This is a genomic window from Brevundimonas sp. T2-11, from assembly GCF_055397675.1.
In genome coordinates, this window is sequence record NZ_AP027920.1 from 2,437,983 (window position 1) to 2,493,389 (window position 55,407).

Consider the following 55,407-nt stretch of genomic DNA (forward strand, 5'->3'; position numbering starts at 1 on the left):
CACGGATCAGGCCCGCACGCGGGCGACCGAGGCGGCAGGCAAGGTGCGGGTGGTCGCTCCGTAATCCTTCTCCCTCTCCCGATGGGAGAGGGCTTGAGCCCCCAAGAGCGCAGCGATTGGTTGGGCGAAAGGGTGAGGGTTCGCGGGTGAAGTCGGCCGAAGGCCGTGGCTGATCGTCAACGCGACGGCTTACGCCGACGGGCAAGACAAGCCCCTCACCCTTTCGCTTGGCGGATCGCCTTCGGCTCTCCGAAGCTCAAGCCCTCTCCCGCCGGGAGAGGGTTGAGACCCCAGCCATGCTCGCGGCTACGCTTCTTCGACTTTTGTCGATTGGCGCCAAGCCCATAAAGGGTTCAGAAATGCCGAAAGGTCGCACCTAGTCGGCCCGGAGGACCGTTTCGCCATGGGCAAGCTCAAGACCGCGCTAATTTTTGGCGCCATCGCCATACTGGGGGCCATAGCCCTCGCCGTCATCGCCCTGCATCAGGGCGAGAGCATCAGCGCCGTATGGATCGTGGTGGCGGCGCTCTGCGTCTACGCCATCGCCTATCGTTTCTACGCCCGCTACCTGGCCGGAAAGGTCATGGGGCTGAACGCGCGCAGGCCGACGCCTGCCGTGCGGCACAACGACGGGCTGGACTATGTGCCCACGCCCCGCAACGTCCTGTTCGGCCACCATTTCGCGGCCATCGCAGGCGCGGGACCGCTGGTCGGGCCGGTGCTGGCGGCGCAGATGGGCTATCTGCCCGGCGTCTTGTGGATTCTCGTCGGCGCCGTTCTGGCGGGCGCGGTGCAGGACATGATGGTCCTGTTCATGTCCACCCGCCGCGACGGTCGCTCGCTGGGCGACATGGTCCGCACCGAGATGGGCCCCATCCCCGGCATCATCGCCCAGGTCGGCGTGCTGATGATCATGGTCATCATTCTGGCGGTTCTGGCCCTGGTCGTGGTCAAGGCCCTGGCTGAAAGCCCGTGGGGCACCTTCACGGTCGCCGCCACCATCCCCATCGCCATCTTCATGGGCCTCTATACCCGCTATCTGCGGCCCGGCCGCGTGGGCGAGGTCTCGGTCATCGGCGTGGTCCTGCTGATCCTGGCCATCATCGGCGGCGGTCACATCGCGGCCGATCCTTTCTGGGGCCCGGCCTTCACCCTGTCGGGCACGACCCTGGCCCTGGCCATGATGGCCTATGGCTTCATCGCCTCGGTCATTCCCGTCTGGCTGCTGCTGGCCCCGCGCGACTACCTGTCCACCTTCCTGAAGATCGGCGCCATCGTCGCCCTGGCCGTCGGCATCCTGATCGTGCGCCCGCACGTCCAGATGCCCGCCATCACCCCCTTCATCGACGGCACCGGCCCGGTCTTCTCCGGCGCCCTCTTCCCCTTCCTGTTCATCACCATTGCTTGTGGCGCAGTCTCGGGCTTCCACGCCCTGATCTCGTCCGGCACCACGCCCAAGCTGCTAGAGAACGAGAACCAGATCCCGCTGATCGGCTATGGCGCCATGCTGTGCGAAAGCTTCGTGGCGATCATGGCCCTGATCGCCGCCACCGTGCTGGATCCGGCCGTCTATTTCGCCATGAACAGCCCGGTCGCGGTGATCGGCGACAACGCCGCCTCGGCCGCCGCCGCCGTGGCCCAGTGGGGCTTCCACATCACGCCCGCTGAACTGGAGCAACTGGCCCGCGACGTGGGCGAACACTCCATCCTGTCGCGCGCGGGCGGCGCCCCGACCCTGGCGGTCGGCATGGCGCATATCCTGTCGGGCGTCATCGGCGGCAAGGCCATGATGGCCTTCTGGTACCACTTCGCCATCCTGTTCGAGGCCCTGTTCATCCTGACCACGGTCGACGCCGGCACCCGCGTCTGCCGCTTCATGATCCAGGACCTGCTGGGCGTGGCCGTGCCCAAGATGCGCGAGACCAAGTCCTGGACCGCCAACGTCGTGGCCACGGCTCTGACGGTCAGCCTGTGGGGCTACTTCCTCTACACCGGCGTGGTCGATCCGCTCGGAGGCATCAACAGCCTGTGGCCGCTGTTCGGCATCGCCAACCAGATGCTGGCCGCCGTCGCTCTGATTCTGGGCACCGTGGTTCTGTTCAAGATGAAGCGCGAGCGCTTCGCCTGGGCCACGGCGGTTCCCGCGGTCTGGCTGCTGATCTGCACCCTGACGGCGGGCTTCCAGAAGTTGCTGCACCCCGACGTCAAGATCGGCTTCCTGGCCCACGCCCGGAAGTATCAGGACGCCCTGACCGCCGGCGACATCCTGGCCCCGGCCAAGACGGCGGGCGACATGCACCGGATCATCATCAACGACTACGTCAACTCGGCCCTGACCGCGGGCTTCCTGTTCGTGGTCCTGACCATGGTGGTCTACGGCGTGCGCGCCTGCCTCAAGGCCCGGAAGATCAACCACCCGACCGTGGTCGAGCAACCCGCCGCCCACGAGCTGACGCTGGAGGACGAAGCCATGGACACGGCCCGTGCCTAGGCCCGCGCCCGCATCACCGGAGCCGGCTGGCGGCGCAGACCTGCTCTGCGTCTGTCGCGACACCCTGGTGCGGTGGGGCAAGGACGCCCGCCGCACCGCCAGCCTCATGGTCGGCCAGCCCGACTATGAGGTCTATGTCGCCCATGCCGAGGCGACCCACCCCGAGCAGCCGCCGCTGGACCGCACCGCCTTCTTCCGCCTGCACGAGGCGCGACGCTTCGGGGCCGGCGGCGCCTTCCGCTGCTGCTGAGACCCTGCGCCCGTCCCCGAGGCTGGCGGATTCGGGGAACCGTCCGACCTGAATCGGCTCTCGCCGCGCCCGGACGGTTACAGGCGATCACACCTTGTTACGGCGACGGGGTTGCAACCGCGCGCGCTCCGTCCCACTAAGGCCGCCGAACATCATCCGCCCTGCTCAGGAGACCTCCCCATGACCGTTCGCGTCGCCATCAACGGCTTCGGCCGCATCGGCCGCCTCGTGCTTCGCTCGATCGTCGAGCATGGCCGCAAGGACATCGAGGTCGTGGCGATCAACGACCTGGGTCCGGTCGAGACCAACGCCCACCTGCTGCGTTATGACTCGGTGCACGGCCGCTTCCCCGGCACCGTGACGAGCGGCGAAGACTGGATCGACGTCGGCACCGGCAAGATCAAGGTCACCGCCGAGCGCGACCCGGCCAACCTGCCGCACGCCGAACTGAAGGTGGACATCGCCTTCGAATGCACCGGCATCTTCACCTCCAAGGACAAGGCCTCGGCCCACCTGAAGGCCGGCGCCAAGCGCGTCCTGGTCTCGGCCCCCGCCGACAACGCCGACAAGACCATCGTCTTCAAGGTCAACCATGAGACCCTGACGGCCGACGACATCGTCGTGTCGAACGGCTCGTGCACCACCAACGCCCTGGCCCCGGTGGCCAAGGTGCTGAACGACCTGTTCGGCATCGAGCGCGGCTACATGACCACCATCCACGCCTACACAGGCGACCAGCCGACGCTGGATACGATGCACAAGGACCTGTACCGCGGCCGCGCCGCCGCCCTGTCCATGATCCCGACCTCGACCGGCGCCGCCAAGGCCCTGGGCCTGGTCCTGCCGGAACTGAAGGGCAAGCTGGACGGCTCGTCGATCCGCGTCCCGACCCCGAACGTCTCGGTCGTGGACCTGAAGGTCGTCGCCGCCCGCGACGTGACCGTCGAGGAAATCAACGCGGCCCTGCAAGCCGCCGCCGACGGCCCGATGAACGGCGTCCTGTTCACCACGACCGACCCGCTGGTCTCGTCGGACCTGAACCACATCGCCGCCTCGTCGACCGCCGCCCTGCCGCAGACCCAGGTCATCGACGGCAAGCTGGCCCGCGTCCTCAGCTGGTACGACAACGAGTGGGGCTTCGCGACCCGCATGGCCGACACCGCCCTGGTGATGGCCAAGTTCCTGTAAGACGAAACGCTGAGCCCTCTCCCGATGGGAGAGGGCTTGAGCGCCCAAGAGCCAAAGGCGATTGGCAGCGCGAAAGGGTGAGGGTCGGCGGCCATGACTGTGGAACGCACCGCCTTCGCCCGCACGCTTCGACAAGACGCCGGACTGGCCGAACAGCGCGTCTGGGCTTGCTGCGAGGTGGCCGGATCGACGGCCACAAGTTCCGCCGCCAGCATCCGATCAGCCGATATGTCGCGGATTTCGCCTGCGATCGTCTGAAACTGGTGATCGAGATCGACGGCGGCGTCCATGATCGGGACGAGGTCGTGACCAGCGATCACCTGAGGCAGACCGAGCTTGAAGCCCTAGGATGGACCATCTTCCGCTTCACCAACACTCAGGCGTTGAGCCAACCAGAACTCATCGCCGCCGCCATTCGCGCGCACGCAGCTTGATCACACCCTGACCACGGCTTACGCCGACTGATACGTTCGACCCTCATCCGGCCCTGCGGGCCACCTTCTCCCACAGGGAGAAGGAAGACCTGGAAATGCCACCATGACCTTCCGCACCCTCGACGACGCCGCTGACCTGTCCGGCCGGACCGCTCTGGTCCGCGTGGACTTCAACGTGCCGATGGAGGACGGCAAGGTCAGCGACGACACCCGCCTCAAGGCCGCCCTGCCGACCATCCACCGCCTGCGCGAAGCCGGCGCCAAGGTCGTCCTGCTGGCCCACTTCGACCGCCCCAAGGGCGAGCGCGTCGCCTCGATGAGCCTGCGTCCCGTGGTCGAGCCGCTGGAGCTGCTGCTGCACGGCCCCGTCCGCTTCGCCGACGACTGCGTGGGCGATGACGCCAAGGCCGCCGTGGCCGATCTGGACGCCGGCGGCGTGCTGCTGCTGGAGAACGTCCGCTTCCACAAGGGCGAGGAAAAGAACGACCCGGCCTTCGCCGCCCAGCTGGCGGAACTGGGCGACCTCTACGTCAACGACGCCTTCTCGGCCGCCCACCGCGCCCACGCCTCGACCGAGGGGCTGGCCCGCCTACTGCCCGCCTACGCTGGCGAGGCCATGAAGCGCGAGCTTCAGGCGCTGGACGCCGCCCTCGGCGCCCCGCAAAAACCCGTCATCGGCATCGTCGGCGGGGCCAAGGTTTCGACCAAGCTGGACCTGCTGAAGAACCTGGTCGCCAAGCTGGACTACCTGGCCATCGGCGGCGGCATGGCCAACACCTTCCTGTTCGCCCAGGGCGTCGATGTCGGCGGTTCGCTGTGCGAGAAGGACCTGGCCGACACCGCCCGCGAGATCATCGAGGAAGCCCGCCGTCAGGGCTGCGAGCTGCTGCTCCCGGTCGACGTCGTGGTGGCCAAGGGCGTCAAGCCGGGCATCGAGTCGGGCGTCCGCGCCCTGGACCGCATCGCCGCCGACGATCTGATCCTGGACGCCGGTCCTGAAACCGTCGCCCGCCTGACCCGCGCCATGGACCTGTCGAAGACCCTGATCTGGAACGGCCCGCTGGGCGTGTTCGAGGTCCCGCCCTTCGACAAGGCCACCGTGGCCGCCGCCAAGCACGCCGCCGAACTGGCCCACGCCGGCAAGCTGATCGCCGTGGCCGGCGGCGGCGACACGGTCGCGGCCCTGAACCACGCGGGCACGGCCGACGACATGACCTTCGTCTCCACCGCCGGCGGCGCCTTCCTGGAATGGATGGAGGGCAAGGTCCTGCCGGGGGTCGAGGCCCTGCGCGCCTGACCTGACCTTTTTCCGTATCTTTCAGCCCCGTCTCCTTGCAGAGACGGGGTTTTCTTTGCCACAGGCTTTACAGAACACCGGATTGGTCCTGTTACACGGCGTGACTTCCATCCGCCTCCGGGCTAAAGCCTCCGCAAAACAATATCGGCTCAGGAGACTACCCATGGCGCGCATCACGCTGCGACAGTTGCTCGATCACGCGGCGGAAAACGACTACGGCCTGCCCGCCTACAACATCAACAACATGGAGCAGGGTCTGGCGATCATGGAGGCGGCCCACGAGGTCAACGCCCCGGTCATCATCCAAGCCTCGCGCGGCGCCCGTAACTACGCCAACGACATCATCCTGGCCAAGCTGATCGACGGCCTGGCCGAGCTCTATCCGCACATCCCGGTCTGCATGCACCAGGACCACGGCAACGGCCCGGCGACCTGCGCCACCGCCATCCAGTACGGCTTCACCTCGGTGATGATGGACGGCTCGCTGGAAGAAGACGCCAAGACCCCCGCCTCCTACGAATACAATGTCGACGTCACCCGCCGCGTCACCGAGATGGCCCACAGCTGCGGCGTCTCGGTCGAGGGTGAACTGGGCGTGCTCGGCTCGCTGGAGACCGGCATGGGCGAGGCCGAAGACGGCCACGGCTTCGAAGGCAAGCTGGACCACTCTCAACTGCTGACCGACCCGGATCAGGCCGTCGACTTCGTCAAGGCCACCAAGGTCGACGCCCTCGCCATCGCCATGGGCACCTCGCACGGCGCCTACAAGTTCACGCGTCAGCCCGACGGCGACGTCCTGGCCATGAACGTGATCGAGGAAATCCACCGCCGCCTGCCCAACACCCACCTGGTGATGCACGGCTCGTCCTCGGTGCCGCAGGACCTGCAGGACATCATCAACGCCTACGGCGGCGAAATGCCCCAGACCTGGGGCGTGCCGGTCGAGGAAATCCAGCGCGGCATCAAGCACGGCGTGCGCAAGATCAACATCGACACCGACAACCGCATGGCCATCACCGGCGCCATCCGCAAGGTTCTGGCCGAGAAGCCCAGCGAGTTCGACCCGCGCGCCTATCTGAAGCCCGCCAAGGAAGCCATGAAGAAGCTGTGCATCGAGCGCTACCAGCAGTTCGGCTGCGAAGGCCAGGCGTCCAAGATCAAGCCCCTGTCCACCGCCCAGATGGCCAAGCTCTACGCCGCCGGCGACCTGGACCCGCGCATCGGCTGATCACCCTCACAGGTCCCTTCTCCCAATGGGAGAAGGTGGCCCGAAGGGCCGGATGAGGGTTCTCGCTCTCAGTCGGCGTAGGCCGCAGCACTGCCGCTTACGCCGACTGAAGCCTTAGCCCCTCACCCTTTCGCCTTGCGGATCGCCCTTGGCTCTCCGAGGCTCAAGCCCTCTCCCGCCGGGAGAGGGCGACGTATCTCACCACACCCCGTACCGACCGCCGATGGCGCCGACCACGGCCCGCGCCTCGATCTCGGCGTAGCGCAACTCCTCCTCGGCCCGACGCGCGTCGCGGCGCGCGTCCTGAAGCTCGCCCCGCACCTCACGGATACGCTCGCGAATGCGTTGGCGCTGCTCGTCGGTCAACCCGTCCTGCCGCAACTCGCGCTGCTTGGCCTCCAGCTTGTCTTCGCGGTCATTGATACGGCTGATGGCCGAGTTCAGCGCGCTTTCCGCCGAGGACACCGCCTGTTCGACAACGTAGATTTGTCGCCCGTCCTGATAGGCTGGCAGGAAGTCGCGCTCCTCGGCCGGGGCGCACACCCCGCCGTAGCTGTTTCCCTGCCGCCCCTGCCGGAAGCCGTTCTCCCAGGTGCAATAGGTCCTCAGTCCATCCTCGCGCGACGCCAGATAGGCGCTCATGTTGGGCGCCACGCCATACTTGGCGCAGGCCTTGGCGTGGTCGTCCAGACGGCTGGTCTGACGTCCGGCGGCCCCGTCGCGCCAGCCCTGCCCGCCCCAGTCGCCGACCAGGCACTGGTCCTCGCTCATGGTGGCGCAACCGGACAGCAGGACCACGCCCGTTGCGGCGATGGCGGCGGCGATCAGAAGCTTCATTTTCGTCCTCTCCGGGGCGTTTCAAGCTGCGGCCAAGGACAGATGAGGCCTCGTCCCGCAAGCCATGCTATTTCGCCCTATGGCCGATGAACCTTTGCTGACGGAAGACGACGATGCGGAAATGCTCGAGGCGCGGATCGACGCGCCCGGCGTCCGTCTGGACAAGGCCCTCGCCGCCGCCTTCCCGTCCCTGTCGCGCGCCCGGCTGCAGGCCCTGCTGGCCGAGGGCGCCGTCACCCGCGACGGCCAGCCGATCAGCAGCGGCTCGGCCAAGGCCCAGGCCGGCCTCTACGCCGTCGTCCTGCCGCCCGTCGCCCCGGCCACGCCCCTGCCCGAGGCTATCCCCCTGACCGTCCTGTTCGAGGACGCCGACCTGATCGTCATCGACAAGGCGCCCGGCATGGCCGCCCACCCGGCGCCGGGTTGCGAGACCGGCACCCTGGTCAACGCCCTTCTGGCCCACTGCGGCGACAGCCTGTCGGGCATCGGCGGCGTGGCCCGCCCCGGCATCGTCCACCGCCTGGACAAGGACACCTCGGGCGTCATGGTCGCCGCCAAGACCGACCGCGCCCACCAGGGCCTGTCCGCCCTGTTCGCGACCCACGACATCGAGCGCACCTACATCGCCCTGACGCGCGGCGCCCCCACGCCGGAAAAGGGCCGCATCCAGACCCTGATCGGCCGCTCGCCGCACGACCGCAAGAAGATGGCCGTGCTCAAGGGCGGCGGGCGCGAGGCCGTCACCGACTATGTGGTCCAGCGCACCTTCGGCCAGCCCGCCAAGGCCTCCGGCGCCCCCATGGCCGCCCGCGTCGCCTGCACCCTGCACACCGGCCGCACCCACCAGATCCGTGTCCACATGGCCTCGAAAGGCTCGCCCCTGCTCGGCGACCCCGTCTATGGCTCTGGCAGCCCCGCCACGCCGGTCCGCACCGCTATCGCCGAGGCCGGTCTGACCCGCCAGGCCCTGCACGCCGCCGTCCTCGGCTTCGTCCACCCAGTGACGGGAGAAGCCCTGCGTTTCGAGACCCCCCCGCCCGAGGACATGCGGCGGCTGGAGGCCCTGCTGACCGAACTCTGACGCGTCGCCGCGCAGAATTTGATCCGCAACACACACTGTGCTAATAAGCCTTCACCCGAAACGGGTGGCTTGGGAGCCACAGTCACGTCTTCGTGTGACGATCCGCCCCTACACAAGGCGGCAACCCATACCCATCTGGATCGGTTGAGGGGTGAGGCGATGGCGCACGCATGTGGTCATGGCCGCGGCGCCTGCTCTTTGCTTTCGGTCGGAGGGACCACGTCTCATGGCTAACTCGACACTCGCGGTGATGTCGCCTGAACAGGGACTGTCGCGCTATCTCACGGAAATCCGCAAGTTTCCGATGCTCACCAAGGACGAGGAGTTCATGCTCGCCAAGCGCTGGAGCGAGCATCAGGACCCCGAAGCGGCCCACCGCCTCGTCACCTCTCACCTTCGTCTCGTGGCCAAGATCGCCATGGGGTATCGCGGCTACGGCCTGCCGATCGGCGAAGTGATCTCAGAGGGCAACGTCGGCCTGATGCAGGCCGTGAAGAAATTCGATCCCGACAAGGGCTTCCGCCTGGCCACCTACGCCATGTGGTGGATTCGCGCGTCCATTCAGGAATACATCCTGCGTTCCTGGTCGCTCGTGAAGATGGGCACCACCGCCGCGCAGAAGAAGCTCTTCTTCAACCTGCGCAAGGCCAAGAGCCAGATCTCGGCCTTCGAGGAAGGCGACCTGCATCCGGAACACCTGTCGGCCATCGCCACCAAGCTGGGCGTCACCGAACAGGACGTGACCGACATGAACCGCCGTCTCGGCGGGGACGCCTCGCTGAACGCGCCCCTGCGCGCCGACGGCGAAAGCGAGTGGCAGGACTGGCTGGCCGACGACAATGCGGTGTCACAGGAGACGGCCCTGGCCGACTCCGAGGAAAAATCCATCCGCATGAGCCTGCTTGAAGAAGCCATGCAGGAGCTGACGGACCGCGAGAAGCACATCCTCACGGAGCGCCGCCTCAAGGACGATCCGGTCACCCTGGAAGAACTCGCCGGCCAGTATGGCGTGTCGCGCGAGCGCGTGCGTCAGATCGAGGTCCGCGCCTTCGAGAAGCTGCAAAAGGCCATGCGCGCCGCCGCTGAAGAGCGGAACCTGGTCGACGCCTGAAACCCCTTCTCCCCTTGAGGGAGAAGGAAGTCCTAGCCCGCCCGAGACAGGCTCTCGGGCGAGGCCAGCGCCAGCACGGCCCCCACCGGCCCGGCCAGGGTCGCCTTGGTCGGCACGCCAGCCGCCAGGTTCGTCTCCAGTCCCGCGGCCGCAATGGCCAGCGAGGCGTCGCCCGTCTTGATCGCCAGGGCCTTCAAGGTCTCGGCCTGCTGCTTGATGGCGCGCACCGCCTGCATGGGATCGCTGTCGAACTGCGCCATGGCCGAAGCCAGGATCCGCATGGCCTGGTCCTTGACCGCCACCACGGCCTCCGCCGCCGACGCCGGCTTGTCCGCCTTGCGCTTGCCCGGCCCGGCGTAATCATCGGAGTTGAAGCGGCGGCGATCCGGCCCGATATAGCCCACCGCCTCGACCCAGTCGCGCGGCTTGGTGGCCAGGTTCTCGACCCGGCGGAACAGGTCGCCGCTCGTGAACGGCTTCCTCAGAAACTCGTGCACGCCGGAATCCCGCGCGCCCTTGATGCTGCTGGCGGTGGCCTCGGCGGTGACCATGATGATCGGCACGCGGCGGCAAGACAGGCTGGACCGGCGGATACGCCGCACCAGGGCCTCGCCGTCCAGCTTCGGCCCGGTCCGCTCGGTCAGGATCAGACCCGGCTCCATCTCGCGCGCCAGATCGATCACACGCGCCTCGTCGCCCTCGACCGCGACATCGCGCGATCCGAAACCCTTGAGCAGGTCCGACAACAGGCGCGCGGCGGCGGGATTGGGATCGACGATCAGCACCCGGCGCACGACCGGGGCGATCCTCTGCATCGTCTTGGCGTCTAAAGCGAACACGGCTCGGCTCCATACTGGAACCGGAAACGTAAACTCAGGGAGTTAAGGGGCCGTTTCCCTTTTCGGGACGCAGCCCCTCGACCCGGATCTTAACCCTGGAACGGGTCGCGCATCAAAATGGTGTCGTCCCGCTCGGGGCTGGTCGACAGCAGGGCCACCGGCGCGCCGATCAGCTCCTCGATCCGGCGCACGTACTTCAGGGCATGGGCGTTCAGGTCCTTGAAGGTCCGCACGCCGCCCGTGCTCTCGGTCCAGCCTTCCAGCTCCTCGAACACCGGCTCGGCCGAGGCCTGGTCCTTCAGGCTCGACGGCAGGTAATCCAGCACCTCGCCGTTGATGCGATAGCCGACGCAGATCTTCAGCGTCTTCAGCCCGTCCAGCACGTCCAGCTTGGTCAGGGCGATGCCGTCGATGCCGTTGATCGCCACCGACTGACGCACCAGAACCGCGTCGAACCAGCCGCAGCGACGCGCCCGGCCCGTATTCACCCCGACCTCGCGGCCGACCGTGGCCAGATGCTCGCCGACCTCGTCATTCAGTTCGCAGGCGAACGGGCCTTCGCCGACGCGGGTCGTATAGGCCTTCACAATGCCCAGCACATAGCCGACGCCGCGCGGCCCGATGCCCGAACCCGCCGCAGCCTGACCGGCCACGGTGTTGGACGACGTCACATAGGGATAGGTGCCGTGATCCACGTCCAGGAAGGCGCCCTGCGCCCCCTCGAACAGCACCCGCTTGCCCTCTTTCTGGGCTTGGTCCAGCACGCGCCAGGCCGGCTTCACATAGGGCAGGATCTTCGGCGCGATCTCCAGCAGTTGCGCCAGCAGGGCCGCCGGATCGATCGGCTCCAGCCCCAGACCCGCGCGCAGCGGATCGTGGTGCGAGCGCAGACGGTCGATCTTGATCTTCAGGTCGTCTTCATTGGCCAGATCGCAGACCCGGATGGCGCGACGGCCCACCTTGTCCTCATAGGCCGGCCCGATGCCGCGACCGGTCGTGCCGATCTTGGCGCCCGGCGCGCTGGCGGCGGCCTCGCGCGCCACGTCCAGGGCCGGATGGATCGGCAGGATCAGGCAGGCGTTGTCGGCGATGGTCAGGATGTCGGGGGTGATGGCCACGCCCTGGGCCTGGATCTTCTCGATCTCGCCTACCAGGTGCCAGGGGTCCACCACCACGCCGTTGCCGATGATCGAGGGCTTGCCCTGCACCACGCCCGACGGCAGCAGCGCCAGCTTGTAGACCTTGCCGTCGACGACCAGGGTATGGCCCGCGTTGTGGCCGCCCTGGAAGCGCACCACCATGTCGGCGCGATTGGACAGCCAGTCCACAATCTTGCCCTTGCCCTCGTCGCCCCATTGGGCGCCGACCACTGCGACGTTAGCCAAGACCATTTCTCCGCAATCCAGAATGCGGTGGGAGCCTATAACCCCTGAATCGTCCGGAGTCGCCCCGACGGAGAAGAATTATCCGGCCAGTTCGCCTACCGCCGTCTGGAACGCCCATTCCAGCCACGGCGTCGCGGCCACAACATCCGCCGTCTCGACGGTGCAGCCGCACCACAGGCGCAGGCCCGGCGGCGCATAGCGGTGCGGCTCCATGTCGAACACCGCCCCTTCGTCTTCCAGCAGGGCCTTGAACCGCTTCACAAAGGCCTTCTGGCCCGCCTCGTCCATCGCCGCGATGCGCGGATCGACGAACTTCAGGCAGACCGAGGTGGTCGAGCGGATTTCGGGCCGATCGGGCAGGAAGGCGATCCAGTCCGTCCGCTCCACCCATTCCGCCAGCGCCGCGTAATTCCGCTCCGTGCGCCGGACCAGCTCAGGCAAGCCGCCCGCGCCCTTCGCCCACTCCAGAGCGTCGATCCAGTCCTCGATGGTCAGGATCGAATAGGTGTTGATGACCACCCCGTCCGCCAGCGTCCGGTCAAAGCCCTTCTTGTCCGTCAGGCGCAGCACCTTGGGGATCGACCGCACGGGCCGATAGGCGTCCAGCCGCGCCACGGCGCGCGGCGACAGCACCATGACCCCGATGCCCGCCTCGCCGCCCAGCGCCTTCTGGAAGCTGAAGGTGGTCACATCCAGCTTGTCCCACGGCAGGTCCATGGCGAACGCCGCCGAGGTCGCGTCGCAGATGGTCAGCCCCTCGCGGTCGTCGGAAATCCAGTCAACGTTATCCACCCGCACGCCCGAAGTCGTGCCGTTCCAGGGGAAGACCACGTCCTTCTTCGGATCGACCTGCGTCATGTCCGGCAGTTCGCCCCAGGGCGCCGTCAGCACCTCCGGCTCCAGCTTCAGGTGGTCGCGCACGTCGGTCGCCCAGACCTGACCGAAGTTCTCATAGGCCACGACCTGCACCGGCCGCTCGCCCAGCATCCCCCACAGCGCCGCCTCGACCGCGCCCGTGTCCGACCCCGGCGTATAGAGCAGCACATAGTCCTCAGGCGGGCTCAGCACCTCGCGCGTCAGTTGCAGCCCATAGGCGAACCGCTCCACCACCTCCGGCGCGCGGATGCCGCGTCCCAGCAGATTGGTCGGCAACCCCGCCAGCGACCACCCCGGACGCTTGGCCGTCGGACCGGCGGAGAACCACGGGCGAGCAGGCTTGGCGTCAGGCTTGGCGATCATGGCGTCGTCGTTCCTTGGGGAGGAGAAACAGAAAAGTCGGAAATCAGCGTCCGGGCTTGTAGGGGCGCTTGTCGCGCCATTCGGTCGCGAAGCGGATCAGTTCGTCGTCCGGGGTTTCCGGCAGGGTCACCGCCAGCTTCGCCAGCAGATCGCCGCGCTTGCCGCCGGCATAGGCGCCGCGCCCTTTCAGCCGCAGCACCTTGCCGCTGTTCGAGCCCTTGGGGATGGTCATCATCACCGCGCCCTCGGGCGTCGGCACCTGGATCTTGCCGCCCAGCACCGCATCGGGAACCGACACCGGCAGATCCATCGTCAAATCCGCCCCGTCGCGCTTGAACACCGGGTGCGGCGCGATCTTCAGCTCGATCAGGGCGTCGCCCGCCTGACCGCCGCGTCCCGGCGCGCCCTGGCCCTTCAGGCGGATCACCTGGCCGTCGGACGCCCCCTTGGGAATGGCCACGTCCAGCATGCGTCCGTCCGAGAACTGGATGCGGCGCGTCGTCCCGGCGATGGCGTCCTCCAGGCTGACGTCCAGCGTGGCGCGCACGTCCTGGCCCTTGCCGCCGAACCCGCCGCCAAAGCCGCTCTTGGCGCGCCCGCCGCCGCCGAAGGCGCCGAACAGCTCCTCCAGGTCGATGTCCTCGAACCCGCCGCGTCCGCCCGAACCGCCGAAGCCGCCAAAACCGCCCTGGCGTCCGCCGCCGCCCGGATGACCGCCGCCGAAGCCGCGAAACTGCTCGCGTCCGTCCGAGTCGATCTCGCCCCGGTCGTACTTGCCCCGCTTCTCGGCGTCGCCCAGCAGATCGAAGGCGGCGGTGATGCGCTTGAATCGCTCCTCGGCGGCCTTGTCGCCCGGGTTCTTGTCCGGGTGCAGCTCCTTGGCCAGCTTGCGGAACGCCTTCTTGATCTCGTCCGCGCTCGCGCCCTTGGAAACGCCCAGTTCCTTGTAGGGATCGCCAGCCACGTCGAGTTTGCTCCGAGATCAGAAAAGACAGAGCGTCAGTTAAGCCATGCGCCCCCCCGCTGGAAGGGGCAGACGTGGTTTAGAGCAAAGGCGCGACCGCCTCGTCCCCCCAGCCATACCCCTCGCCCCATTGCGCGACCGCGACCCGCGCGTCGCCGCTGACCCCGCCCGGCCAGTCCGTCGCCAGATCCCCTGCCGCATAGACCGCCTCTACGCCCTCGACCTCCCGGACCCGCTTCTCGACCGCGCCGTCCAGCACCCGCACCCGGAACCGGCGCGGATCGACCTCGACCGGTTGCCCCTCCCAGCCCTCGCCGTTCACCCGCACGCGCGGCGTCCACGACAACCGACGCCCTCCGCCCTCGACCACGACACGCAGATGCGCCGGTCGCCAGGGTCGCCCCGCGCGCCCGTTCCATACGAAATCGAGCTGCGAAAACCCGTTTCCGCCCGGCGGCGCGCCGACCGGTCCGGCCCGCCAGACGCGCGGCAGCCCCCGCTCTCCCGCCGCGACCTCCGCCCTCGTCATGTCGCGTTCCAGAAACACCACGACCGCCCCGACCACGGCCCCCGCCGCCGTCGCCGCCTCGCTGCCCTGCTGCCCGCGCAACAGACCGCTCAGCCGCCAGACCTCGCCGCCGACCAGGTCCGCCCGCCGATACTGCACCACCTCCCAGCCCGCGGCCGTCTCGACCGCCAGCGCATTGCCGCCGTCCAGCACCGCCCCCGCCGTCAGGCTCTGCGGCGCCCGTCCCTCGACGCGCACCATCAACACGTTCGCCTCGTCCCAGCGCCCGACCACCCCGCGCCCGACCGCCTCGGTCAGCACCCCGATCGTCGTCGGTCGCTCCACCGTCGCGCGCGGCGTCAGGACGTCGGTGCACGCGCCCCCATGCACCGCCATCGGCGTCCATGGATCGGCCGCGACCGCCACGACGGGCCGCCCGTCGCCCTCAGCCCCCGGCAAGGGCGGCAGGTCCAGCAACCGCAGGAAGGGCGCCCCGACCACCGTCGGACCATCTCCCGGCCGCCAGTCCGTCGGCGCCTCGTCCGCCCGCACAATCACCACCGGCGCCAGAACCGCCGACGGCTGCTCGTCCACGTCCAGCCGCGTCACGCGCCAGTCGCCCGCACGCCCCTCGACCTGAACCACCTCGCCCGGCTCCAGCCGCAAGGCCTCCAGCGGCCCCAGCCTCACCGTCAGCCGATCCGCCTCGCCCCCGGTCGCCGCCAGGGTCCGTCGCGCCAGCGCCCCGGCCACGCCCGCGCCGCACACCGCCGGCAGCTCCAGATCGACGCCCCCGCCGTCGCCCGCGCCGCGCACCACCACCGATCCGGTCTGATAGTCCGCCGCCTCGTCGATGAAGCGCACCCGCGCCGCGCCCGGCCTCGGCTCCAGCGAGCGATCCGCCGTGACGCTCGCCCCCTCGTCGGGCAAGGCCATCGCCTCCGCCGTCAGCGTCATCCCCGTCGCGGCCTCGCCCAGCACCCCGATACGCCCGCCGCGCTCGGCCGCCGTCGCGCCCAGCCCCGCCAGCAGCGGCTCCAGCGCGTCGCGCGTCCGCATCGGCCGGTCGATCACATAGCCGGCGATCTCGCCGTCCAGCGCCCCGACCTCGAACGCTTCGTCTTCCAGCCCCCCGCGTTTCAGGACCGCCGCGACAAGATCCGCCGCCTCGCCGCCCATCCGCCCGTTCAGCCAGTGCCCGGCCCGCCACGCCCCGGCGTCGGCCCAGACCTCGCCCCGCGCCGGAAAGGCCGGAAACGGCCGCGCATCCCAGCACCAGGCGTCCGCCCCCTCGACCATCCGCTCGCCATAGACGCTCGACACCGGATTGTTCTGCCCATCCTCAAAATGCGTCAGCACCGCCTCCAGCGCCCGCCGCTGCATCCGGTCGTCGCGCGCTCCCGTCGAAAACGGCGGCAGGGCGTTTTCCGAACTCTTGGGGTCCTGGAACAGGTTGGGCGCATTGCCGCCCCGGTCCACCGCCGCACAGCCGAACTCGGTCAACCGGATCGGCTTCATCATGGGGACCCAGGCCGTCGGCGTCGCCGACCGCACGCCCGCGGCCCGCTCATGGTGAGCGTTCGACCACCAGCCCTTCAGGTCCTTGGCCCGATACAGCCAGTCCTCCCCGTGCGCCCCGTCCACGATCAGCGTGCGCACCTGCGCCGCCCGATCCTCGGCGCTCGCATAATACCAGTCATAGTTCTCGCCGCCCGCGACCTGCATCGCCAGATAGGCCGGGTCCGCCGCCCCTTCATAAGCCGCCGCATCCAGCCCGCCGTCCCCGGCGCGCCAGTCGCCCAGCGGCGGATACCAGTCGATGCCGACGTAATCCACGTTCGGATCAGCCCACAGAGGGTCCAGATGGAACCGGACCTCGCCGTCCTTGTGGAGCCCGAAATACTCGGACCAGTCAGCGGCGTAGCTCAGCTTCACCCCCGCCCCGACAATGGCCCGACATTCCGCCGCCAGCGCCCGGAACTGCGCCACGGCCGGAAAGCCCCCGCCCGCATCGCGCGTCCCCGTCAGCCCCCGCATCTCCGACCCGATCAGCAGGCCATCCGCCCCCTCCTCCGCCGCCATCCGCGCATAGTGCAGCGCCAGCCGCCTCAGCCCCCAGCCGCTCGCCGTCCCGAACAGGGCGGCCACCTCGCCCGCCGCCCCCGCGCCGTCCGTTCCCGCCACGCGCCCGCGCCACGGATAGCCCGCGCAGTCCATGAAGACGAAGGGATACAGGGTCACCTCCAGCCCGCGCGCCTTCAGACTGCGTATGGCCTGACGCACGCTCTCGTCGGACGGAGTCCCGCCATAGGCCGGTCCGCCATCGACCTGCGACACCAGGTGCGCCTCATCCCGCTCCAGCCCCGCGACGCTCCAGCGCATCGGCGCCGTCACCTTGTCGCGGCGATCCACCCCCGGCCGAATGCGGCAATGCCCCGCCCTCAGATCGTCGCCGAACCAGCCGATGATCAGGCTGACCCGCTTCAGGTTCGGCGCCTGGGCCGTCAGCTGATCCAGCGACACCTCGATGTCCGCCCGCCCCTCGGCGTTGTTGACGTTCTCGGGCGTGCTCTTGGTCAGCCCTTCGCGGCGCATCACCGCCTCAGTCGCCAGACAGAACTCCCCCGCCCCGGGGATCAGACAGACCCCCTCCAGCCGATCCTCCAGCCGTCGCTCCACGCCCTTCGGCCGACGAAACACCTCGAACGCCAGCTGCGGCGGCCGATTGCCGAACGGCCCCAACGGCAGGTCTTCGAACACCACATAGGCCGTGCCCCGAAAGGCCGACGCCGCCCCCTCCACCGCCTCGATCAGCGGGTCCGGCGTCTGATCCGCCGTCCCCCGATGCACCCGCATCGTCACCCCGGTCAGGTCCAGCGGCTGGCCGTCGGCCCAGACCCGTCCCACCCCGTCGATGACGTCTTCGCCCAAGGCCACGGCGAAGCTCAGCGAATAGTCGTACTCGACCGTCTTCTGCCCGCCCTTGCCGCCTGACCGCTTGTGCTTCGTCTCCAGAAACCGCGCGGCCCAGATCACCTGACCCGTCACGCGCGCCCGACCGAACACACAGGCCATCGGCGCTCCGTCCGCCGACGACTGCAGGTTCAGCGCCTCAAGCCTCGGCCCCCTCTGCCGCGCCGGCGACAGGCTGGCGATCACGCGACTGTCGATGGCCCGCCCGATGGTCGCCCCGATAAAGGCGCCGACCGGCCCGCCGATGGACCCGCCGACCGCCGTCAGAACCACCTGCGCCATTCAGTTCTCCTTCATCGCCGGCCAGCGGAAGGCCGCGACCAGTCTTCGCCGCCACCACGGCCCCATCCAGCTCTCGACCACCGACCGTCCCCAATAGGCGTGGATCATCCTCCACTCCGGCCCGTCATCCGCGCTCAGGATGGCGCAGTGTTTGACCGGACACCCCGCGCTCATGCGGAACAGCAGCACGTCGCCCGCCCGCGCCATCGTCGGCGGAACCTCGACCAGCAGCCGCCTCGCCGCCTTCAGCAACGCCTCCTCGCCCCCGACCTCGGCCCAGTCTGCGCGATAGGCGGGCGGCGCCTCCGGCTCCTCGCCCACCACCTCGCGCCACACCCCGCGCACCAGGCCCAGACAGTCCGTCCCCTCGCCCCTCACGCTCGCCTGATGCCGATAGGGCGTCCCCAGCCAGCCGCGCGCGGCGGCCAGGACCGCGTCACTCAATCCTCCCCCGCCCTGCGGGGGAGGGGGACCGCGAAGCGGTGGAGGGGGCGGACACATCCGCTTCATCTCCAAACCGCCCTGCCCGACCTCGCCCCCTCCACCATGCTGCGCATGGTCCCCCTCCCCCGTCGCCTCGCGACAGGGGAGGATGGCTTCAAAGCCCCTCATCGCCGGCTCCCGCCGTCATTGCGTCCGCCCCCCGCCGGTCGCGCCGTCAGGAAGTCGTCGCCCGGAATGTCGGGAAAGCCCTGGAAGTTGACGCCGTTGCCGAACACGCCCGCACAGGTCGCCCACCGCTTGTCGCAGCGCCGCCCCGCGATCTCCGCCGCGCCCAGACCACAGCGCCCGTCGCCGAAAACCGCATCACAGGTTCGGCCATAGGTCCGCCCCACCACCCGCTCCAACGCCGCCATCGGCCCATCCAGATCGGCGATGAAGGCTCCATTCTCGCGCCGGATCCGCGCCAGCGCCCCGGCCCACAGCCGCACCGCCAGGTCCGGCCGCGCCCAGTCCACGCGCCACAGCTCCACCCGCGCCCCGTCGTAGAGGCCTGCCGCCACATCCCCCTCGGTGATCGCCTCGTCGTCCAGCCCGCCGGACGCCGACAACCCGCCCGCCGCCAGCCCCGCCTCGCCCTCGCCCGCCCCCGCCGTCCATCCGCTGCCGGCGCGGCAAACCACGCCCTCGATCGTCAGGTCCCGATCATGATCGGTGAAGCCCATCGCCGCCCCGTCCGTCCGCCTCAGCACCCAGGCATGGCACAGCGTCGCCGCCCCGCTCTCGATGCGGGCGACCAGTTCCTCCGGTATGTCGCGCATGCCTAGACCCGCACCTCGATCAGCGGCATGGCGACCATCCTTCCGGCGCCGAAACTCTCCAGCGTCACCTCGATCCGGTCGGCGTCGAACCGCACCGGCGTGTCGAACATAAAGCCCGCCGTCACCGCCGCGCCCGAGGCCGGCGCCGTCGCCAGCGTCACCTCGCCCGTCGCGTGATCGACCTCAAACCCCGTCGTCTCCACGCCCCCGACCGCGACCCGCACCGAGCCTTCAACCGGCTTCCTGATTCGTCGCTCGTGGTCGCCATAGGTCTTGCTCAGGCCAAAACCGCGTCGCGCCCCGTCGCCCGTCCCGATCCCCTGGTCCGTCGCGGCGACCGCCGCGCCCGGAGCGCAGCTCTTGAAGTCGGCGAAGTCGCGGAACCGGAAGCCGTACAGCCGCCCGCGCCGCGCCTCGAAAAAGGCCGTCAGCGCCGCCATGTCGTCCAGCGACCTCAGCCCCGCCCCGATCAGATACCGCCTTCGCCCCTCGGCCCAGGGCGTCGAGCGCCGCTCGAACCCGGACCCCAGGGTCATGATCTCTGTCCGCCGTTCGACCCCGCCGGTCGAACCGAACGCCAGCCGCGCCGGCAGCCGCACCTCGTGAAAGGCCATCAAAGACTCCCGTTCTCTTGCTTTTCCGCGACGCCCTGTCCAAGGACCGGAAGCGGTCCCTCCGACCGCGGGTCGGGGGCCATGCATGCGCGGTGAAATTCTCAGCTACGACGCCGTCAGCGGCGAGGGGCTCATCAGCGGCGACGACCTGATGCGCTATCGTTTTTCACGCGGCGACATGGGCGGATCCCAGCAGCCGGTCCCCGGCCTGCGCGTCGACTTCATGCCGCTTGACGACCGCGCCGCCCAGATCATTCCCCTGCTTATTCAGACGCGCGGACTGACGCCCGACAGCTTCCCGCCCGGCGAGCCGCCCCTGGGCATGTGGGCCTATTTCGTCCGCTGCATCCGCCAGAAATACGTAGACGGCGAGGGCCGCGCCCGCCGTCTGGAATACTGGTCCTTCGTCCTGTTCGCCTGGCTGAGCATGACGGGCTTCATGTTCGCCGTCTTCATGCTCACGGCGCTTTTCGGGGGCCTCGATCAGGACAGCCCGCCCGCCGGAACCATGTTGGCCATGATCCTCATCCTCGGCTGGATGCTGTTGCTGGCCCCCGCCGGAATCAGCGTGGCGGTGCGGCGGCTGCACGACGTCGGCCTGTCGGGCTGGCTCTACCTCATCAGCTTCGTCCCCTATGTCGGCGGAATCTTCCTGCTGGTCGTCGCCTGCATCCCGTCCCAGCCCCACCCGAACGCCTACGGTCCCGCACCGCGGCGTTTCTGACCCAATTTGAGATTCGTTCTTAAAATCTGCACCTAAGGTCACGCTTCGGGTTGTCTGGAAACCGACGCTCGGTCATGTTCGCCTCAAGGCGGCAGGGGCCGTTCAAATCAGGAGACTTCCGAGTGCGCGGTGAAATTCTCAGCTATGACGACGTGTCGGGCACCGGCCTGATCAGCGGCGACGACAGCATCCGTTACGGCTTCGCCCGTTCGGCCATCCAGGCCGGCGGCGTCGTCCGCACCGGCGCGCGCGTCGACTTCGTGCCGGAAGGCCTCGAGGCGACCCAGATCATGGTGCTCGCCGGCGACCCCGCCGCCGCCTTCGGCCAGGCCGCCAGCTCGGCCTATGTCGCCCGCGACACCGGCGGCGGCTACGACTTCGCCAGCGCCATGTTCTCGTTCAACGGCCGCCTGCGCCGCCAGCACTTCTGGATCAGCTGGCTGATCCTGTTCGGCGCCGGCCTGGTCCTCGGCTGGATCCCGATCATCGGCGCCCTGATCTCGATCGTGATGATCTGGCCCAATATCGCCATCACGGTGAAACGTCTGCACGACATGGGCAAGACCGGCTGGTTCGCGGTCATCCCCTATGTCGCCATGGTCATCGGCTTCATCATGATCATCGGCGCTGCGGGCACCGCCATCTTCACCAACCCCCAGGCCTTCGAAAGCGAAGATCCCACGGTGGCCCTGTCGATGCTCGGCTCCATGATGGGCGGCTTCGCCGTCATGGGCCTGGTCGGACTGGGCTTCCTGCTCTGGATCGGCATCACCGACAGCCAGCGCGGCGACAACAAGTTCGGCCCCAATCCCAAGGGCGAGTAAGTTCAAGGGGCGCTCTCCGGAGCGCCCTTTTTTCTTTAGAGGCTAACGCGACCCGCGCGGCGGCTCGCTGCTTGAGCCTCGCTTTTCTTGGGCTACCGCAAAGTGCACGGCGCTTCGCTGCTTGATCCCGCCACGCTACATCCTTCGCGCGCCCAGGGCCGTCGCCCGCGCCAGCATCCGCGCGATCTGCGCCTCGGACCGCAACAGGCCCTGCGCCCCGCCGTCCACGCTGACATTGACCGTCACGCCCCCCATTCCAGAGTGACCGCCGCCCATCGGCTCTATGCTGCCCGCGCCTCCGGTCGAAACACCTCCGGCCCGCGCTCGCCGACCAGATAGGCGCCGCCGCCCAGCACCGGCCCGCCCTCGGCCCGCGTCCCGCCAAACCCGCTCATCACCGCCGCGATCGCGTCCGACAGACCGCCGCCTCGGCCCGAGCCCGCCGCCGCATTGACGGCGTTCAGCACCGCCCGCGCCAGTTCGGCCAGGGTCACCTCGCCGTCCGCCGCCGCCCGCGTCAGCGACCGCGTCAGACTCTCCCCCGCCCGCCCGAACGCCTCCTCGATCGAGGCCGCCGCCCGCTCCGCCGGCTCCCGCAGCGCCTCCAGCGCCGCCGCCGCCTCCGCCGCCTTGACCGGGACGGCGTCGATCCCGTCCGGCCTGAAACTGTCGGTCATCTTCTTCTCCTCCCCATTTCATGGGGAGGGGGACCACGAAGTGGTGGAGGGGGCGTCGCCGCCCTCTCCCGACGTCCCGCCGCCCCCCCCCTCCCTCACGGACGCTGCGCGCCCGCGCCACCTCCCCATGAAATGGGGAGGAAATCCGCATCAATCCGGCCACATCTCCTGCATCCGCTCCAGCTCGCTCCGCCCCAGCGGCGCCGCCTGAACCGGCCCCGCCGTCAGCATCCGCCATTCCTTCAGCGACAGCCGCCAGAACCCCTCCGGCCCCACGCCCATCCGCGCCGCCGCCTGCATCATCTCGCTCCATTGCCGGTCTTGGGGCGTCATCAGGCAGCCGCCGCAAACGCCTTCGCTACCGCCTCCGCCGCCTCGCGCGGATCGACCGCAGCCCCCGCCAGCCCGTCCGCCAACGCCCCCTCGCCACCGCCGCGCAGCAGGGCCGCCAGCACCACCATCAGATCCCGCGCCGACAGCGCCTTCATCCGCTCGGCCAGCGCCGCCATCCCGGCCACGCCCAGCCCCGTCTCGATCTCGGCCAGGGCCCCCAGCGTCAGACACAAACGCCTCTCCACCCCCGCCAGCACCGCCGCCGCCTCGCCCCGCACGCCGTTCGCTGAAACCATTGCGCTTCCCACCCCACGCGATAGCCTCGCGCCATGTTGAAACTTCAGACTGACTTCAATGCCCTGTCGGTCACCGATCAGGCTTGGCTCCTCTGGCTGGATGGCCAAGCCTTCGAACACATCGCTGATTCAGTCGGTGCGAGTGTCGGGGGTCGCGTCACCATTCTCGAACCTGACGACTTCGAGGTTGAAGGCTACCTGGCCTTCGGTCTCGTCAGCGTGCCCGCCCCGAACGACCGCGAAATGTGGTTCGTCAAAATCGACTGGACCACGCTCCGCCGCCTCTAAACCACAGAGAACCCGATCTCGCCCGCGCTCGCCAGGCTCAGCGCAAAGCTCGCCTCCCCCTCATGTTCGCCGGCGTACTCCAGCGCCGCCACGATGAACGCCCCCTCCAGCACGCCGAAGTCCGGCACGATCAGCCGCCACGTCTTCGCCGCCTGTTCAAAGAAGGCCTCGCGGATCAGGGCGTCGGACGCCGCGTCGCGGAAGATCCCCTGCCCCGACACCGCCGCTGACTTCACGCCCGCGCCCGCCAACAGCTCGCGCCAGCGCCCGGCGCTGTCGCCGTCCGTCGCGTCCACCGTCCTGGCGTTCAGCGAGATCGTCCGCGCCCTCAGCCCCGCCACCGTCGTGAAGACGCCAGCGGCGCCCTCGATCTTCAGCAAGATGTCCTTGCCCCGTTGCGTCGTCATGTTTCCCTCACTTCATTTGCCGTTCCCTTCTCCCGGTGGGAGAAGGTGGCCCGAAGGGCCGGATGAGGGTCGCCCCTAACCGTCGGCGCAAGCCGTCGCGTTACGGCGACCGCCGACTGGGCCCGTCGCCCCTCACCCTTTCGCGCCAGAACGATCGCTTCGCTCTCGTGCGCTCAAGCCCTCTCCCGCCGGGAGAGGATTCAGGTTTCTTCCGTCACCGCCCGCAGCCGCATCACCGCCCAGGCCCGTTTCAAATCCGCGCTGCGAAACACGTCGGTGAAGGTCACGCCCAGGCTGACCGCCCTCACCCCGTCGGCCTCGACCGGCGCATCCGCCACCCGCGCCCTTGCCGCCGCCGCCACGGCCCGCGCCTCTTCCATGCCGGCGAAGCGGCTGGCGCAGGTCAGCATCAGCCGATGCTCTACCCCGCCCCCGTCGGCGTTCAGCCCCCGGCTCTCGCCCTTGCCGATCAGCAGATGCGGAAACGCCGCCCCCTCCGGCGGCTGGTCCCAGACCCTCACCGGATCGCCCAGCAGCGCCTGCAAGGCCCCGTCGCCGCGCAGATGTTCGATCAAGGCCTTCACCAACGCCCCTTCGTGATCCTTCATCGCGCCCGCTCCAGATTCAGCCGCACCCTGCCCGCCGCCTTCGGATCGGCCTCGACCCCGACGACGCCCCAGTCCGCCCCGCCGAAGCGCACGATCAGTCCCTCGGCCAGTCGCGGGTCGACCCGCACAGTCGCGCCCAGCGTCTCCACGCTCCGCGTCACGCCGCCCTCCGTGCGCTCGCGCCTTCGCCGTGCGCCAAGGCTCAGCCACAGCGACCCGACCGGCTCATAGCTGACGACCCGCCCGCCATAGGGCGTCTCCGCCTCCACCGGCCGCACCAGGCTCGCGACGACCTTCACAGCCGCACCACGCGATAGGGCGCGATCCACCCCTCGACCGGCGCCGCCGACATCTCGCTCTCGCCCCGCTCATAGGCCCGCAGCACCAGCATCATCACCGCCAGCCGCAGCGGCGCCGGCGAGGTCGAGGTCAGGCTCAACCCCACCTCCCCCTCCACCCGCGCCCTCGCCGCGTCGATCAGGGTCTGGATCAGCCCGTCCTCCGCTTCATGCTCGACGCGCAGGAACAGCTTCGCCTCCGTGAGGCTCACGGGTGCGGTCATGCCTAAATCTCCAATGTTTTCTGCAGCCCTTCTGCCGATGGGAGAAGGTGGCCCGAAGGGCCGGATGAGGGTTCCCGGCCTCCGTCGGCGTAAGCCGCCGCGCAGCGGCTCACGCCGACTGATTCACCAGCCCCTCACCCTTTCGCCTTGCCAATCGCTTCGCTCTTGGAGGCTCAAGCCCTCTCCCGCCGGGAGAGGGCTCAGCTTCAGCCCATTAGCTCGCCGCGAACTTCATCAGCTTGATCGCGTCGAAGTTCTGCACCCCGCCGCCCACGCGCTTGGTCGTGTAGAACAGCACATAGGGCTTGGCCGAATAGGGATCGCGCAGCACCCGCACCCCCGCGCGATCCACGATCAGATAGCCGCGCGAGAAGTCCCCGAACGCAATCGACAGACTGTTGGCCGCCACGTCGGGCATGGTCTCGATCTCGGTCACCGGATAGCCCAGCAGGCTCGCCGTCTCGCCCGGCCGTGTCGCCGGCGACCAGATGTAGTTGCCATCCGCATCCTTGAACTTGCGCACCGCCGAGACCGTGCGCCGGTTCATCACGAAACGCCCGTTCGGACGATACTGGGCCTTGGGCGCATAGATCAGGTCGATCAGCCTGTCCGCCGGGCTGGTCGAGGCGAAGGCGCCGGCCGCGCCCGAGGCCACCGTGCCGATCTGGCCCCAGGTCTGGCTGCCTTCCGTCGCCGTCGCATAGGCCAGGAAGCCCTTCGGCTTGTTGACCCCGTCGCCGCTGACGAAGGCCGCCGTCTCCTGCGCCGCAAAGGCGTCCTCGACCTCGGCCGCCAGCCATTCGTCCAGGTCGATCAGGGCGTCGTCCAGCAGGCTCTGCGTCGCCGCCGGGCAGGCGTAGAGATCGGCCGACGAGAACTCCAGCAGGGCCAGGGTCGCCGGGTCCGTCTCGGGCCTGGCCGCCGTCTCGGCCACCCAGCCCGCCGTCACGCCCGCCGTCGACACCGGCTTCCTGAACACGCCCGAACCCACCGTGCGCACCGTGGCGATTTCGCGCATCGGCGAGCCCGCCATCAGACGTCGCTCGATGGCCCGCTCCGTCTCCGGCGGCACCACATAGCCCGCCGAGTTCGACGCCGACGACAGCCCCGCCTTCAGCTCCAGACCATGCGAAGCGCCCGACTTCATATAGCCGTCCCACGCCGCCTTGGCCTCCGGCGCCGCCGCCACGACAGCGGGCTCGGCGCCCAACATCGGACGACGCCCCTCGCTCAGCGCGCGATCCAGCCGCGCCTGCGCCCCCGCCACCGCCTGATCGATGCGCGCCACCTTCTCCTCCAGCAGCGCATCGGCCGACGCCTTCTTCTCGATCTCGTCCAGCCGGGCGTCATTGGCCCCTTTGAACGCCTCGAACGCCGCCATCATCTCATGCATGGCGGCGCGCGCCTCGGGCGATGCCGAGGCGGTCTTGGTCTCTTTCATGCTCTCTCCGGTGTTTGCGCCCGTCCTCCGGTGCGCCGTCATCCGAGCCTGACAGCCCGAAACCTCACTGCAAGGCGGTTGCCTCATCGCCGAACCGTGCTACCGATCCGCGAAATCTCTGGGGACCACAGGCCAATGCTCAGTCTCTCAATCGCGCTGTCGGGCGCGCTTCTCGTGCAGTCGGCCTCGCCCGCGCCGACCGGCGACCTCACCCCTGCCCAGGTTGAGCAGGTCGTGCCCCTGCTGATGCAGACGTTCGAAACCTTCGGGTCATGCGAACACTTCTTTCCGCCCGAAGTCGTTCAACAATTCCGCAGCCAGTTCGCCGCCCCGGAAGACGCCGACTTCGCCACGCTGATGGTCCAAGGCCTGCTCGAAGAGGCCTATGAAAGTGGCCAGCAATCTCCGGAAGCGAAGACCATAACCAGAGAAGAATGCTCCACAGCCCTCAGAGAACTGCAGGCGACCGCCGACGATATCCAGAGCCAGGCCGACTGAACCTGCCGTGCGGTCCGCCCTCACCCCGCTCGAACGCGCCGTCCTCGACGCCCTGGCCTGGGAGTTGCGCGACGCCGCACCTGACCTCGCCGGTCAGGTCGAGGACAGCCTCCCGGGCCTGCGCCGCAACACCAGCGCCGGTCTGCTGACTGAACTGATCGTGGACCGCCGTCGGCCCGCGTCCGACGCCGAGGCGACCGGCCTGTTCGGCACGACCCACGCCGTGATCGACGGCCTGTCCGATCCCGTCGCCTTCCAGGTCGAGCTTCGTCAGGGCCGTCTCATCGCCCTGCACGGCTTCAGCTATGATCAGGACACCCGCGCCGTCGACTTCGCGACCGTCCCATTCGAGGACGTCTTCCTGATCGACGAAGCGGGAGAATCCGTTCTGTTCGATCCGGCTAGAACCCTGCCCGACAGCCCCCTGCTTGACCTGCAAACGCCGCCGCCCGACGGCTTCGGTTTCGGTCCCAACGGCGCCCTCCTCGGCCCCGGCCGCCCGCCCGCCGACACCTCGCCGGGCTCGGACATCATCGCTGCCCTGAATCTGCCGCCGCGCATCAAGCTGGCGGCTGGCGTCGGCTACGGGATCTTCGGCCTGGTCGTCATCCTGTCGGTGCTCACTCCCGTCCTTCGTGACCATTTCGGCCTCGACTGGCTGCACCTGCCCTTCGGCTTCATCTTCATCGCCCTGGTCATCAGCGGCGTCCTGACCCGACTGCCGAAAGCGCCCCGGGCATGACGCCGGATTCTTCAGACCAGCTCGAGATTCGGTCTACGCTTCAACGCGCCACGGACGGCCGCCTAAAGGCGCCCCTTCGCGTCATGCCGATGGAACAACCGGGACTTGTTCTCGGCGGCGTTCTCGTCATCGCCTTCGTCGTCCAACTGGCGTCGGGCGATCCCCTGCACGGAGCAGTCTCCGCTCAAGCCCTTTCTCAGGGCCGTTTCGAAACGCTTCTGACCCACATGTTCGCGCATGGCGGCGTCAGTCACCTTTTGATGAACGTTTCCGCCCTGTTCGCCCTTAGCCCGCTTCTCATCTCTCGCCTTGGCCTGTCCCTTCAAGGATGGCTGCTCTACCTTGTTTTTTTCCTCGCCAGCGGTCTGGTTGGGGGCCTGTTCTACCTGGCGATCCACCCTACCGGCGTCGTTCCTATGCTCGGAGCTTCCGGCGCTGTATCCGGACTGTGGGGCGCCGCGGCCCGGATCGGTTCTGAGGCTGAGCTTCGTCCTCTCCGATCTCGCCATGTGCTGCGCGTCGTGCGTAGTTTCGCCATCACTAACGCGGTTCTTTTTGCGCTCGTCTTCCTCCTGGTTTTTCTCGCCAGAGGTCAAGGCGGCCTCGCATGGGAAGCCCACCTCGGCGGTTTCCTGTTCGGCCTTTTGTCCATTCCCTTCTTCAAGTCAGGCCAGACGCCTCCATCCTGAACCGCGCCCCCGGCAGCATGGGAAAGGTCACCAGCGACACCTCCCACAACTCCACCGCGCTCAGCACCCGCAACCGCCCCTCGCGCCGCGCCTTCGCCGCGCGAAACCCGATCGACAACCCGTCCAGCGCCCCCGCCCGCGTCAGGGCGGCGGCATAGCGCGCCTCGCCCGACCAGTCGTGGATGCGTCCGCGCACCCTTAAGCCCCGCTCGTCCTCGACCACCTCGTCCCAGACGCCGACCACGGCGCGGCTCTCGTGCTGATGCAGCATCCGCACCCCGCCCGCGCCCGTCTTCGCCAGACTGTCGGCGAACGCCCCCCGGGCCACGACATCCCCGTTCAGGTCGGCAGCGCCCCACAGCGAGGCGTAGCCTTGGATCGAGAGCGATCCTCCCCCGCTTGCGGGGGAGGGGGACCGCGCAGCGGTGGAGGGGGCGGCTCCCAAGCGCGACTTCAACATCAGGCCCCGACCGTCTTCGCGGTAAACCTGCTGGACGGGTCCGCCCCCTCCACCAGCCTGCGGATGGTCCCCCTCCCCCGCTCCGCAGGGGAGGATCGGATAATCTCGCATCACTTCTCCTCCAGCCGCCGCTCGATCCGGTCCACCGTCGCGCGCACCGCCTCGCCCTGGGCCTCCACCCGCGCCAGCCGCTCGGCCACCAGCCTCTGCTCGCCGACCCTCTGCTCCAGGGTCGCGATCCGCGCCGCCGCGCCCCCGGCCCAGACCAGCCCGCCGATGGTCTGCACCAGCAAGGCCGCGATCAGGGCGACGGGGATCTTCTTCACCTGGTCCATCACACGCCCACCCCCGCCATCCGACGCCGCTCCTCATCCGTCAGGAAGCTCGCCGCATTCAGCCGCGCCCACAGCGCATCCCGCTCGACCTGCAGCGCCGGGACCGCATCCAGGTCCGGCTCGATGCGGCAGTCGCTGAACCGCCCGCCCAGCCACCCCGTCATCGCCCCGGCCGCCTTCCTCACCAGCGGGATCACCGTCGCTCGCCAGAAGGCGGCGTTGGCCTCGCGATAGTTGGCGTAGGTCGCATCGCCCGGAATCCCCAGCAGCTGCGGCGGCACCCCGAACGCCAGGGCGATCTCCCGCGCCGCCGCGTGCTTGCCGGCGATGAAGTCCATGTCGTGCGGCGTCAGGCTCATCGGCTTCCAGTCCAGTCCGCCTTCCAGAAGCAGCGGCCGTCCGGCGTTTCGCGCCCCCGCATGGGCCTCGCCCAGCTCCGCCTTCAGCGCCTCGAACTGCTCGCCCGTCAGTCGCTCGCCGTCCTTCGCCCCATAGACCAGAGCGCCCGAAGGTCGCGCGGCGTTGTCCAGCAGCGCCTTGTTCCAGGCCCCCGAGGCGTTGTGCACGTCGATGGCGAAGGCCGCCGCCTCCAGCGGCGAAAACCCGTAGTGATCGTCGGTCGGGTGAAACAGCTTAAGGTGCATGACCGGCGACCAGCCGTCGCCATGCCGCGCGATCCGCACCGCCTGCCCGCCGACCGCATACTCATAAGCCTCGGGCCAGCCCGCCCGCCCCGGAACCACCTTCACCCGGTCGGGCCGCAAGGCCCACAGCTCATCCGGCGCGCCGTCCCCGTCCGCGTCCCCCGACGCCTCGACATAGGCGTTCCCCGCCGTCTGCAGCGCGCCGTACAGCGCCTCCATCAACTCCCCGCCCGACTGCTCAGGATTGGGCTTGGCCAGCAGCCGCGCTAGCGGATGCTCCGCCGTTCGCACGCCCCCAACCATGACCACCAGCGGGGTCGAGGCCGCCGCCTCCGCGATCATCCGCACGCAGCGATAGGCCACGGCGTTCTTCGCGAACCCCTCCTCCGCCAGATGCGCATAGTCCCGCGGCGTCCACCGCGCCCGGCCCGCCCCCGTCAGGGCGATCAGGGGCCCCGCCCGGCTGTCCTTGACCTCAGGCGCAGCTACGCGCCGCCGACCGAACGGTCGTCGCCAATCCATGTGGTTCTCCATTATCTTTTTCCTCCCCACAGCGTGGGGAGGGGGACCGCGTAGCGGTGGAGGGGCTCGGTCGAGCCAGGCGTCTGCCCGCCCCTCCGTCTCGTCGGCTGCGCCGCCGATCCACCTCCCCATTGCATGGGGAGGAAAGGCTAGAGCGCCCGCAGCCTCGGCTGCGTCTTCCCGGCCAGCAGCAGGTGGGTCAGCGCCCACACCAGAGCGTCCGCGCGGTCGGGGCTTTTCGCCCCCGCCGCCTCGCTCCCCAGCGCCATCATCTCTTCCTCCAGCGCCGGAAAGGCCCCGCAGTGGACCACCCGCCCCTGCTCATAGAGGGCCGCCACCGGCTCGGCCCGCGCCTTCTTGGACCGGCTGGCGTGGACCAGCTTCACCTGCGCCGGACAGTCCGCCTGCCCCAGCAGGGTCCGCACCATCTCCCCGCCCTGATTGGCCTCGGCCAGCACCAGGTCGGCCTCAAATTCTCTCGCCGTCTCCGCGACCCGCTTCGCCCATCCGGCGGGCGACAGGCCCCGCGCCGAACGGTCCGCCAGCACATAACCGGTCTTGTCCTTCCTTCCCGCCACCACGATGCCGCAGGCGTCGCCGTGGGCGCTGGCCGGCGGGTCCACCGCCACCACCACCCGCTCGAACCGCGCCGGTCGATGCCCGCGCGCCCGCGCCAGATCCTCGGCCCGGAACAGGGCGCCGTCGGCCTCGACGATCAGCCCCTCCATCTCCTGCGCCTCCAGCCGCGTCCCGGCGTAGAGGGCCTTCAGATGCGACAGGAACCCCGGCGCCAGATTGTCGGCATTGGCCGCCGTCGCCAGCCGCGCCTTCACCACCCCCGGCTCGGCCAGTAACCGCCGCAGCGCCGCGATCGGCCTCGGCGTCGTGGTGATCGCCAGTTTCGGGTCCGCCCCCAGCCGCAGGCCGAACCTCAGGTTCGACAGCGTCGCCTCCACGTGCCGCCAGGCGCAGAACTCATCCGCCCAGGCGGCATGAAACTGCGGCCCTCGCAAACTGTCCGGGTCCTCCGCCGAAAAGGCGTAGGCCGCCGAACCGCTCGGCCAGATCAACCGCCGCCTTCCCGCCTCCCAGCGCGGCCGGTTGTCCCGCGCCGCCTGGGCCTTCAGCCCCGACGGCCCTTCGACCATGACTTCGCGCACGTCGTGCAGCGCCGGCCCGACCAGAGCAAAGGTCCAGTCCTTCTCCCGCGCCAGTTCGTTCAGCCAGAAGCCCCCGGCGAAGGTCTTGCCCGACCCCCGCCCGCCCAGCAGCACCCAGGTGCGCCAGTCCGCCTCACGCGGCCATATCTGTTCGTCGTTCAGCCTCGGCGTCGCCTTCATCGCCGCCCTCAGCGCCGCCGCCTGCTGTTCGCGCGGCAGGCTCTCGACCCAGTCCCGCAGCCAGAGACTTGCGTTCGAAGGCTGCGACGAGATGATCGACACGGGCGAAGAATTCGGCCTGGAGCCCGGCCAGTTCGGCGTCGCTGACATCACGATCGTCTTCGCTCATCTCATCCTCTTCGGGGGTCCGGCTCTTGCGGGCGGGGCTCATCGTCAAGGCCGCCACCGCCTTGGCCGTCCGCGCCAGGACGCCCACGGCCCGCGCCCGCTTCTCGGCCTCGGCCACGTCGGCCGGAGGCTCCGCGGCGGCCACCACGGCGATCGCCTCGTCGGTCAGGGCCTTCAGCCGGTCGAACACCGCCTCCAGCCACCCCGCCTCGTCCCTTTTTCCCGCCATGCCTGAACCATAGCCGACCAGCGTCCTCAGGCTGGCGAACAGCCGCGCGCACGGATCAATCCCGGGAACTTACTGGGTTTGCGCCCGCCGACTGCGACAGCCGACGCAGGATGGCGTCTCTTTCCTCCCCATTCATGGGGAGGGGGACCGCGTAGCGGTGGAGGGGGCGGCGTCGCGGTCGGCGATCTGGGGCGCAAATGCGGACAAGGCGGCGTCGCCCCCTCCGTCACGTCCGCTGCGCGTCCGCGCCACCTCCCCATGAATGGCGAGGAGCAAAAGCGCCTAGCTCGCCAGGGCCGCCGGATCGCCGCCCGCCAGCCAGTGGGCCAGGGCCCCGGCCAGCTCCGGGATCTGGATCGGCTTGGCCAGATGCCCGTCCATGCCCCAGTCCAGGCAGCGCGCCACCTGATCCGCCTGGACGTTGGCCGTCAGCGCCAGGATCGGCGTCCTGTGTCCGGTGCCCGCCTGCATCCGCCGGATTTCCCGGGTCGCCGTCAGCCCGTCCATGACCGGCATGTGCACGTCCATCAGCACCAGGTCATAGCTTCCCGTCTGCATGGCCTGCACCGCCTCGGCGCCGTCGCAGACCGTATCGATCTCCAGCCCCAGGCCGCGCAGGATGGCGCTGACCAGCTCGCGGTTCCCCGGCGCGTCGTCGGCCATCAGGATGCGCCCGCCGGCCAGACCGCCCGAGGTCGCCATCTCGTCCTCGCCGCCGGCCAGCGCCCCGACCGTCCCGCCCTGGGCCAGGGGCGTCTCGAACCAGAAGGTCGCCCCCTCGCCCGGCTTGCTGTCGACCCCGATCTCGCCGCCCATGATCTCGATCAGACGCCGCGAAATCGCCAGCCCCAGGCCCGTGCCGCCATAGACCCGCGTGGTCGAGGCGTCGGCCTGCGAGAAGCGCTGGAACAGGACCTCGATCTTTTCCGCCGGAATGCCGATGCCGGTGTCCGTCACCGCCACCCGCAGACGCCAGCGGCCGTCGCTCTCGGGTCGTCCCCCGACCCGCAGCGTCACCCCGCCCTTGCCGGTGAACTTCACCGCATTGGACAGGAAGTTCAGCATGACCTGACGCAGCCGTCCGGCGTCGCCGGTCAGCACCTCGGGCAGGGCCGCGTCGGCCACCACCTTCAGGCTCAAGCCCTTGGCCAGGCACTGACCCTCGACGATGGCCGCCGCCCCGTCGACCAGGGCCGCGACCTGGAAGGGCTCGGGGTCCATCTCGATCGCGTTCGCTTCCAGCTTGGAATAGTCGAGGATGTCGTTGATCACCCCCAGCAGGGCCTCCGACGCCGTGGCGATACGCTCCACATAGGTCCGCTCCTCGTCCGGCAGGGCCTCCGACCCCTGCAACAGGCCCGAGAAGCCGATCACGCTGGTCAGCGGCGTGCGCAGTTCGTGGCTCATGTTGGCCAGGAATTCGCTCTTGGCCTGGGCCGCCTTCTCGGCCCGCTCCTTGGCCTCGATGACCTCGTCCTCCAGCACCTTGCGCTGGGTCATATCGCGGATCACCACCACCACGTCGTCGACGTGGCCGTTCTCGTCCTTCAGCGCCTTGAAGGTGCACTCGACCCAGATGGTGTGACCCTTGCGGTGCACGGCGCGGTGCTCCAGCCGCGTCGGCGTCCCGGTCTTCACCGCCTCGCCGATCGCCTTCAGCACCAGATGGCGGTCCTCCGGATGGACGTAGTCGGTCGACTGCCCGCTCATCTCCTCGAAGGTCCAGCCCAGAAGTTGCTGGATGGCCGGCGAGATATACTTGCTGGACCCGTCCATCTTCACGCGGGTGATGACGTCGCCGATGTTCTCGGCCAGCAGGCGATAGCGCCCCTCGTCGCGCCGGGACCGCGCCAGGACCTTCTCCTGCTCGGTGACGTCCTGAAAGACGCCGAACATGGCGACGACCCGGCCCGTCTCATCGACCTCGGTCTCGGCGTGGGTCAGGATCCGCCGTTCTTCACCATCCGGCCGCACGATCTGCAGCTTGGCCAGATAGCCCTCGCCATGCTCCACCCCGCGCTGGATCAGATCGGCCAGCGTCTTTCGATCCTCGTCGACATAGAAGTCGAGCGCGCTGTGCAGATTGGGGTTGAAGCTCTCCCGCTCGACCCCGTGAATGCGATAGACCTCGTCCGACCACTCGACGACGCCGGTGTTGCGTTCCAGCCGCCAGTGGCCGACGCCCGACATCTGCTCGACCAGCCGCAGCGTCTCCAGCCGCTCGTCGCGGATGCGCGCCGCCTCGATGCCGGCGATGATGTCCTCGGCCATCCCGGCCAGCAGCTTGAGCTGCTCCAGCTCGCGGTCGCTCGGCATGGGCAGGCTGTGGTCGTGCAGGACGCTCAGCGCCCCGATCGGCAGACCGTCCGGCCCGCACAGGGTGGCGGCGGCGAAGAACCTCAGATTGGCCTGCCCCGTCACGATCGGATGGTCCCTGACACGCGGGTCCTGCGTCGTGTCCGGAATCACCAGCACCGCCCCGCGTCCCATCTCGGTCACCAGAAGCGCCAGGCTGTTTTCCCGCGGGGTCCGCGTCGAGCACAGCCCCGCGTTGGAACGGATGATCGCCTCGGTCGGCGTCAGCAGGGTCACCACCGCCGCCCGGCAGTCGAAGACCGTCGCCGCCAGGTCGACCAGGCGATGGAAAGGCCCGGCCGGGGCGTCAAGCGCCTCGATGCTCTTGCTGGTGAATGACAAAGGCGCCCCCTTCCTAGCCTTCCTTCTCGCTCATACCGGCGAACGAAACGTTATCGGCCGGGGTTTTTCGACCCGCGTTCCAGCATCCACTCCGGCGCCTCGAAATCCAGCGCATCCTCCTCGGTGGCCAGCGCCGTCTCCGAAATGGTCTGGCGACGGATCGACACCCCCGCCGTGTGCACCGTCTCGGGATCGCCCGAGATCAGCGGATGCCACCAGGCCAGACCCCGCCCCTCATGCACCCGGCGATAGCCGCACGACGGCGGCAGCCAGCGCAGCCCCCCGATCTTGCCGGGCGTCAGCTTGATGCAGTCCGGCACATGCTCCTGCCGGTTGGCGTAGTCCGAACAGGTGCAGCGGTCCGGATCAAACAGCTTGCAGTGCACCCGTGTCGGCACGATCTCGCCGGTGTTCTCGTCCTCGAAGCGAATGACGCAGCACAGACCGCACCCGTCGCACAGGCTCTCCCACTCGGTCGCCGACATCTCGGTCAGCGGCGTTGTTTCCCAGAAGGGTTTCATGGGCGGGGCCTATACGCCCCCTGCACGCCCCTGTCGCCCTTCAGTGCGTCACGCTCTTCGAGAAGAGGTTGATCACCACCACCCCGCCGACGATCATCACCAGACCGACCACGGCCGGCAGGTCCAGCTTCTGCTTGAACAGGAACAGGCCGATCACCGAGATCAGCACCACCCCCAGCCCGCTCCAGATGGCGTAGGCCAGCCCCACCGGCATCTGCTTCAGGGCGATGGTCAGCAGGTAGAAGGCCAGGCCGTAGCACAGCGCCAGCCCCGCCGTCGGCCAGGGTCGCGTGAACTGCTGCGACTGCTGCAACAGGGTGGTGCCCAGCACTTCAAAGCCGATGGCGCCCAGCAGGGCCGCCCAGGTGGTCGGGTTCATTCGAAACCCTGGGCTTCGGTCAGGATGCTGCCCGGCGTCAGCAGGGACAGCAGGGCGCGGCGCTGCTCGGGCGAGACCTCATGGGTGCCGAACAGGTCGCTCATCCACAGGCCGTCGGCGATCAGCCGCAGCATCAGGGCGTCATCCTTGCCCGCCGGATCGACCGGGTCGTCCTCGGCCAGGGTCCGCATCGCCGCCCGCCAGCGCGCGATCAGGCTGGGCTCCACCGCACAGGCCACCAGGGCCGCCCGGCCGATGCTGACGTCGCGCTCGGTCACCGGCTCGTTGACCGTGGCCCGCAGATAGGCCCGCGCATTGCGGCCATAGGGATTGGGGTCGCGCGCCGCCTCGGCCAGGATGGCCGCCGTCATCTCGTTCGCCAGATGGTCGATCACCCCTTCCAGCAAGGCCAGCTTGGTCGGGAAGTGATGCAGCAGGGCGCCCTTGCTGAACGGCAGGCGCGCCACCACCGCGTCCAGTTTCAGCCCGGTCGCCCCCTCCTCGGCGGCGGCCTCGATGGCCATGTCGATGATCTCGGCGCGGGTGGCTTCCGGCGCGCGGCGGCGGGTCTGAGCGTCCATGTCGCTTTACATACCAACCGGACGGTTTCCTTTCAAACCATTTTCATCGAACGACGAACTTCGACTTGCCGCCCGCCGGACCGCCCCGCTACAGACAGCCATCGCGACAAGGGGGCTTAGCGTGATTATCGGCATCGACCTGGGAACAACCAACAGCGCTGTGGGCGTCTGGCGCGACGGCAAGGCGGAGCTGATCCCGAACAGCCTGGGGCACCTGCTGACCCCCTCGGCAGTCAGCCTGGACGAAACGAGCGGCGAGGTTCTGGTCGGTCTGGCCGCGCGCGAGCGCCAGTCCACTCACCCCGAACTCACCGCCACGGCCTTCAAGCGCTACATGGGCTCCAGCCGCCCGACCAGGCTGGGCAAGCGCACCTTCCTGCCCGAGGAGCTGTCCGCTCTCGTCCTGCGCCGCCTGGCTGACGACGCCGCAGCCTACCTTGGCCAGCCGGTGACCGAGGCGGTCATCACCGTCCCGGCCTATTTCAACGACAAGCAGCGCAAGGCCACGCGCCGCGCCGGCGAACTGGCCGGGCTCAAGGTCGAGCGTCTGTTGAACGAACCCACCGCCGCCGCCCTCGCCTACGGCATTCACGAACTGGACGATGAGAGCCGCTTCCTGGTCTTCGACCTCGGTGGCGGCACCTTCGACGTCTCTGTGCTGGAGATCTTCGAGGGCGTCATCGAGGTCCGCGCCTCGACCGGCGACAACCGCCTGGGCGGCGAGGACTTCAACCAGGTGCTGATCGAGGCCTTCGGCAAGGTCATGGGCGACCGCCTGTCGCCCGCACAGCGGGCCGACCCACACCTGCGCGAACGCATCCGCGCCGCCGCCGAACGCGCCCGCCGCGCCCTGACCGAGGGCGCCGCCGCTTCGATGGCCGTGACCTGGAAGGACGAAAGCTACGAGCACGGCTTCACCGCCGACGCCTTCGAAGAGATGTGCTCCGGCCTTCTGACCCGGCTGCGCGATCCCGTCCTGCGGGCCCTGCGCGACGCGGGCCTGCGCGCCGACGGCCTGAAGGAGATCGTCATGGTCGGAGGAGCCACGCGGATGCCGGTCGTGCGCCGCGCCCTGACCCGGATGTTCGGCCGCTTCCCCTCCAACGCCGTCGACCCCGATCAGGCCGTGGCCCTGGGCGCCGCGGTCCAGGCCGGGCTCAAGGCGCGCGACACGGCCCTGAAGGAGGTCGTCCTGACCGACGTCTGCCCCTACAGCCTGGGCGTCGAGGTCAGCGAGCGCGGCCCCGGCGGCATGGTCCGTCACGGCGTCTTCTCACCCATCATCGAGCGCAACACCGTCATCCCGGCCAGCCGCATCCAGGTCTATTCGACCATGGAAGCCAACCAGCGCCAGGTGAAGCTGCCCATCTATCAGGGCGAATCCCGGGCGGTGATCGACAACATCCGCCTGGGCGAGCTTGACGTGGCCGTCCCCGCCGCCCCGGCCGGCGAAATCGCCATCGAGGTCCGCTTCTCCCACGACATCAACGGCCTGCTCGAAGTCGACGTCCATGTGCCGAAGACCGGCGAGCGCCGCGAACTTGTGATCGCCGACGAGGACGTCATGTCCGGCGCCGACTTCCAGAAGCGCCGCGAGGCCCTGGCCGCGCTGAAGCACCACCCGCGCGACGCTGACGTGAACCGTGTCGTCCTGGCCCGCGCCGCCCGCTGCTACGAGGACTCCCTGGGCGACCAGCGGCACTTCATCGGCCAGCATCTGGACCGCTTCACCTTCATCCTGGAGCGTCAGGACCCGCGTGAGATCGAACACGGCCGCGCCGAGCTGACCCAGGTCCTCGACCAGTTCGAAGGCGCGACCTGGCTGTGAGAACCTCCATCTGGCGCGAGCTCGCCATCTCCCCCTCGACCGACGAACGCGAGATCCGCCGCGCCTACGCCCGGCGACTCAAGATCGTCCATCCCGAGGACGATCCCGAAGGCTTTCAGGCTCTTCGCGCGGCCTTCGAGCAGGCCCTGAACCACGCCCGTCACGCCGCCTGGGAGGCCGACAACGGCTGGAATGAAGACGACGCCGTCGACGAGGGGCTGGACGCCTCCGCCGCGCCCGTCGGCGAGAACCACGCCCCTCCTCCCGCGACGCCCTCGACCGACGCCTCGCCGCAAGACCCCGTCCTGGTCGCGGAAATGGCCCGCGACCGCGCTGACCGCGACGAGCACCAGCGCCGCTGCGACGCCCTGAGCGAGGCCCTGCGCCGACCGGCGCCCGACGACGACGCCGTCCTGACCGCCCTGGTCGCCGTCTTCCGCTCGCCCGCGCTCGGCGCCCTCGACGTGCACGATTCCACCGAGCACTGGCTGGGCCAGCTGGCGGCCCAGCGTGGCCCCGCCTTCGAGGCCCTGCTGGAGCCGACCATCGCCTTCTTCGGCTGGGACCACCGCCCCGTCGGCGACCACTGGAACCCCGGCCTCGCCGCCCTGCAGCACCGCGAGGATGTCGAGACGATCCGTCGCCTGCGCAACCCGGATTCACCGGCTCATGACTCCTACATGGCCCTGAGCCGACCGGTCGGCTGGCGAATGCGCCTCGACGCCCGGTTGAAACCCGAGTTGGGACGCCGCATCGCCGACCTTCTGGCGCGCATCGATCAGGAAGCTCCCTACGTCCTCGGCTACCTCAACGCGGACTCCGTCGCCTGGTGGCGGACCTATCTGTCACGTCCGCGCCTGGGAGCGACCAGTTGCTGGTTCATTATCGCCATCACCCTGCTTGCGGGCTTTTACGCAGCGTCGGAGGCGCCGGCCGGCGCTGGCGGCGTCCGCTTCATGACCGGCCTCGCCGCAGGACTGATCTCCTCGACCTTGCTCGCCCTGGCCGCCCATCACCTCCTCGTTCTGCCGCGCTGGAAACGGCTCAACGACATAAGCCGCGAACCCGGCTTCTGGATACGCTCAGGTTGGGTCCCGGCCTCCGCCGCGCTGATCCTTATCGCGTCGTTCATCAGTACGGACCTCAGCGCCGCCGCAGCCCCCGTTGTGCAGGCGATCTTCGGTTTGACCGGGCTTGCGATCGCGGCCTGGGCAGTGGTCATGGTTGACGACGATCCATGGTCCCAGCGTCTCACCCGGCTCTGGGCCTGGGCGCCGCTCTTCCTGCCCCTCTGGTTCATCAGCGGCTTCGCCACCGCCGACCGTCATGCCCTGCAACTGACGATCATGACTGGCTTGCTCGCATTCGCCGCGGGCGGCCTTTATCTGAACCGTCGCTGGCCCGCCGACGACCAGGGCCATAAGCGGAGCGGCGCCCTGCTGGCCATCGCCGCGACCATCGGCGCCGTCCTGGCCGACCAGTCCCAGAGCTTCCCGGTTCTCGCTGGCCCGGCTCTTGCCGTGCTCTTGCTGTCCGCAACAGCAGCCGTCGTGGCCGGACCACGACAGGCCTCCGGCCTCGTCCTTGTCCGAAGCTGGCTGGTCCCGCTGGCGGTCTTCTTCATCGCGCTCATCGCCGAAGACGCGCCACCGCCCTACAACCGCAACCTTTTCGCCTGGGGCGGCCTGTGGTTCGGCGGCCTCCTTGCGCTGACGACGCTCTGCGATGTCCTGGGCCTTGGCCACAACCCGTTCAGCCGCAAGCGCCGCAAGTCCGTCGACCGCTTCGCCTGACGCCCCGTCGCGTCGGGCGTGGCGGTCGGGCGCGGGCCGCGCTATAGGCCCCGCCATGGCTGCTCGTCCCCCTCTCGTCGCCCTCAAGGATGTCCGTCTGCAGGATGGTCAGCGCCCGCTGTTCGACGGTGTCGATCTGGCGGTCGAGCCGCGCAGCCGCGCCGCCGTGGTCGGCCGCAACGGGGCCGGCAAGTCGACCCTGATGAAGATCGTCATGGGCCTGATCGAGCCGGATTCAGGCGACCGCGCCGTCCAGGCCGGCACCCGCTTCGCCTATGTGGCGCAGGAGCCGGACATCACCGGCGACACCCTGCTGGACTACGCCGCCTCGGGCGGGGCCGAGCGCTGGACCGCCGAGAGCTGGCTTGAGACCTTCGGCCTGTCGCCGTCCAAGTCGACCCGGGGCCTTTCCGGCGGCGAGACCCGCCGCGCAGCCCTGGCCAAGGCCTTCGCCGAGGAGCCGGACGTCCTGCTGCTGGACGAGCCCACCAACCACCTCGACATCCTGGCCATCGAACTGCTGGAGAACGAGCTGGTTCAGGCCCGCTTCGCCGTTCTGGTGGTCAGCCACGACCGCGCCTTCCTGAACAAGGTGACCAACACCGTCCACTGGCTGGACAACCGCCGCGTCCGCACCCTGAACAAGGGCTTCGACGCCTTCGACGACTGGGCCGCCAAGGTTCAGGAAGAAGAAGCCCTCGCCCTCGAAAAGCTGACCAAGACCATCGAGCGCGAGACCGAGACCTTCTACCGCTCCATCACCGCGCGGCGCACCCGCAACGAGGGCCGCGCCCGCAACCTGGCCGCCCTGCGCGCCGAACGCGCCGAGAAGATGAAGGACGTCCCGCGCGACCTCTATCTGGGCGTGGATTCCGGCGCCGTCTCGGGCAAGCTGGTGGCCGAGCTGAAGGGCGTGACCAAGGTCTTTGGCGACCGCACCATCTTCAAGAACCTGACCACCCGCGTCATACGCGGCGACCGTCTGGCCATCGTCGGCCCCAACGGCGCGGGCAAGACCACCCTGGTCAAGACCCTGCTGGGCGAGCTGGCCCCCGACGAGGGGACCATCCGCCTCGGCGCCAATCTGGAGCCCGTCTATCTGGACCAGTCGCGCGAGGGGCTGAAGTCGGACATGACCCTGTGGGACGCCCTGACGCCCGGCGGCGGCGACAGCATCCTCGTGCGCGGCTTCTCCAAGCACGTCGCCGCCTACGCCAAGGACTTCCTGTTCCAGGAAAGCCAGCTGCGCCAGCCGATCTCCACCCTGTCGGGCGGCGAGCGCAACCGCCTGCTGCTGGCGAGGGCGTTGGCCAAGCCGGCCAACATGCTGGTCCTCGACGAACCGACCAACGACCTCGACATGGACACCCTCGACAAGCTGGAAGAGCTGCTCGAGGGCTATGACGGCACCCTGATTCTGGTGTCGCACGACCGCGACTTCGTCGACCGCCTGGCCACCTCGACCATCGCCATGAACGGACGCGGCGACATCGTCGAAACCCCCGGCGGCTGGCAGGACTTCCTGCGCCAGAACCCGACCTTCCTCGCGCCCCCGCCGACCCACGCGGAAACGGCCCCAGGGGCGCGTCGGGTCGAGAAGGCGGAGCCTTCTGACCGCGCCCCCAAGAAGACTGCGAAGCTCTCGTATAAAGACGCGCGTCGTCTGGAAGAGGTCGAGAAGCTGATGGAGACTCTGCCGGTCGAGATCGCCAGGCAGGACGCCATCCTCGCCGACCAGTCCCTCTACACCCGCGACCCCGCCGCCTTCGACCGCGCCATGAAGGCCGCCGAGAAAGCCCGCGCCGACCTCGAAGCCGCCGAACTGGACTGGCTGGAGCTGGAAGAGAAGAAGGCGGCCCTGGCGGGGTGAGTTGCAGGTTCCACGGTGGACAACCCAGCAGCCCGCCAAGGGTGGAAAGCGACCTTCCTCGATCTGAAAGCGGAGTTTGGTCTGGCCTAGGGACGGGCAATCAGACCGTCGGCGAAAAGGGAGAAATCGCGCTAACCGAGCCGGCGTCTTAGAAACCTTACAAACCCAACTATCGCCAGCCCGCCCATGAAAACCGCGAACAACAGTGCGAAGGCATCAAGGGTGTACGCGGGTGGCTCTCCGATCAGATTGGTGAGAAGAGCGTGCGCGGCCAGAGCGGCAGCCCCGATCATCACCCACCACCCTGATACTTCCATAAGTGCGAGGGTGGCTGGGCGAGGCTTGAGCATGGCGGGAGCTTACGGCCGTCTATCTCACGAGGAAAGACTCCAGCGGGTCGCCAGCGGCCCTTCTTCCCCGGCCCGAAAGCCGTCCTGCCTGCCGGCGGGTGCTGGCCGTCAGGGTTTCGCCGCCCGCTTCAGGTTTTCGGGTTGGTGCAGACGCCCGTTCTCCATCACGGCCGCGACCCGGGTCAGGGCGCGAATGTCGAGCGACGGATCGGCTTCCAGAAACAGGATGTCGGCCTCCATGCCCGGCGCCAGACGCCCGGCGCGATCCTCCATCTTCAGGGACTGCGCGGCGTTGATCGTCGCCATCTTCAGCACCTCCCAGGCCGGTACGCCGGCCTCGACATGCAGCTCAGCCTCGCGGGCCAGACTGGCGCCGGGCGCGACGAACGGGTTGTTCATGTCGGTGCCCAGGGTCAGCGGCACGCCCCCCTCGTGCAGCATCCGCACGAAGCGCTGGACCCTGGGCCACACGGCCCGGGCCCGCGCATGATCCTGCGGCTCCCATCCCAGGTCGAAGCGGAAAACCGTGCGCCAGTTCTCCACCAGATCGGGATGGGCCGCATCCACGTCCCGCTCGCGATAGGCGGCGTCGTCGCCGTGAAAGGCGAGATCGAAGGCGATCAGGGTGGCGTCCACCGTCACGCCCTTCCCGGCCAGCGCGCGGATCATGGCCTGAATCTCCGGGCCGTCGAGATCGACCTGCTCGTACCATTCAAAGAAGCCATAGGCGCCCGGGCGGCGGTCGGCCAGGTATCCGGCGCGCCTGTCCGCCGGCAGCAGGTCCGGGGAAATCGGCATGGCGTGGACCAGGGAATCCACGCCCAGGGCGGCCGCCTCGGTCCAGCTGACGTCGCCCAGATGAGCGATGACGCCCACGTCGGCGGCGTGCGCCGCAGCCACGCCTTCCGCCAGGTCCTCGAGCGTCAGGGCCTCGTAGAGCTTCACATAGTCCACCCCGGCCGCCGCCTGGGCCCTCACCCGATCCGCGACGCTGTGCGCGTCATCGACGCGATCGACCAGACCGATCACGGGAAAGGCCGATCGGTCGATCACCCCGCCCGCGATCCGGGCCTCGGGTCCCGTCAGCCGCCCCTCGGCCACCGCCGAGCGATAGGCCAGCATCCGCGCCGTGTCTCCGCCGGGGTCCCGGATCGTCGTCACGCCGGCCGCCAGCAGCATAAGGGCGTCATGACGGGTGATGTCGTCGCTCCCGCCCACCACCAGACTGACGGCGCCGTCCACGACCTGGGGCGTCACAGGGCCCAGGGTGATGTGGGCGTGCGTGTCAAACAGGCCCGGCATGGCGAAGCGTCCGCTCATGTCCGAATGAACCGCCCCGGCGTAGCGCTCAGGCAAGCGCCCCTCGCCGATCGCCTCGATACGGGCGCCGCGCACGACCACATAACTGTCAGGCGTCCGGCTTTGGGTCTGCGGATCCAGAATGGTGACGCCGGTGAAAACCCGCGCCTCATCCGCAAGGCTCGGCGAAGAGACGGCGCCCAGCATGAGGGCGGTCGCGAGAAGCAGGATGTGTCGCAAGGTCAGACCTCTTGTGGGGCGGTGGAGCGCCGCTCCACGGCGGCTCGCAGGAAGGACAGGGCGTCGGTCAGGGCCGGATCGGCCATCATGCGGCTCGCCACGCGACGCAGCGCCTCGGCCTCGGGCGTGTCGCCGGCCGGCATGTCCAGCGCGGCGGCCAGCGCCAGCCAGCGAGCGGCCAGAGCCTGGCCCCGCATTGATCCCGGTTCGCCTTCCGCCGCCGCAATGACGGCTTCCGCCAGCAGGTCACCGATCTCGGCCTCGATGAACGGGTCGGCGACGCGCCGCCCGATGACCACGCCGATGGCGGCCCGCTCCGCCTCATCCAGCGTCGCCGCCTGGATCGCGGCTCGCACGTCCGCCAGCGCCAGAGCCGGCGCCGGCGCCAGGTCGCGAGCCAGGGCCAGCAACAGGGCGTCCGGGACATGTCCCTCGTTCGCCAACTGGTCACGCGCCTGCTGAACCCGTTTCAGCTGATCGCGCGCCGCACCTATGGTCCTGGCCAGACGCAGGGCCTGCAAGGTCATGATCTGGCTGATCGCCAGGTCGTCACGCTCCAGGGTCTCCCGAATATCTTTCAGCGACAGGCCCAGCGCCTTGAGCGCAAGAACCTGATGCAGACGCGCGACGTGTTCCGGTCCGTACAGACGCCATCCGCCCTCGCGACGTTCCGGCGTGAGCAGCCCGGCCTTTTCATAGACCCGCAAGGCCTTGATCGAGATGCTGGCCTGACGCGCCAGATCGCCGGGGCCCAGCCAGCGCGGCCTGATCGGTGATGAGTTACGGTTCGACATGAGCCGACCTTGGGACCGGACCCTGGGTCCGATGCAAGCCCCCTTCGAAGACGTCCTGCACGCCTCCTGCGGGGCTTTCCTGTGGAGCGTCGCAAACCCTTGATCCTTGAACGCGAATTCGGTCCGTTCACAGATATCCACAGACTTGCCCACCGGGGCCGGGACAGTTCCGCACAGCCAGCCGGTCAGGCGCGCTTGCCGGATAGAGGATTCCGCGAGAACGTCAACAGGCCAGCGGGACACGGCGGCGCGGAAATCCCAAACTCAGCAATGGGTTAGCGGGATATCGAGCGAACCGGTCCGGCTCTCTGACCCAGGGTCCCAAGGCCTCTTCGGAGGACGCGGAGACACCGAGGCAGGGCCACAGGCTCCCGATCCATCAGCGCTCCGGCGCGGGGATCACGGAGAACCAGGCCGGGATCGAAGACGACGCGTCCCGACGACGCGCCCGATGCGACCAGGAGCCGCCAGGAGACCAGCCGACGCCGCCGGGTTCGCCCGACGGACCAGAGCGAAATCGGTTTGGACGCTTGCGCGTTCAAACTCAGATCTTCGCTTCGGAAGGAGGCCAGGCCCTGACCCGAACGGCCAGGTCCAACCCGGACTTGGCGAGGGGACGTGATCGGGCTTCGGCCAGGGTCGCGTCCCCTCGCTCAATTCCGCCGACTCGATCCCCTGGCCCACTTCCGGTGTGCAGTGCGGCGCCGGCGACCTTTCCAAGATCGCCGCCGCCGCCTAAACCATCCCTCGATGACCTTCGACCGACTCTCCCGCCGCAAGATGCTGCTGGGCGCCGCCGGCCTGACCGCCGTCAGCACCCTGTCCGCCTGTGGTCGCGCCGAGGCTCCGGTGGACGAGTCCGGGCGGGTCCGCCTGCGCCTGGCGGCGGGCGGCCCGGTCACCGCCGCCCACGGCGGCTTCTATCAGGCCCTGGCGACCGGCGCCTATGAACGACGCGGCCTGAACGTCGAGATCCTGACCGGCGCGGCGGGCGCCGATATTCCGGCCCTGCTGGCCGCCAGCGCCGTCGAGCTGGCCGTCGGCGTGGACAGCTTCGCCCCCATGCGGCTGATCGCCGACCGGGCCCCGGTCAAGGCCGTCGCCGCCTTCCTGCAAAAGGACCCCGTGGTCCTGATGGCCCGGCCCAACCAGCCGCTGGAGACCCTGTCTGCCCTGCGCGACCGCCCCATCCTGATGAGCCACGCCGACCAGGCCGGCTTCTGGAACTGGCTGCGGACCCGCTTCGAGCTGGCCCCCGATCAGGCCAGATCCGGCACGCCCGAGGACAACCTCAAGGCCTTCCGCGAGGACCCCAGGTCGGTTCTGGTCGGACGACTGACAGCGGGGGATCCCGCGCTGATCGCGCGCGAGGCCGGCTTTACGCCGCGCGTCCTGATCCCGGCCGATGACGGCTACCCCTCCTACGCCGGCCTGGTCCTGGCCCCCAACGCCTTCGCCCGCGACAACGCCAGGGCCCTGCGCGACTTCATCGCCGCCTCGGTCGAGGGCTGGCGCGACTATGTCCACGGCGACGGGTCCAAGGGCGACGCCCTGATCCGTCGGGCCAACCCCGATCTGAACCAGCGCCTGCTGAACGCCGTGCGCGACAGCCTGAAGACCGAGGCCGTGGTCGATGGCGGCGACGCCGCCCTCTACGGCCTGGGGACCATGACCGCCGATCGCTGGCAGGCCTTCGCGGAACAGACCGAGGCCGCCTACGCCTCGCCCCCCGACTGGCGCGAGGCCTTCACCGTCCAGTACCTGCCCGGACGCGGCTGAGGCGATCAAGCCCGGCGTTAGCAGCGGATTAAGTCGTCACGACCTAGTCTGTCCCTTCAACGCCGTCTCTTGCAGGAGGCCGTCCGTGCGACGCCCGCCGATCACCGCCATCCTGACCGCCGGGGCCTACGCCCTGGGCGTCGTCGCGCCCGCTGCGGCCCAGGACAGCGGCCAGAACGGGGCGGGTCAGCGCTACCTCGCCTGGCCGACCAAGGCCCAACGCCCGGACACCGGCCCCGTCGCCGACCGGGCCCTGACGCCGGTTTCCGCGCCGGTCGCCGCCACGACGCGTCGACGCGCCCCGATCATCCCGCACGGCGGCTTTGGCCGCCTGCCCGACACGACGCCCGCGCAGAACCTGACCCCCGCCAGCGCCTGGCTCGGTCCGAACGCCCCGACCTATCAACCGGTCCCCCCGCCCCGGCCCTACGCCGCGCCCGCGCCCGCGCCCTGGTCACGCGACCTGACCCCGCCGGCGCCCGCCTACGTCGCCGCACCGCCGCCCGAGGCCTATGCTCCTCAACCGCAGCCGCAGCCTGTCTACGCGCCTGCTCCGGTCCCTGCCCCGCCGCCTCGCCCGACGCCGACCCATGCGGCGCCCCCGCCCGCGCGCCTGGTCGAGGCCCCGCCGGCGCCCGCCTACGTCCCCGCACCGCCGCCCGAGGCCTATGCTCCTCAGCCGCAGCCGCAGCCTGTCTACGCGCCTGCTCCGGTCCCTGCCCCGCCGCCCCGCCCGACGCCGACCTATGCGGCGCCCGCGCCCGCCCACGTCGCGCCCTCGCCGACGCCCCCGGCTTCGCCGCCCTATGTCGAGGCCGCTCCCGCAGCGGTCGTCGAGGCCGCCCCGGCCCCGGCCCTGGCTCCGACCCCAGCCCCGGCTCCCGCGCCCACGCCCACGCCCACGCCTCCGGTCGCACCAGCCGAATCCGCGCCGCCAGCCGCTCCCGCCTTCGACCCCATGGCCCCGCGACGCGATGCGCCGATCTTCCGTCTTCAGCGGACCGCGCCCGACGCCCCGGTCGCCGCATCGACGCCGCCCACGCCGACGCCCGCGCCCGCTGCGCGCGCCGAGCCCCAGGCGGCGCAACCCCAGACGCCGCCCCAGCCTCTCGCCGCCGCACCGCAGGAGGGCGCCCGCTACTATTCGCTGCACCGCCAGGCGGGACGGCAGCCCGACGCCACGCCCCTGCCGGCGACGGTCTATCTCGACGCCCTGCCGGTCGAACTGACCGCGCCGCCCGCCGCGACGGACCTGGCCGAACCCCCGGCCCAGCCCGCCCTGATCCGCAATTCCAACGGCCGCCTCCAGGCCGCTCCCGACACCGAAGTCCAAGATCAGCCATGAGCGACGGCGCCGCCCTCCCCCTTGCCAGCGACACCGCTTCGCGCCTGCCCGATCTGATCGCCCTGGCGAAGGAATCCTCCAGTGAGAAGCGGCGCGCCCTTCTGCGCGAACTGACGGACTGCTTCTTCGGCGACCCCGAGCGCAACGACGCCGAAAACGCCCTCTACGGCACGGTGCTCAGCGACCTGACCGACGCCATGGAGGTCGCCGTCCGCGCCGAGTTGGCCGAGCGTTTCGCCGCCGTCAGCGACGCGCCGATCCAGTTGATCCGTCGCCTCGCCAACGACGAGGCCGAGGATGTGGCCCAGCCGGTTCTGCGCGCCTCGCCCGTCCTGACCGAAGCCGACCTGATCCAGGTCATCCGTTCACGCGGCCAGGGCCATATTCGCGCCGTCAGCCAGCGCGCCGAAGTCTCCGAGGCCGTGTCGGACGCCATCGTCGAGCGCGGCGACGACGAGACCCTGGGCGTGCTCCTCGGCAATGAAGGCGCCCAGCTTTCGCGCGCCGCCTGCGAGGCCGCCGTCGAGCGCGCCCGCGTCAACCCCGCCCTTCACGCGCCGACCGTCGAGCGCGCCAACCTGCCGCCCGACCTGCTCAACGAGATGTATTTCGAGGTCGAGGCCCGTCTGCGTCAGCGTATTCTGGAGCAGAACGCGCGCATGGACCCCGCCCTGCTGGAAAGCGCCCTGGCCGCCGGCCGCACCCGCGTCGCCACCGACGACGGCGCCCTGCCGCCCGACTATGCCGAGAGCCTGGCCTATGTCGAGGAACTGCGCGCCGCCAACCAGTTGACCCCGACAGTCCTGGCCCGCTTCCTGCGCTCGGGCAGCCGGACCTCCTTCCTGATCGCCTTGTCGCAGCTGGCCGAGATCGACTTCCACACCGCCCGCCAGATCATCGACCGGCGCGAACTGGACGCCCTGGCCGTGGTCTGCAAGGCCGCCGATCTGGACCGCGCCCTGTTCCTGACCTACGCCGTGGTCCTGCTGAACACCGACGGCGACGCCATGGGCAAGGCCCGCGCCTACGCCGGCATGTACAACGACCTGACCCAGGAAGCCGCCCAGCGCACCCTGCGCTTCTGGCGCATGCGCAAGGCCATGCACGCGGCCTGATTCCTTCCTTCTCCCGCTGGGAGAAGGAGGCCCGAAGGGCCGGATGAGGGCCGACGCCTTCAGTCGGCATGAGCCGTTACGCCCCGGCTTACGCCGACTGGCCTCTTAGCCCCTCGCCCTTTCGCGCTAGAACGACCGCCTTTCGGCGCTCGTGCGCTCAAGCCTTCTCCCGCCGTGAGAGGGAGCTGCAGAACAAAAAACGCCCGCCCTCGAAGGGCCAGACCTACTTCTTGGCGCGACCGGCGCGGGCGGGTTTGCGGCCGCCCTGGCCCAGGCCCATCTGCTTGGCCAGGTCCGAACGCGCCTTGGCGTAGTTCGGCGCGACCATGGGGTAATCCTTGGGCAGGCCCCACTTGGCCCGGTATTCCTCGGGGCTCATGTTGTATTTGGTGCGCAGGTGGCGCTTCAGCGACTTGAACTTGCGGCCGTCTTCCAGGCAGATCAGGAAGTCAGGCGTGATCGACTTGCGCACCGGAACCGCCGGTTCCTTGGGCTCAGGCTCGGCTTCCACCGGCGCCGAGGACACGCCCGACAGAGCGGCGTGGATTTGAGCGATCAGACCGGGCACGGCGTCGGCCGAGACGGTGTTGTTGCTGACATAGGCCGAAACGATGTCAGCGGTCATTTCGAGCAGTTCGGGTTTTTCTTCCATGGGGGATAGCCTGTTTCAGGAGCCAAACGCATTCGACTGATCAGACCCGATCCGCCGCTGTGCAGTTTCATACGGATGTTCCGCGATGAAAGCAATGCAAGCACAAGGCGTCATTGAAACGGCGAGTTTCTCTACTGATCTTGCCGCGAGATCAGTCGTCGCGACTCAGCGACCAAAGTTATCCGCAAGCGCCAGCATGGCGGCGCGCTCAGGCGCGGAGTATTCGTCGATCAGCTCGTCGTCGCCCTCGCGAATAGCCCGAAGCAGGGCTGGGGTCAGCGCCGAGGACAGAGACCAGTTCCAGTAACGCAGGACGGTCTGCGCCCGATCCACCGCCAACATCTCATAGGTGATCTGCACACGCTCCCAGTCGGGGTGGACCTCGCCGTCGACCGTCAGCTCGGGCCGGCGCATGGCGCGCCACAGGGTCTGCAGATCCAGCCGCGACAGACCCGTGGCCTTGCACAGGATGGCCAGGGGCTCGCCGCCCGCGTCGCCCATGATCTTGGCCGAGGTCAGGGGCTTGATCCCCGACAGATAGCCGATCTCGCCGACCAGTTCGCGCGTCATGCCCTGGCCGGCCGCCGCGACGGCGGCTTCCAGGCCGCTGTAGGGGCTCTTGTCGATAGCGGCGCGGTTTCGCTGGCGCCGCTCGATGAACTGCAGGGCCTTGCGCGCCACAGGGTCGGACCAGCCCTCGGCGGCGGCGGCGGCGAACAGATCCTCGACGCTCTCCTGCAGCACTTCGCGTGAGACGGCGAACCGCTGCAGGACGGTGCGGCGCTCCTCGGCGTCACACCACCAGAACATGACATAGGCGCCTGAGGGGCGCAGTTCGGGACGACGCAACAGGGGCGCGCACAGGGCGCGATTCTGACGGCTCAGCGCCACCACGCCCTCGATCGCGCCCTGGGCCAGGCGAGCGGTCCTGTTCTTCAGCACGGCCTCGACGACGGCGTCCTCGCCAAGGCTCAGCAGGGCCTCGGTCACCACCTCCGACAGGCCGCGCCGTTCGGCGATCAGCAGCCGGTGCTCGATTCCGGCGTCCCGGGCGCAACCGATCAGGTCCACGTCGGTCAGCGAGGCGCACTGTTCGATCAGCGGCCCCGCCACCGACGGCTCGTCCCGCAACAGCAGCCGCGCCAGGCTGTCGGGCAGTTCCGCCAGGGGCGCCAGACGGACCGCCACCCGCCGGCGCTCCTCGACCGGCGCCAGCCTCAGCATGTCGACAAGAAGGTCGCCCGTCACCGCGCGTTCAAAGGCGTTGATCCGGCTGGCGGGCAGGCAGACGACGTCCGCCAGCCGCCGCAACAGCGTCTGGCGGGCCTTCGACGCCGCAGGCGGGACGTCGGCGTCTGAACTGACAACCGGACTGGACATGACTTCTACTCTAGCGCGAGCCGGTTAACCGCGCGTGAGGGCGCAACCGTCTTTCCTCCCCATTCCATGGGAGGTGGCGCGGCGGCGCAGCCGACGTGACGGAGGGGCGGCGCAGCGGTGAATGCCTGAGGCGCCAACAGAGGACAGGGCGGCAGCGCCCCCTCCACCACTTCGTGGTCCCCCTCCCCATGGAATGGGGAGGAAAACGGAAGCCGCCTACAGCCCCTCGAACAGGGCCGTGGAGAGGTAACGCTCGGCGAAGTCGGGCAGGACGACGACGATGGTCTTGCCCGCGTTCTCGTCCAGAGCCGCCTGACGGAAGGCGGCGACCAGGGCCGCGCCCGAGCTGATGCCCACCGGCACGCCGTCGGTGCGCGCCACGCGGCGGGCCATGTCGAAGGCGTCTTCGTTGGACACCTGCTCGACGCCGTCGATCACGCCGGTGTCGATGACCGGCGGAATGAAGCCCGCGCCGATGCCCTGGATCTTGTGCGGGCCGGGCGCGCCGCCCGACAGGACCGGCGAGGCGGTCGGCTCGACGGCGATCATCTTCACCGAGGCTTTCTTCAGCTTCAGGGCATGGCCGACGCCGGTGATGGTGCCGCCGGTGCCGACGCCCGAAATGACGATGTCCACCGCGCCCGCCGTATCGGCCCAGATTTCTTCCGCCGTGGTGACCTCGTGGATGGCCGGGTTGGCCGGGTTCTCGAACTGCGAGGGGGTGACGGCGCCGGGCGTGCGGGCCAGCAGGTCCTGAGCCATGCCGATCGCGCCCTTCATGCCCTGTTCGGCCGGGGTCAGCACCAGTTCAGCGCCGAGAAGCGCCAGCATCTTGCGGCGCTCGATCGACATGCTCTCGGGCATGACCAGGATCAGCTTGTAACCCTTGGAGGCCGCGACGAAGGCCAGGGCGATGCCCGTATTGCCCGAGGTCGGCTCGATCAGGGTCGCGCCCGGCTTGATCTTGCCGGCCTGTTCCAGGGCCTCGATCATGGCCACGCCGATGCGGTCCTTGACCGAGTTGATCGGGTTGAAGAACTCGAGCTTGGCCAGCACGGTCGCCCTGGGCGCCAACTCCTTCGTCAGGTTGGGCAGACGCACCAGGGGGGTGTCGCCGATGGTGTCGACGATGCTGTCATAGACCCGGCCGCGTCCGGCCTTGGTGTGGCGGCTGGCGTCGTAAGCGGTGTCGGACATGGGGAGCGCTCCGTAGCGGCGAGTTCAGCTTAAGTGACAGCCCTTATACGCGTCAGGCAAGATCATGCCGCACAGGAATTCTGCGCGCCGGTTAAGCCTGGCTATCAGGGCCGGCGCGCCAACCCCCGCCGCGCCGGGTCGAAGGGCAAGACCTCGCGGATCGAGATCAGGGTCTTGAAGGCCCGCACCCGCGCGTCGTCGTTCAGCACCTCGCGGGTGAAGACCTCATAGGCCTCCATGGTCGGCACGCGGACATAGAGGACGAAGTCGGTCTCGCCGGTCACATACCAGGCGGCCTGGACCTCGGGCCGGGCGGTCAGGCTCTCGATCAGGGCGTCCAGCACGGCGGTGCCCTCGCGCTCCATCTCGACCAGGACATGCATGGTCAGGGCGCGCTCCAGCCGGCCCTCGTCGATCACCGCGACGTCGGCGACAATCACGCCCTCGTCGCGCAGGCGCCGCAGGCGCCGCGACACCGCCGATTCCGACAGCCCCACCTTTTCCGCCAGCACCCGCGCCGGCTGCAGGTTGTCGCGCCGCACCAGGTCCAGCAACCGACGGTCGAAGCCATCAAGGACGAACGTTTCCTGCATCCCAATTCACTCTGACGCTGTTTTCTTGCATTCTATCAGCAGATTTCAGCGAGAAACACAGACGGCTTTTCACTAGGTTCCCGGCCGATGTCCTCCCCGACCCTTCACCTGAATTCGCCGCGCCTTTCGGCCGCCCTGCCCTATCTCGCCCTGGTCGGCGGGATGGTGTCGCTGGCGGTCGGCACCTCCTTCGCCAAGGGCCTGTTCCCCCTGGTCGGCGCCGAGGGAACGGCGGCCTTGCGCGTCGGCCTGTCGGCCCTGTTCCTCGTCGCTGTCTGGCGGCCGTGGCGTTTCCGCCTGGCGCGCGCCGACGCCGGGCGGGTGCTGCTGTACGGCCTGGTTCTGGGCCTGATGAACCTCAGCTTCTATATGGCCCTGCGGACCATTCCCCTGGGTCTGGCCATCGCCATCGAGTTCAGCGGCCCGCTGACCCTCGCCCTGATCCATTCGCGCAAACCGGTGCATTTCGCCCTGGTCGGCCTGGCGGTCGCCGGTCTGGCCATGCTGCTGCCGATCTGGAGCGGGGTCGAGGGCCTGGACCCCGTCGGCGTCGGCTACGCCGCCTTCGCCGGCCTGTGCTGGGCGCTTTACATCGTCTTCGGCAAGCGTCTGTCGCACATGCACGCGGGTCAGTCAGTGGCCCTGGGCATGAGCACGGCCGCCCTGGGCATCCTGCCCTTCGGCGTCTCGACAGCGGGCGCGGCGCTTCTGGCCCCCTCGGTCCTCTTGTTGGGTCTCGGCGTCGCCCTGGTGTCGAGCGCCCTGCCCTATTCGCTGGAGATGATCGCGCTGCGCCATATCCCCAAGCGCACCTTCGGCGTCCTGCTCAGCGTCGAGCCGGCCATCGGCGCCATGGCGGGCATGGTGCTGCTGCATGAACAGCTCAGCCCGATGCAATGGCTGGCCATCGGCTGCATCATCGCCGCGTCGATCGGCGCGGTGCTGACGGCGCCCAGAGGTCAGGGCCAGGCCCTGGCCGAACCCGGCGCGCCAGCCTGACGGCCCGACGATCGTGAAGACCCTGATCGCCTGCCTGCGCACGCCCGTCGGCAACCTCGCCGTCGGCCTGATCTTCGGCCTGATCCTCGCCGTCGTGATGCGGCTGGCGATCCAGCGCGTCTTCTAGAGGGTCAGGCGACCGCGGCGCGCAGCCACGACCGTTGATCCTCCAGGGCGGGCGGCGTCCCGGCCTGTCCGGTGCGGAAGCGTCCGACCAGCCGCGCCAGACCCTCCGCCTCGGTCTTGAGGCTGAGCGCCGCCGCCGTGCTCTGCTCGACCATGGCCGCATTCTGCTGGGTGACCTGATCCATCTGGTTCACCGCCGCATTGACCTGGCTGAGACCCGAGGACTGTTCCTGGGACGAGGCGGCGATCTCGGCCACCAGGGCATCCATCTCGCTGACCTTGCCGACGATGGCGTGCAGCGAGGCGCCGGCCTCGCCCACCAGCCTGACGCCCTGCGCCACCTCGGCGGCGGACGCCGAAATCAGGGTCTTGATCTCCTTGGCCGCTTCGGCCGAACGCTGAGCCAGAGCCCGCACTTCCGAGGCGACCACGGCGAAGCCGCGCCCGCTGTCCCCCGCCCGCGCCGCCTCGACCCCCGCGTTCAGGGCCAGAAGGTTGGTCTGGAAGGCGATCTCGTCGATGACGCCGATGATGTCGCTGATCTGGTCCGAGCTCTTGCGGATGCCGTCCATGGCGGCGACCGCCTCGCGCACCACCTCGCCCGAGCGATCGGCCTGGCCCCGCGCTTCGCCCGCCACGGCGGCGGCCTGACGGGCGCCCTCGGCGCTGCGCTTCACCGTGGCGGTGATCTCGTCCAGGGCGGCGGCGGTCTCTTCCAGCGAGGCCGCCTGCTGTTCGGTGCGGCGAGACAGGTCGTCCGAGGCGCTGGAGATTTCATCCGAGCCGCCGCGCAGCCCCGCCACCGAGTGCAGCACCTGGGCCAGGGTCTGTCCCAGGCATTCGACGGCGTTGTTGAAGTCGTCCTTCACCCGGCCGTGGGCGCCGCTCATCTCGCGCTCGATGCGGGCCGTCAGGTCGCCGTCCGACAGACGCGCCAGACTGCCGGCCAGGGCCTCGACCAGGGCGGTCTGCGCCGCCTCGGCGCTCAGGCGGTCGGCCTCGCGGCGGGCGAACGCCTGTTCCGCCTCGGTGATGTCCACCGCCAGCTTGATGACCTTGCTGGGCCGCCCGTCCGGCCCCATGACCGGGTTGTAGCTGGCCTGCAGCCAGACCTCGCGCCCGCCCTTGGCCAGACGGCGGAACTTGGCGGCCACGAAGCGCCCGTCGTTCAGGTCGCGCCAGAAGGCGGCGTAGGCCGGGCTGGCCGCCTCCTCCGGATCCATGAAGGTGCGGTGATGCTGGCCCCGGATTTCATCCAGAGAATAGCCCATGGTCTTCAGCAGGTTGTCGTTGGCGTCCAGGATGCACCCGTCCAGATCGAACTCGATCAGGGCCTGGGACCGGCCGATCGCGGCCATCTTGCTGTCGAGATCATGGAGCTTCTGCTCCTCCACACGATTCTGACGACCCTTGCCGAACATCCAGTCTGCTCCCCAGCGAAAGACTTGAGTGATGACGCGCCACAGGGCCGAAATGTAAAATCTGAAACCTTAGTTTTCCTGCGGTGCAGCATAAGGGCCTTCCCGTAGCCCGGCTTCACCGCTCGTTAACCACGATGGCCCATTCGTTAACGGATGCATTTTTGTGGGCTGCGGTCAGAAGGCTCCGCCTTCTCGATCCGACGCAGCCTGAGGGGCCCCGCTTGCGTAATCTCGTCGCCGCCGTCGAAGCGATCGACCCGCTGGTCGTCACCGGCAAGGTGGCGGGCGTCAGCGGCCTGCTGATCGAATCCCGCGGCGGCCTGTCGCGACTGGCGGTCGGCGCCCGCGCCGAGATCGAGCGGCGCGGCCAGCCCCCCCTGCCCGCCGAGGTCGTCGGCTTCCGCGACGCCAAGGCCCTGCTGATGCCCTTCGGTCCGGTCGAGGGCGTGGCCCCCGGCGCCGACATCCGCATCATCGACACGGCCGCCAGCGTGCGCCCGACGACCGCCTGGCTGGGGCGCATCATCGACGCCTTCGGCCAGCCCATCGACGGCCTGGGCCCCCTGCCGCAAGGCCCGGCGCCCTATCCCCTGCGCGCCTCGCCGCCGCCGGCCCATTCGCGCGGCCGGGTGGGCGAGCGGCTGGATCTGGGCGTGCGCTCGATGGACGTCTTCACCA

General features: G+C 69.2%; 55 protein-coding genes and 1 pseudogene (2 of these 56 running past the window's edge). 23 read left to right on the forward strand and 33 right to left on the reverse strand.

Annotated features, from left to right (window positions below):
* From purT to fba, 7 genes are all read left to right on the forward strand, one after another.
* On the forward strand, positions 1-64 hold the 3' portion of the coding sequence (purT, locus tag ACZ5XO_RS11915; protein WP_464162554.1) for a formate-dependent phosphoribosylglycinamide formyltransferase. The gene continues 1,130 nt to the left of window position 1, outside the view; only the last 64 of its 1,194 coding nucleotides appear in the window; the start codon falls outside the window, past its left edge; the stop codon is at positions 62-64.
* A gap of 339 nt (positions 65-403) precedes the next feature.
* Positions 404-2,491 (forward strand): carbon starvation CstA family protein, encoded by a 2,088-nt coding sequence (locus ACZ5XO_RS11920; RefSeq protein WP_464162555.1) that lies wholly within the window; start codon positions 404-406, stop codon positions 2,489-2,491.
* Positions 2,484-2,741 carry a YbdD/YjiX family protein gene (locus ACZ5XO_RS11925; protein ID WP_464162556.1) on the forward strand — a complete coding sequence of 86 codons (258 nt, stop codon included), beginning with the start codon at positions 2,484-2,486 and terminating at the stop codon, positions 2,739-2,741. The genes ACZ5XO_RS11920 and ACZ5XO_RS11925 overlap by 8 nt, the downstream gene beginning before the upstream one ends.
* Positions 2,742-2,921: 180 nt before the next feature.
* The gene (gene gap / locus ACZ5XO_RS11930; protein ID WP_207822693.1) at positions 2,922-3,929 is read left to right on the forward strand and encodes a type I glyceraldehyde-3-phosphate dehydrogenase; all 1,008 of its coding nucleotides are present in this window, start codon (positions 2,922-2,924) and stop codon (positions 3,927-3,929) included.
* A gap of 167 nt (positions 3,930-4,096) precedes the next feature.
* A complete protein-coding gene (locus ACZ5XO_RS11935) occupies positions 4,097-4,363 on the forward strand; it encodes an endonuclease domain-containing protein (protein ID WP_464162557.1) in 267 nt (88 codons plus the stop codon).
* 103 nt (positions 4,364-4,466) lie between these two features.
* A complete protein-coding gene (locus tag ACZ5XO_RS11940) occupies positions 4,467-5,660 on the forward strand; it encodes a phosphoglycerate kinase (RefSeq protein WP_464162558.1) in 1,194 nt (397 codons plus the stop codon).
* A gap of 163 nt (positions 5,661-5,823) precedes the next feature.
* Entirely contained in the window at positions 5,824-6,888 is a 1,065-nt protein-coding gene (gene fba, locus ACZ5XO_RS11945) for a class II fructose-bisphosphate aldolase (protein ID WP_314430420.1), read from the forward strand.
* 198 nt (positions 6,889-7,086) lie between these two features.
* Here fba and ACZ5XO_RS11950 read toward each other — a convergent pair whose 3' ends face one another.
* A complete protein-coding gene (locus ACZ5XO_RS11950) occupies positions 7,087-7,725 on the reverse strand; it encodes a DUF2799 domain-containing protein (protein ID WP_464162559.1) in 639 nt (212 codons plus the stop codon).
* A gap of 79 nt (positions 7,726-7,804) precedes the next feature.
* Here ACZ5XO_RS11950 and ACZ5XO_RS11955 point away from each other — a divergent pair, with 79 nt between their 5' ends.
* Positions 7,805-8,806 (forward strand): RluA family pseudouridine synthase, encoded by a 1,002-nt coding sequence (locus ACZ5XO_RS11955; RefSeq protein WP_464162560.1) that lies wholly within the window; start codon positions 7,805-7,807, stop codon positions 8,804-8,806.
* 226 nt (positions 8,807-9,032) lie between these two features.
* Positions 9,033-9,917 (forward strand): RNA polymerase sigma factor RpoH, encoded by an 885-nt coding sequence (rpoH, locus tag ACZ5XO_RS11960; RefSeq protein ID WP_464162561.1) that lies wholly within the window; start codon positions 9,033-9,035, stop codon positions 9,915-9,917.
* A gap of 32 nt (positions 9,918-9,949) precedes the next feature.
* Here the strand turns inward: rpoH and ACZ5XO_RS11965 are convergent, their stop codons facing one another.
* From ACZ5XO_RS11965 to ACZ5XO_RS12000, 8 genes are all read right to left on the reverse strand, one after another.
* A complete protein-coding gene (locus ACZ5XO_RS11965) occupies positions 9,950-10,756 on the reverse strand; it encodes a response regulator (RefSeq protein WP_464162562.1) in 807 nt (268 codons plus the stop codon).
* Between the two features lie 89 nt (positions 10,757-10,845).
* Positions 10,846-12,141, reverse strand: coding sequence for an adenylosuccinate synthase (locus ACZ5XO_RS11970; RefSeq protein WP_464162563.1), 1,296 nt, complete (start codon positions 12,139-12,141; stop codon positions 10,846-10,848).
* 78 nt (positions 12,142-12,219) lie between these two features.
* Entirely contained in the window at positions 12,220-13,380 is a 1,161-nt protein-coding gene (locus ACZ5XO_RS11975; RefSeq protein ID WP_464162564.1) for a phosphoserine transaminase, read from the reverse strand.
* Positions 13,381-13,423: 43 nt separating this feature from the next.
* The gene (locus tag ACZ5XO_RS11980) at positions 13,424-14,344 is read right to left on the reverse strand and encodes a DnaJ C-terminal domain-containing protein (protein WP_464162565.1); all 921 of its coding nucleotides are present in this window, start codon (positions 14,342-14,344) and stop codon (positions 13,424-13,426) included.
* A 79-nt stretch (positions 14,345-14,423) separates the two neighbouring features.
* Positions 14,424-18,107, reverse strand: a complete 3,684-nt coding sequence (locus ACZ5XO_RS11985; RefSeq protein ID WP_464162566.1) for a baseplate multidomain protein megatron — start codon at positions 18,105-18,107, stop codon at positions 14,424-14,426.
* Positions 18,108-18,551 (reverse strand): NlpC/P60 family protein, encoded by a 444-nt coding sequence (locus ACZ5XO_RS11990; RefSeq protein WP_464162567.1) that lies wholly within the window; start codon positions 18,549-18,551, stop codon positions 18,108-18,110. It abuts the gene before it with no gap.
* Positions 18,552-18,715: 164 nt separating this feature from the next.
* Positions 18,716-19,369, reverse strand: a complete 654-nt coding sequence (locus ACZ5XO_RS11995) for a baseplate hub domain-containing protein (RefSeq protein ID WP_464162568.1) — start codon at positions 19,367-19,369, stop codon at positions 18,716-18,718.
* Positions 19,370-19,371: 2 nt separating this feature from the next.
* Complete coding sequence (locus ACZ5XO_RS12000; protein WP_464162569.1) at positions 19,372-19,983, reverse strand: phage distal tail protein, Rcc01695 family; 612 nt, start codon at positions 19,981-19,983, stop codon at positions 19,372-19,374.
* Positions 19,984-20,068: 85 nt separating this feature from the next.
* On the opposite strand from ACZ5XO_RS12000, the gene ACZ5XO_RS12005 reads away from it, so the two are divergent.
* Both ACZ5XO_RS12005 and ACZ5XO_RS12010 read left to right on the forward strand, forming a co-directional pair.
* Positions 20,069-20,707: a DUF805 domain-containing protein gene (locus tag ACZ5XO_RS12005; protein ID WP_464162570.1), complete on the forward strand. Its 639-nt coding sequence runs from the start codon at positions 20,069-20,071 to the stop codon at positions 20,705-20,707.
* A 122-nt stretch (positions 20,708-20,829) separates the two neighbouring features.
* A complete protein-coding gene (locus ACZ5XO_RS12010; protein WP_464162571.1) occupies positions 20,830-21,531 on the forward strand; it encodes a DUF805 domain-containing protein in 702 nt (233 codons plus the stop codon).
* Between the two features lie 135 nt (positions 21,532-21,666).
* On the opposite strand, the pseudogene ACZ5XO_RS12015 reads toward ACZ5XO_RS12010, so the two are convergent.
* The 3 genes and pseudogenes from ACZ5XO_RS12015 to ACZ5XO_RS12025 all read right to left on the reverse strand — a co-directional run bounded on the left by ACZ5XO_RS12015 (position 21,667) and on the right by ACZ5XO_RS12025 (position 22,837).
* A pseudogene (locus ACZ5XO_RS12015) lies at positions 21,667-22,208 on the reverse strand (phage tail tape measure protein).
* A 150-nt stretch (positions 22,209-22,358) separates the two neighbouring features.
* Positions 22,359-22,541, reverse strand: coding sequence for a phage tail assembly chaperone (locus tag ACZ5XO_RS12020; RefSeq protein WP_464162572.1), 183 nt, complete (start codon positions 22,539-22,541; stop codon positions 22,359-22,361).
* Complete coding sequence (locus ACZ5XO_RS12025) at positions 22,541-22,837, reverse strand: GTA-gp10 family protein (protein ID WP_464162573.1); 297 nt, start codon at positions 22,835-22,837, stop codon at positions 22,541-22,543. Before ACZ5XO_RS12025 ends, ACZ5XO_RS12020 begins: the two co-directional genes overlap by 1 nt.
* Before the next feature lie 33 nt (positions 22,838-22,870).
* On the opposite strand from ACZ5XO_RS12025, the gene ACZ5XO_RS12030 reads away from it, so the two are divergent.
* Entirely contained in the window at positions 22,871-23,125 is a 255-nt protein-coding gene (locus ACZ5XO_RS12030) for a hypothetical protein (RefSeq protein WP_464162574.1), read from the forward strand.
* On the opposite strand, the gene ACZ5XO_RS12035 is transcribed toward ACZ5XO_RS12030, so the two are convergent.
* The 5 genes from ACZ5XO_RS12035 to ACZ5XO_RS12055 all read right to left on the reverse strand — a co-directional run bounded on the left by ACZ5XO_RS12035 (position 23,122) and on the right by ACZ5XO_RS12055 (position 26,143).
* A complete protein-coding gene (locus tag ACZ5XO_RS12035; RefSeq protein WP_464162575.1) occupies positions 23,122-23,532 on the reverse strand; it encodes a phage major tail protein, TP901-1 family in 411 nt (136 codons plus the stop codon). The genes ACZ5XO_RS12030 and ACZ5XO_RS12035 overlap by 4 nt on opposite strands.
* 200 nt (positions 23,533-23,732) lie before the next feature.
* On the reverse strand, positions 23,733-24,140 hold the full coding sequence (locus ACZ5XO_RS12040) for a DUF3168 domain-containing protein (RefSeq protein WP_464162576.1): 408 nt from the start codon (positions 24,138-24,140) through the stop codon (positions 23,733-23,735).
* Positions 24,137-24,439: a head-tail adaptor protein gene (locus ACZ5XO_RS12045; protein WP_464162577.1), complete on the reverse strand. Its 303-nt coding sequence runs from the start codon at positions 24,437-24,439 to the stop codon at positions 24,137-24,139. The genes ACZ5XO_RS12040 and ACZ5XO_RS12045 overlap by 4 nt, the downstream gene beginning before the upstream one ends.
* Entirely contained in the window at positions 24,436-24,702 is a 267-nt protein-coding gene (locus ACZ5XO_RS12050; RefSeq protein ID WP_464162578.1) for a head-tail connector protein, read from the reverse strand. Before ACZ5XO_RS12050 ends, ACZ5XO_RS12045 begins: the two co-directional genes overlap by 4 nt.
* 214 nt (positions 24,703-24,916) lie before the next feature.
* Positions 24,917-26,143 carry a phage major capsid protein gene (locus tag ACZ5XO_RS12055; protein ID WP_464162579.1) on the reverse strand — a complete coding sequence of 409 codons (1,227 nt, stop codon included), beginning with the start codon at positions 26,141-26,143 and terminating at the stop codon, positions 24,917-24,919.
* 135 nt (positions 26,144-26,278) lie between these two features.
* Between ACZ5XO_RS12055 and ACZ5XO_RS12060 the strand changes: the two genes are divergently transcribed.
* From ACZ5XO_RS12060 to ACZ5XO_RS12070, 3 genes are read left to right on the forward strand one after another with little or no spacing between them, the layout of a single operon-like run.
* Complete coding sequence (locus tag ACZ5XO_RS12060; RefSeq protein ID WP_464162580.1) at positions 26,279-26,641, forward strand: hypothetical protein; 363 nt, start codon at positions 26,279-26,281, stop codon at positions 26,639-26,641.
* Between the two features lie 7 nt (positions 26,642-26,648).
* The gene (locus ACZ5XO_RS12065) at positions 26,649-27,383 is read left to right on the forward strand and encodes a hypothetical protein (protein ID WP_464162581.1); all 735 of its coding nucleotides are present in this window, start codon (positions 26,649-26,651) and stop codon (positions 27,381-27,383) included.
* Positions 27,380-28,072 carry a rhomboid family intramembrane serine protease gene (locus tag ACZ5XO_RS12070; RefSeq protein ID WP_464162582.1) on the forward strand — a complete coding sequence of 231 codons (693 nt, stop codon included), beginning with the start codon at positions 27,380-27,382 and terminating at the stop codon, positions 28,070-28,072. Before ACZ5XO_RS12065 ends, ACZ5XO_RS12070 begins: the two co-directional genes overlap by 4 nt.
* Here the strand turns inward: ACZ5XO_RS12070 and ACZ5XO_RS12075 are convergent.
* From ACZ5XO_RS12075 to ACZ5XO_RS12115, 9 genes are all read right to left on the reverse strand, one after another.
* Positions 28,044-28,532, reverse strand: a complete 489-nt coding sequence (locus tag ACZ5XO_RS12075; RefSeq protein ID WP_464162583.1) for an HK97 family phage prohead protease — start codon at positions 28,530-28,532, stop codon at positions 28,044-28,046. The two genes, ACZ5XO_RS12070 and ACZ5XO_RS12075, sit on opposite strands and share 29 nt — an antisense overlap.
* A gap of 110 nt (positions 28,533-28,642) precedes the next feature.
* Complete coding sequence (locus ACZ5XO_RS12080) at positions 28,643-28,867, reverse strand: hypothetical protein (protein ID WP_464162584.1); 225 nt, start codon at positions 28,865-28,867, stop codon at positions 28,643-28,645.
* Entirely contained in the window at positions 28,867-30,033 is a 1,167-nt protein-coding gene (locus ACZ5XO_RS12085; protein WP_464162585.1) for a phage portal protein, read from the reverse strand. The genes ACZ5XO_RS12080 and ACZ5XO_RS12085 overlap by 1 nt, the downstream gene beginning before the upstream one ends.
* 149 nt (positions 30,034-30,182) lie before the next feature.
* Positions 30,183-31,373 (reverse strand): DNA-packaging protein, encoded by a 1,191-nt coding sequence (locus ACZ5XO_RS12090; RefSeq protein ID WP_464162586.1) that lies wholly within the window; start codon positions 31,371-31,373, stop codon positions 30,183-30,185.
* Positions 31,327-31,770, reverse strand: a complete 444-nt coding sequence (locus ACZ5XO_RS12095; protein WP_464162587.1) for a hypothetical protein — start codon at positions 31,768-31,770, stop codon at positions 31,327-31,329. Before ACZ5XO_RS12095 ends, ACZ5XO_RS12090 begins: the two co-directional genes overlap by 47 nt.
* A gap of 282 nt (positions 31,771-32,052) precedes the next feature.
* Positions 32,053-34,467 carry an ATP-binding protein gene (locus ACZ5XO_RS12100; protein WP_464162588.1) on the reverse strand — a complete coding sequence of 805 codons (2,415 nt, stop codon included), beginning with the start codon at positions 34,465-34,467 and terminating at the stop codon, positions 32,053-32,055.
* A 50-nt stretch (positions 34,468-34,517) separates the two neighbouring features.
* Positions 34,518-34,988 (reverse strand): YcgN family cysteine cluster protein, encoded by a 471-nt coding sequence (locus tag ACZ5XO_RS12105; protein ID WP_464162589.1) that lies wholly within the window; start codon positions 34,986-34,988, stop codon positions 34,518-34,520.
* Between the two features lie 40 nt (positions 34,989-35,028).
* Positions 35,029-35,367, reverse strand: coding sequence for a DMT family transporter (locus tag ACZ5XO_RS12110; protein ID WP_464162590.1), 339 nt, complete (start codon positions 35,365-35,367; stop codon positions 35,029-35,031).
* The gene (locus tag ACZ5XO_RS12115; protein WP_464162591.1) at positions 35,364-35,948 is read right to left on the reverse strand and encodes a TetR/AcrR family transcriptional regulator; all 585 of its coding nucleotides are present in this window, start codon (positions 35,946-35,948) and stop codon (positions 35,364-35,366) included. The genes ACZ5XO_RS12110 and ACZ5XO_RS12115 overlap by 4 nt, the downstream gene beginning before the upstream one ends.
* 121 nt (positions 35,949-36,069) lie before the next feature.
* Here ACZ5XO_RS12115 and ACZ5XO_RS12120 point away from each other — a divergent pair, with 121 nt between their 5' ends.
* The 3 genes from ACZ5XO_RS12120 to ACZ5XO_RS12130 are packed head-to-tail and all read left to right on the forward strand — an operon-like array spanning position 36,070 to position 41,439.
* Positions 36,070-37,776 (forward strand): Hsp70 family protein, encoded by a 1,707-nt coding sequence (locus tag ACZ5XO_RS12120; protein WP_464162592.1) that lies wholly within the window; start codon positions 36,070-36,072, stop codon positions 37,774-37,776.
* Positions 37,773-39,569 carry a hypothetical protein gene (locus ACZ5XO_RS12125; RefSeq protein ID WP_464162593.1) on the forward strand — a complete coding sequence of 599 codons (1,797 nt, stop codon included), beginning with the start codon at positions 37,773-37,775 and terminating at the stop codon, positions 39,567-39,569. The genes ACZ5XO_RS12120 and ACZ5XO_RS12125 overlap by 4 nt, the downstream gene beginning before the upstream one ends.
* A 55-nt stretch (positions 39,570-39,624) precedes the next feature.
* Positions 39,625-41,439, forward strand: coding sequence for an ABC-F family ATP-binding cassette domain-containing protein (locus tag ACZ5XO_RS12130; RefSeq protein ID WP_464162594.1), 1,815 nt, complete (start codon positions 39,625-39,627; stop codon positions 41,437-41,439).
* 458 nt (positions 41,440-41,897) lie between these two features.
* On the opposite strand, the gene ACZ5XO_RS12135 is transcribed toward ACZ5XO_RS12130, so the two are convergent.
* Both ACZ5XO_RS12135 and ACZ5XO_RS12140 read right to left on the reverse strand, forming a co-directional pair.
* Positions 41,898-43,328 carry an amidohydrolase family protein gene (locus tag ACZ5XO_RS12135; RefSeq protein ID WP_464162595.1) on the reverse strand — a complete coding sequence of 477 codons (1,431 nt, stop codon included), beginning with the start codon at positions 43,326-43,328 and terminating at the stop codon, positions 41,898-41,900.
* Positions 43,329-43,330: 2 nt separating this feature from the next.
* Positions 43,331-44,122 carry a MerR family transcriptional regulator gene (locus tag ACZ5XO_RS12140; RefSeq protein ID WP_464162596.1) on the reverse strand — a complete coding sequence of 264 codons (792 nt, stop codon included), beginning with the start codon at positions 44,120-44,122 and terminating at the stop codon, positions 43,331-43,333.
* A 750-nt stretch (positions 44,123-44,872) separates the two neighbouring features.
* Between ACZ5XO_RS12140 and ACZ5XO_RS12145 the strand changes: the two genes are divergently transcribed.
* The 3 genes from ACZ5XO_RS12145 to ACZ5XO_RS12155 all read left to right on the forward strand — a co-directional run bounded on the left by ACZ5XO_RS12145 (position 44,873) and on the right by ACZ5XO_RS12155 (position 48,361).
* Positions 44,873-45,901, forward strand: coding sequence for an ABC transporter substrate-binding protein (locus ACZ5XO_RS12145; RefSeq protein ID WP_464162597.1), 1,029 nt, complete (start codon positions 44,873-44,875; stop codon positions 45,899-45,901).
* 85 nt (positions 45,902-45,986) lie between these two features.
* Positions 45,987-47,246: a hypothetical protein gene (locus ACZ5XO_RS12150; protein WP_464162598.1), complete on the forward strand. Its 1,260-nt coding sequence runs from the start codon at positions 45,987-45,989 to the stop codon at positions 47,244-47,246.
* Complete coding sequence (locus tag ACZ5XO_RS12155) at positions 47,243-48,361, forward strand: DUF2336 domain-containing protein (RefSeq protein WP_464162599.1); 1,119 nt, start codon at positions 47,243-47,245, stop codon at positions 48,359-48,361. Before ACZ5XO_RS12150 ends, ACZ5XO_RS12155 begins: the two co-directional genes overlap by 4 nt.
* A gap of 223 nt (positions 48,362-48,584) precedes the next feature.
* On the opposite strand, the gene ACZ5XO_RS12160 is transcribed toward ACZ5XO_RS12155, so the two are convergent.
* The 4 genes from ACZ5XO_RS12160 to ACZ5XO_RS12175 form a co-directional block, all read right to left on the reverse strand.
* A complete protein-coding gene (locus ACZ5XO_RS12160; protein WP_464162600.1) occupies positions 48,585-49,013 on the reverse strand; it encodes a Ros/MucR family transcriptional regulator in 429 nt (142 codons plus the stop codon).
* Positions 49,014-49,178: 165 nt separating this feature from the next.
* Positions 49,179-50,393, reverse strand: a complete 1,215-nt coding sequence (locus tag ACZ5XO_RS12165; protein ID WP_464162601.1) for a DUF2336 domain-containing protein — start codon at positions 50,391-50,393, stop codon at positions 49,179-49,181.
* 216 nt (positions 50,394-50,609) lie between these two features.
* Complete coding sequence (cysK, locus tag ACZ5XO_RS12170; RefSeq protein ID WP_464162602.1) at positions 50,610-51,590, reverse strand: cysteine synthase A; 981 nt, start codon at positions 51,588-51,590, stop codon at positions 50,610-50,612.
* A 104-nt stretch (positions 51,591-51,694) separates the two neighbouring features.
* Positions 51,695-52,183: an Lrp/AsnC family transcriptional regulator gene (locus ACZ5XO_RS12175; protein WP_464162603.1), complete on the reverse strand. Its 489-nt coding sequence runs from the start codon at positions 52,181-52,183 to the stop codon at positions 51,695-51,697.
* An 87-nt stretch (positions 52,184-52,270) separates the two neighbouring features.
* Between ACZ5XO_RS12175 and ACZ5XO_RS12180 the strand changes: the two genes are divergently transcribed.
* Positions 52,271-53,182, forward strand: coding sequence for an EamA family transporter (locus tag ACZ5XO_RS12180; protein WP_464162604.1), 912 nt, complete (start codon positions 52,271-52,273; stop codon positions 53,180-53,182).
* Positions 53,183-53,313: 131 nt separating this feature from the next.
* On the opposite strand, the gene ACZ5XO_RS12185 is transcribed toward ACZ5XO_RS12180, so the two are convergent.
* Positions 53,314-54,729: a methyl-accepting chemotaxis protein gene (locus tag ACZ5XO_RS12185; protein ID WP_464162605.1), complete on the reverse strand. Its 1,416-nt coding sequence runs from the start codon at positions 54,727-54,729 to the stop codon at positions 53,314-53,316.
* 221 nt (positions 54,730-54,950) lie between these two features.
* Here ACZ5XO_RS12185 and fliI point away from each other — a divergent pair, with 221 nt between their 5' ends.
* Positions 54,951-55,407, forward strand: the 5' end (the start) of a protein-coding gene (gene fliI / locus ACZ5XO_RS12190; protein ID WP_464162606.1) for a flagellar protein export ATPase FliI. 887 nt of this gene lie beyond the right edge of the window; only the first 457 of its 1,344 coding nucleotides appear in the window; it begins with the start codon at positions 54,951-54,953; its stop codon lies off the right edge, out of view.

What these genes read in the sequence shown, in the direction of transcription:
- ACZ5XO_RS12070 (WP_464162582.1), top strand. Translation starts at nt 27,380, where the DNA reads ATGACGCCGGATTCTTCAGACCAGCTCGAGATTCGGTCTACGCTTCAA.
- ACZ5XO_RS12005 (WP_464162570.1), top strand. Translation starts at nt 20,069, where the DNA reads ATGCGCGGTGAAATTCTCAGCTACGACGCCGTCAGCGGCGAGGGGCTC.
- ACZ5XO_RS12095 (WP_464162587.1), bottom strand. Translation starts at nt 31,770, where the DNA reads ATGGCGGGAAAAAGGGACGAGGCGGGGTGGCTGGAGGCGGTGTTCGAC.
- ACZ5XO_RS12085 (WP_464162585.1), bottom strand. Translation starts at nt 30,033, where the DNA reads ATGGATTGGCGACGACCGTTCGGTCGGCGGCGCGTAGCTGCGCCTGAG.
- ACZ5XO_RS12145 (WP_464162597.1), top strand. Translation starts at nt 44,873, where the DNA reads ATGACCTTCGACCGACTCTCCCGCCGCAAGATGCTGCTGGGCGCCGCC.
- ACZ5XO_RS11985 (WP_464162566.1), bottom strand. Translation starts at nt 18,107, where the DNA reads ATGGCGCAGGTGGTTCTGACGGCGGTCGGCGGGTCCATCGGCGGGCCG.
- ACZ5XO_RS12110 (WP_464162590.1), bottom strand. Translation starts at nt 35,367, where the DNA reads ATGAACCCGACCACCTGGGCGGCCCTGCTGGGCGCCATCGGCTTTGAA.
- cysK (WP_464162602.1), bottom strand. Translation starts at nt 51,590, where the DNA reads ATGTCCGACACCGCTTACGACGCCAGCCGCCACACCAAGGCCGGACGC.
- ACZ5XO_RS12175 (WP_464162603.1), bottom strand. Translation starts at nt 52,183, where the DNA reads ATGCAGGAAACGTTCGTCCTTGATGGCTTCGACCGTCGGTTGCTGGAC.
- ACZ5XO_RS12140 (WP_464162596.1), bottom strand. Translation starts at nt 44,122, where the DNA reads ATGTCGAACCGTAACTCATCACCGATCAGGCCGCGCTGGCTGGGCCCC.
- ACZ5XO_RS12030 (WP_464162574.1), top strand. Translation starts at nt 22,871, where the DNA reads ATGTTGAAACTTCAGACTGACTTCAATGCCCTGTCGGTCACCGATCAG.
- ACZ5XO_RS12025 (WP_464162573.1), bottom strand. Translation starts at nt 22,837, where the DNA reads ATGGTTTCAGCGAACGGCGTGCGGGGCGAGGCGGCGGCGGTGCTGGCG.
- ACZ5XO_RS12080 (WP_464162584.1), bottom strand. Translation starts at nt 28,867, where the DNA reads ATGGACCAGGTGAAGAAGATCCCCGTCGCCCTGATCGCGGCCTTGCTG.
- ACZ5XO_RS12050 (WP_464162578.1), bottom strand. Translation starts at nt 24,702, where the DNA reads ATGACCGCACCCGTGAGCCTCACGGAGGCGAAGCTGTTCCTGCGCGTC.
- ACZ5XO_RS11975 (WP_464162564.1), bottom strand. Translation starts at nt 13,380, where the DNA reads ATGATCGCCAAGCCTGACGCCAAGCCTGCTCGCCCGTGGTTCTCCGCC.
- ACZ5XO_RS12180 (WP_464162604.1), top strand. Translation starts at nt 52,271, where the DNA reads ATGTCCTCCCCGACCCTTCACCTGAATTCGCCGCGCCTTTCGGCCGCC.
- fba (WP_314430420.1), top strand. Translation starts at nt 5,824, where the DNA reads ATGGCGCGCATCACGCTGCGACAGTTGCTCGATCACGCGGCGGAAAAC.
- ACZ5XO_RS12160 (WP_464162600.1), bottom strand. Translation starts at nt 49,013, where the DNA reads ATGGAAGAAAAACCCGAACTGCTCGAAATGACCGCTGACATCGTTTCG.
- ACZ5XO_RS12055 (WP_464162579.1), bottom strand. Translation starts at nt 26,143, where the DNA reads ATGAAAGAGACCAAGACCGCCTCGGCATCGCCCGAGGCGCGCGCCGCC.
- ACZ5XO_RS12105 (WP_464162589.1), bottom strand. Translation starts at nt 34,988, where the DNA reads ATGAAACCCTTCTGGGAAACAACGCCGCTGACCGAGATGTCGGCGACC.
- ACZ5XO_RS11955 (WP_464162560.1), top strand. Translation starts at nt 7,805, where the DNA reads ATGGCCGATGAACCTTTGCTGACGGAAGACGACGATGCGGAAATGCTC.
- ACZ5XO_RS12000 (WP_464162569.1), bottom strand. Translation starts at nt 19,983, where the DNA reads ATGGCCTTTCACGAGGTGCGGCTGCCGGCGCGGCTGGCGTTCGGTTCG.
- rpoH (WP_464162561.1), top strand. Translation starts at nt 9,033, where the DNA reads ATGGCTAACTCGACACTCGCGGTGATGTCGCCTGAACAGGGACTGTCG.
- ACZ5XO_RS12090 (WP_464162586.1), bottom strand. Translation starts at nt 31,373, where the DNA reads ATGAAGGCGACGCCGAGGCTGAACGACGAACAGATATGGCCGCGTGAG.
- ACZ5XO_RS11920 (WP_464162555.1), top strand. Translation starts at nt 404, where the DNA reads ATGGGCAAGCTCAAGACCGCGCTAATTTTTGGCGCCATCGCCATACTG.
- ACZ5XO_RS12060 (WP_464162580.1), top strand. Translation starts at nt 26,279, where the DNA reads ATGCTCAGTCTCTCAATCGCGCTGTCGGGCGCGCTTCTCGTGCAGTCG.
- ACZ5XO_RS12155 (WP_464162599.1), top strand. Translation starts at nt 47,243, where the DNA reads ATGAGCGACGGCGCCGCCCTCCCCCTTGCCAGCGACACCGCTTCGCGC.
- ACZ5XO_RS11940 (WP_464162558.1), top strand. Translation starts at nt 4,467, where the DNA reads ATGACCTTCCGCACCCTCGACGACGCCGCTGACCTGTCCGGCCGGACC.
- ACZ5XO_RS11950 (WP_464162559.1), bottom strand. Translation starts at nt 7,725, where the DNA reads ATGAAGCTTCTGATCGCCGCCGCCATCGCCGCAACGGGCGTGGTCCTG.
- ACZ5XO_RS12130 (WP_464162594.1), top strand. Translation starts at nt 39,625, where the DNA reads ATGGCTGCTCGTCCCCCTCTCGTCGCCCTCAAGGATGTCCGTCTGCAG.
- ACZ5XO_RS12035 (WP_464162575.1), bottom strand. Translation starts at nt 23,532, where the DNA reads ATGACGACGCAACGGGGCAAGGACATCTTGCTGAAGATCGAGGGCGCC.
- ACZ5XO_RS12165 (WP_464162601.1), bottom strand. Translation starts at nt 50,393, where the DNA reads ATGTCCAGTCCGGTTGTCAGTTCAGACGCCGACGTCCCGCCTGCGGCG.
- ACZ5XO_RS12075 (WP_464162583.1), bottom strand. Translation starts at nt 28,532, where the DNA reads ATGTTGAAGTCGCGCTTGGGAGCCGCCCCCTCCACCGCTGCGCGGTCC.
- gap (WP_207822693.1), top strand. Translation starts at nt 2,922, where the DNA reads ATGACCGTTCGCGTCGCCATCAACGGCTTCGGCCGCATCGGCCGCCTC.
- ACZ5XO_RS12115 (WP_464162591.1), bottom strand. Translation starts at nt 35,948, where the DNA reads ATGGACGCTCAGACCCGCCGCCGCGCGCCGGAAGCCACCCGCGCCGAG.
- ACZ5XO_RS11995 (WP_464162568.1), bottom strand. Translation starts at nt 19,369, where the DNA reads ATGCGCGACATACCGGAGGAACTGGTCGCCCGCATCGAGAGCGGGGCG.
- ACZ5XO_RS12040 (WP_464162576.1), bottom strand. Translation starts at nt 24,140, where the DNA reads ATGAAGGATCACGAAGGGGCGTTGGTGAAGGCCTTGATCGAACATCTG.
- ACZ5XO_RS12185 (WP_464162605.1), bottom strand. Translation starts at nt 54,729, where the DNA reads ATGTTCGGCAAGGGTCGTCAGAATCGTGTGGAGGAGCAGAAGCTCCAT.
- ACZ5XO_RS12020 (WP_464162572.1), bottom strand. Translation starts at nt 22,541, where the DNA reads ATGACGCCCCAAGACCGGCAATGGAGCGAGATGATGCAGGCGGCGGCG.